The organism is Ignavibacteriota bacterium (assembly GCA_016218045.1).
Taxonomy (GTDB): Bacteria; Bacteroidota; Ignavibacteria; order SZUA-365; family SZUA-365; genus JACRFB01.
Window position 1 is genome coordinate 1 of record JACRFB010000060.1, and the last position, 57,671, is coordinate 57,671.

A 57,671-nucleotide genomic window follows, 5' to 3' on the forward strand; every position below is an offset into this window, starting at 1 on the left:
AAGCGGTATGGAATCGAGAAAGGTCTGCATCGGCGTCTTGCCAAAACAGTACTTTCCTGAGTGCGGCCGAACGGTGTTGTACTCGGTGAGCCAGGCGTCGACATCCTCTTGGATCTCCTCGATACTGCTGTAGATTTTACGTCGTTACCTCTTTACGCCTTCACGCCTTTACCTCTTTACGCCTTCACGCCTTTACCCCTTTACGCCTTCACGCCTTTACCCCTTTACGCCTTCACGCCTTTACCCCTTTACGTCCACCGTCTCCCGTCTTACGCCTCCCGTCTTTCGTTTCCCGTTTACCGCCTCCGCCGCGAGCGATCAAAGCGCAGCCAGCGCAGGCGTACTTTCAAGCGCGTCAGCAATGGCAATGGTCGTATCGATGGCCTGGGCGCGGGGATGATTGTTGCCGAATACGTAGACGTGTTCGGAGTACTGGGCGAGAGCGAGAATGTTGCGTACAATTTCTTCTATCTCCTGTTCTGTGTACGTGTAGTCGTACCGTGTGGTGTTGTCGCCCTCGAACCAGTTGAAGGCGTTGCGGCCGTGCAGCCGGTAGTAGGCGATGCGGCGGGACGGGTAGAGCACATTGCTCGTGAGGCCGGGCAGATGCGGCGCGTCGACCGAACTGAGCGCGATGCGGCGGTGCCGCGCGTATTCGACGGTGCTCTCCGTGTGCCAGCCGGCATGCCGCAGCTCGAACACGATGGGCAGCGCCTCGAAATACTCGCAGAGGGTGTCGAGGTAGACGAAGTTTTCGGGCGTGCAGCGGAAACTGGACGGAAACTGGAACAACACCGCGGCAAGCTGGCCGGTGTCGGAAAAAACCTGCAGCGAATCGGCGAACATGCGCCAGTCCTCGCGGATCGCCCGACGCTCGTGTGTGATGGATTGATGCGCCTTCACGCTGAATCGCGCGTGCGGCGCCTTGTTGCGGATCTGGAACAGCGTGCTCGGACGCGGCATCGAGTAGTACGTGTAGTTCAACTCGATGGCGGGGTAGAACTGCTGATGGAAATCCAGCATCTGCGGACGCTTCGTCCCGAGAGGGTAATAGGGCCCGACCCAGTCGTCGTACGAATATCCGCTTGTGCCGATGAAAATGCCCCTCTTCGCAAGCTTCCACAAACTCCGCGGCGGGCGAAGACGGGTGTCCTGATCTATGAACAGTGATGGCTGATACATGGGAATCGCGTAGTTAGATGTTTGTCTAACTGCAATGTATCAGGCGGATTTGTCTTTGTCAAGTACTTTTTTTGGTAGATGGATGGAGGGTAGATGGGTAGATGGTAGTTGGTAGATGGTAGAGGGGGTGGGGTGTGCTGGGTGCGTGTGAGGAGACAGGAGGAAGGAGGCAGGAGTGGTAGGTGGTAGATAGTAGATGGTAGTTGGTAGATGGTAGAGGGTAGAGGGGTGGGATCTGCTGGGTACGTGTGAGGAGACAGGAGGAAGGAGGCAGGAGTGGTAAGTGGTAGATAGTAGATGGGTAGATGGTAGCTTGGAGAGGCTCGGGCAGCCCCTCTTCTTTTACCTTGCTACCTTGCTGCTTGGCTACGTGGATACGTGTCACGTGGATACGTGGAACGCAGCCGTCACATCTTCAGGCACGCGCCGGTGTGAACGAATCCGCGGCTTCCGCGGATGTGATACCGGTACACGCCCGCGGGGAGATGTCGCAGGTCGATGGGGATGGTGTGGACGCCGGCGCCGAGGGCACGCCCCGCGTCCGAAACAACCACGCGGCCGAGCGCGTCGGTGAGGAAAATGTCGATGGAGGCCGGTTGCCGCAGGGCGACGCGGAAGGTGGCGATACCGCGCGCTGGCTGCGGCCATGGAGCGGAGATGTCGAAGTCACGTCGGAATACGGGAGTTTCGGATGCGGAATTCGGCTGCTCGTAGGGACGCAGGGCGATCTGATCGAACCAGACGCGGCCGGTATGGCGGCGGAACAGGGCGTACAACGACACACGACGTATGGGTTTGGCGGGTCGTATGACTTTTGTCGCGTATTCCCAGTCGTGACTGCCGGGCGAAAACTGCGCGCACTGGCCGTAGAGGGGTGTCCCGTCGGTGTACTGCACGTCCACATACAACGCGTAATCGTTGTCCTTCGCGCCCGAGACGTCCTCGGCTTTGGACCAGCCCGACAACTCGAGATCGGCCGGCACCGCCTGATTCACGTCGATCGAGCAGTACACGCCGCGGGATTCGGTGAGACTGTCGTTGCGGACCGACACGGACCGCCGCCCGGTGCGCGCATGCGCGCCCGTGGTGTCGTACACGAATCCCTTCATATAACTGCGCCAGGCGTCGGGCATGCCGTCGTCGTTGTCGTCGATTTCAAAACTGAAATTGAGCACCAGGTTTGTGGAATCGGCGGTGACAACATTCAGCGGCGCAAGTGCGACGGCGAAAAGTCCCGTGCTCGCGTACGCCGTCACAGGCACATCGGCGCCGTGCGGCGGAGCCCCCATCGGTATCGTGGCCGTGCCCTCGTACCACGAGGGTTCGGGTCCGGCGGGGGAGCCGTCGTTGCGCAACCGCAGTTCGCGCGGACCACCGAGCGCACCGAGTGACGCGGTGACATGCAGGGGCAATCCTGTGCCGCTGCGGAACACGGTCGTCGACGAGTCGCGCGCGAGCACGCGCACGGTCACGGGAGTGCTGCCGTCGGCCGGAACCTGCGGCGGATCGAAGACGATGCTGTCGATGCGCGGCGAGGCGAGTCTGGCCGCGGGATTCGCGAGCAGAATGCATGCGCTTTTTGCGGGAATGGTGTCGCGGGCGGGTCCCGTGCCTAGTACACCTCCCGCCACGGTGGTGCCGGGCGATACCGTCACCATGCGGCGCGAGGAGGCACCGGGGAAAACACCGGACTTTGCCGGATCGGCGTTCACGATGACGGTCGCGTGCTCGAACTCGCGCACAAACAGCGAGGAGGCACCGGCGGATCCCGGACGCTGCAGTTCGTCCACATGCGCGATTGCGCGTGACAGTGGACGTCCGAGCGGGATGTCGAATTCCGGGAAGTGTGAAAACTCCTGATAGTCGGTCGCGTTGGCGTACAGCGACAGCGAATCGGCCACCAGCAGGTAGCTCGCCAACGTGTACAGGCGCGCGGCGGGATCGTCGTGCGGCGCGCCCCCCAGGGCGAGCCAGGTGCGACGGAACTGGTGCTGGCAGCGCAGACCCACGTCGCAGAGTTCCTTCCAGTACGCGCCCGTGACGTATGCCGACCAGTGTGTGTACGCAAATCCCTCCGTCATTCCTCCGTCGGCGTGCAGCAGCAGGCTGTCGCTGCGCGCGGCGTACAGACCATTGAAATACGCGGGCCGCGGCGCCACGGCGGCCTTGATGGAATCGAGAAACGTGTACATGTTCGCGCCCCATGTGGCGTCGTTGTACGCGGCGGGCGGGTAGGCATCGCAGCCCCAACGCTCGACGCGGTACCAGGTGTCGTCCTCGAAGAGTCCGTTGTATCCGTCGCGCGCGAAGCTGCGCTGTATCGATGCAACGGATGCGCGCAGCCAGGTGCTCCGCCCCACATCCATCACAAAGAATCCGTAGTAGTCGTTCATCAGGCGGTTGTTCACGTTGGTGTTGAACGATCCCGCAGCAGGGAAACGTGTGGAGCTTGCCCCGTGATACGCGCGGATCAGGCACTCGTAGCCGCCGAGGTTCCGATCACCTTCGCTCACGGTGAGAACCACCCCGTAGCTTCCCCCGCTGTCGGCCATACGGAATCGTTCGCGTCTCTCGTCGATGGTATTGTCGCGGTTGATGTCGCAGAACAGCAGCACCGAATCGGGCGCGATGTCGCCGATGGCAATGGCCGTCACGGCGATGCGGGCCTCGCGCGGGGCGCCGGATCCGCGCGTGAAATCCACGGCTCCCAGGGCGACAGCCGCCTCGTCGCGGCGCGGACTCCGCACCGCCACGGGCCTGCCGTACGACACGGCGCCGCCGTCCGCCTCCGCATCCACACGCAGCCATGTCGCGGATTTGGGAAGCCGGACGCGCAGCGTCGTACCTTTCACGAGACTGTCGACCAGCGGCCTGAAGGTCCCGAGAGAATCAAGGGAGAAAAGAATCCGATATCCCTGAATAGGAATGGGTCGTCTGTCGCGCACCCACACAATGGATGCCGTGTCGCCGCGGAGGAACAACGCAAGTCCCGCCGGATCGCCGCAGTGCAGGAAGGCGTGTTCGTCGCGCGACACCGAATCGTACTCCGGAAACGAGGCGTGCAGCGCCACCATGTCGCGGTAGAGCAGCACGGGCAGCGCGGGATTCGTCGCATGAAGCAGCGTGATGTCGCTGCGCGATCCCTCGTCGATGAGCACGAATCGTCGCGCGGCAAGCGTGGCGAGAAAGCGGTCGCCTCCGATCGCGCCGTAATTCACCAGGTAGGCCGCGGAACCGCGCGGTGCGTACTCCGCGGGTTGTGCGCCCGCGCGCAGGCAACAGAGGAAGAGAATCGGCAGCACTCTCCGGACGGTCATCGGCGGATCTCGCGACTGTGATGGAGGCAAAATAGGCAGAATGTCCCGAAGCGGGAATACCACACACGAATCCGGCGCGGGCCGTTTCCGATGCAGATATCCGCATCCGCACTACCGCACCGCGGTTGCGGTTGCCTTTCCGTGCAGCACATTCTATATTTCTTCATTCCTCTGACATCGGGGGTTCCCATGATCCTGCGTCTGATCGGTGTTGTTCTGACCGCTCTTACCCTGTGCGCCTGTTCGCAGCCGCCGGGAGAGCCCGCGGCAAAATTCACGTCGTCGCTGAAGAAGTCCGTCGAGGCCCACTCCGACACGCAGACGCTGTTCAGCGTGCTCTGCATCCCGACGCGCCCGATCACCGCCGACATGCGCGGCGAGGCGCTTGTCCACGCCCGCGAGGCCGACGCGCTCGGCGATCATCTTCTCCGCGCGTCGGTGACAGGCGGGCAGCTCCGCGCGCTCGCGGCACTCGACTGGATCGAACGCGTGGATCTCGATCCCGAAAACAAATTCGACCTGCCGCTCCGCACGGCGGTGCAACGGGCGCGGCGCGGTGGCGGACAGGCGCGCCTCGACGTGCTCGGCAAATGCGGCCGCGCGATTTCCCCCGAAATAAAAAAAGGACTGCAGGAGACGGGCGCGCGCATCGGCAGCGTGATCGGAGACATGTTCACGGCCGATGCCGATCTCGCGGCGCTGTACGCGCTTGCCGCGCTCGACGATGTCACCCTGCTGCAGTTGTCGCAGACCCGCGACACGCGTTGACGACTTCCTCAAAAGCAAAACCGGAACTGTCATGAAATATCTGCGTCTTCTCACCCTCGCCCTTCTGTGCCTCTCCTCCACTGCCGCGCAGACCTTCCCCGACGCGTCCTCGCTGCTCAAACCCTCGTTTCCCGCGGTCCCGGGAGCGGCGCAGGTCGTGCACATCGATGCGACCGCGGCCAAACTCGACACGCGCCTTTTACATTTCGGAGTAACGGATGCGGGACTCCGAAAATCCGCGGCACCGCTGCTTTCGTCCGGACTGCTGCCCGTGGAATGGATCGGCGGCAGGATGCTCCTGCCGGTGTTTGTTCTCTGCAACGGCAATCCCGACGAGGCCGCCGCGGCCATACGCGCGGCGGGAGGCGACGCCGGCACGCGGGCGGGCGATGTGCTTCTGGCTCGTGTACCGGCGGACGCACTGCGCGCCGTTGCCTCATCCCGCGCGGTGCGGGCGATCCAGGCATCGTCGTTCCTGAACCCGCTGCTGAACGAGAGCCGTCGCGAGATCCGCGCCGATGCGGTCCATGCGGGGACGAATCTGCCGCAGGCCTACTCGGGACAGGGTGTCGTGGTCGGTGTCGTCGACTCGGGCATCGACTGGGCGCACCCGGATTTTTCGACACGAAACGGATCGCGCATTCAATACTTGTGGGACATGTCGGATTCGGTCAGCACCGTCGCGTCACCTCCCGTGGAATACGGATATGGACGCGAGTACACACGCGCCGCGCTCGAGGCGGGCATCGCGCTTGAACGCGACCTCCCGGATGGTTTTGGACACGGCACACATGTCACGGGCACGGCCGCCGGAAACGGTAACGCCAATGCCGAATACACCGGCATTGCGCCCAAGGCCGATATCATATTCGTCAAAGGATTCAGGAGCGGCCCGGGTTTCAAGGATACCGACGTCATCAACGGCTGCGACTGGATATTCAAACGCGCGGCCGCTCTCGGAATGCCGGCGGTGATCAACCTCAGTCTCGGAGGGCATGCGGGCCCGCACGACGGATCCACATTGTACGAGCGCAGTCTCGACGCGCTGACGGGCCCAGGCCGCATCATTGTTGCGGCTGCGGGAAATGAGGGCGACAGGCGCATGCACGTGCGGTACACGACGGGCGGCAGTGACGACGAGCCGCGTGTCACGTTCTTCCGTGTGCAGCAGGGCGCGCCGCTTGCGGCCATCGACATCTGGTACAGCGGCGGTCCGGTGAATGTGGGCCTCGCGTGGTACGATCCGTATCCCACGCTGCTCGGACATACGGCCGCCGTGCCCGCTGGCGGAGCGATGAATCTGTCGCCCGTGACGATCGGCGGACCCGTCCCCGGCTTCTATTCACTCGCAAATATCGCGTCGGATCCCGTAAACGGACTTGGGCATGCGGAAATTATACTGCTCAACAACACGCAGTCACCCATCATGCTGGAAGACGTCGTGTTTGCCCTGTATACACATGGATCCGGCACTCTCGACGCCTGGTTCGTGCGCGGGGGCGAGTTCGGTCCGACACGCCATGACGACTATCACATCATACCGGGGGATTACCGGTCCAGTGTCGGCACGCCCGGCACCGCGAAGCGTCTGATCACGGTCGGTTCCTACGTTACAAAAAACACCTGGACCGATGTGAACGGCACAACACAGACACAGGACGGCAATCCCACGGTCGGCGACCTTTCCTCATTCAGCAGCAGCGGACCCACCCGCGACGGACGCCTGAAGCCCGAGATCTCCGCGCCCGGCGAGGCGATACTGTCCGCGCTGTCCGCCGACTGCGGCGCACCTGATGCGAGCGTGCTCTTCGGTGGACGTTATCAGAAGATGCAGGGCACGAGCATGGCGTCGCCGCATGTGACGGGTACCGTTGCGTTGATGCTCGAGAAAAATTCCGCACTCGACGTCGACGACGTGCGCAATACCCTCATCACCACCGCGCGCACCGATGCCTTCACCGGCGCCGTGCCCAATGTGCAGTTCGGTCACGGCAAACTCGACGCCTTCGCCGCCGTGCAGCGCACCACGCCGCGAAAGAGCCGCACCGCGCCGCCCGCGTCGTTCTCGGTGACGGTGTATCCGAATCCAACTGCGGGCAACACTGTCCTCTCGTACACGTTGCCTCATGCTGCCGATCTGCGCCTGCGCATCACCGACGCACTCGGCCGCACCGTGGCGCAGCGGGAACTGCTGTCACAGACCGAGGGCACGTATCGGCTTCCGCTCACAATCGACGCCGTGCCCGCGGGTGTCTACTTTTACACCCTGCAGGCGGGCGAGTCCGTGCAGAGCGGCCGGATTGTCCGGACACCGTAATGGTGTGAGAACTGGGACGTTGGGAGTAGGGAGTTGGGAGTACGGGGTAGCTGGGCCGTCGCGGTAGCGAGAGCAACACTTTAATCGCCCATGAGATTGTAGTAGGCGGTTGATCTGCCTCGCGTCTTCCGTCTCCCTACTCCCTACTCCCCCGTCCCCCGTCACCCGTCACCCGTCCCCCGTCACGACTCCCCAGTCACGTCTCCGGGAGGTCGTCGGTCGTTTTCAATTCTCCCCGCCGCGGCGTATTTTTTGATTCTTTCACAGAAAGCAACCCATGTACGAATACGTCGGCGCTATCCATATACATTCCGTGTATTCCGACGGCACGGGACGCATCCCCGATATCGCGCGGGCGGCATCGGAGGTGGGCTTGGATTTTATCATGATGAGCGACCACAACACTCTCAAGGCCAAGAAAGACGGCCTGGAGGGGTGGCGCGACAATGTGATGGTGCTCATTGGCTATGAAATAAACGACCGCCACGATCGGAACCACTATCTGGCCTTCGGGCTCGACAGCACGGTGGGCGTGCGCATCACTGCGCAGGAGTATGTGCGGCGCGTAAAAGAGCGCGGGGGCGTTGGATTTCTGGCGCATCCCGACGAAAAACGCGGCCATATGCCGGAACATCCGCCCTATCCTTGGACGGCGTGGGACAGCGAGGATTTCGACGGCATCGAAATCTGGAATCACATGAGCGAGTGGATGGAAGGGCTGACACCCGACAACAAGCTGCAGCGTTTTCTGCATCCCTTGAAGTCGATCGTCTCGCCCTCGACGGAGACACTCGCGCGCTGGGACGCGCTGAATCGGATCCGGCCTGTAAGCGGCATCGGGGGAGTGGACGCCCATGCGCACAAGGCCGATGTGCTCGGATTCTTCGACGTCGAAGTCTTTCCCTACAAGGTCATGTTCCGCTCCATCCACACACATGTGCTGCTGGACGAGGAACTGCGCCGCAACGACGCCGGTTTTTTCGAGGAAGACAAATGGCGGATCTACGAGGCCCTGCGCGCGGGGCGTTCGTTCATCGCCAATTCGTATCACGCGGATCCGCGCGGTTTCGATTTTCACGCGACGGCGCATCGCAGAAAGGTGTACCCCGGCGCAACCCTGCAGCATAGGCCCGGCGAGAGCATCAAGATCACGGCGCGCGCCTCCGAACGCGCGGAGCTGCGGCTGTACTGCAACGGCACCCTTGTGCACACCGTGAACGGGAAGGAAATGCAGTACCGCGCCGACGTCCCCGGCGCTTACCGGGCCGAGGCCTGGCTCGACGGCAAGGGATGGATCTTTTCCAATCACCTGCGCTGCGGAAACTCCCGCGGCCGCTGCTGACACAAGTCCAACGGCTTATTCCCCACACGCACACAGCACGGACCCCATGAACACAGTGATCCCCGACACCGATCCCGACATAGACAAACCGCGTTCCAATTGCGGCATCGTGGGTGTCTTCGGCGACCCCGACGCGTCGACGCTCGCCTACTACGGCCTGCACGCGCTGCAACACCGCGGACAGGAGGCAAGCGGCATCGTCTCGTGCCTGCGCGACGTCAGCGCGTCGCCCCGCCTGCGCATGCACAAGGGACCCGGCCTCGTCACCGAAGTATTTTCGGACCGCGATGTCCTGAAATCTTTGCTCACGGGCGACATGGCCATCGGGCACAACCGGTATTCGACGACGGGGTCCGACAATCTCGAGAATGTGCAGCCCTTCATGGTGAATTACCGCGACGGGCAGCTCGCGATCGCGCACAACGGCAACTTCACCAACACGCGCGCACTGCGCTCGCGGCTGCAGCGCGAGGGCACCATCTTCCAATCGTCCACCGACACCGAGGTGGTGCTGCACCTGACCGCGCGCAGCGCGGCCTCCACGCCCGAGGACCGGATCATGGACGCGCTCAACACCGTCGAGGGCGCGTATTCGATCGTGATGCTGCATGGCGACACGCTCATCGCCGCGCGTGATCCGCACGGCTTCCGGCCGCTCGCGCTCGGGCGACGCGGCAAGGCGTGGATCGTCGCGTCCGAAACCTGCGCGCTCGACACGATGAAGGCCGAGTACGTGCGCGACGTCGAGCCGGGCGAAGTGCTGTTCTTCGACAGGCGCATGGGCGCGGACGGCGAACCCCTGCGCCGCATGCTCGATCTGCGTCCGGAGAGACACCGCCACTGCATTTTCGAGTTTATCTATTTCTCGCGGCCAGATTCGAACATTTTCGAGGACCGGGTGGACCGCGTGCGGCGCAAGCTCGGCAAAGTGCTTGCCGAGATGAGTCCCGTGGGCGCGGGAGACGACGAACCCGTGGTGATCATGTCGGTGCCCGATTCCAGCAACACCGCGGTGATCGGTTTTGTGCGCAGCAGCCAGAAAGCGGGCATCGACGCGCGCTACGAGATCGGCCTGATCCGGAACCACTACATCGGCCGCACCTTCATCGAGCCGGGGCAGGAGAAGCGCGAGATGAAGGTGCGCATGAAGTTCAACACCGTGCGCGGCGTCATCGAGGGCAAACGTGTGGTGGTGATCGACGACTCGATCGTGCGCGGCACCACGAGCCGTCTGCTCATCAACCTGATCCGCGAGGCGCATCCGAAGGAAATCCATGTGCGCATCAGCTCGCCGATGATCATGAACCCCTGCCCCTACGGGATGGATTTCCCGAGCACCGACCAGCTTCTCGCCGTACAATGCGACGGCGATCTCGAGAAAATCCGGCAGGAAATCGGGGCCGATTCGCTCGCGTATCTCTCGATGGATGCCATGCTCACTGCCGTGAGCCACGAGGGCAAGCGCGGCTACTGTACCGCCTGTTTCAACGGCGACTATCCCATCGCGCCCGAGGCCAATCTCTCGAAGGAGGCGCACGAGTCGTGATGCGCCGATATGCGGCCGTGCTCTGCGGCCTCGGAATGCTCGCCGCACTGCCCCTCGCGGCGCAGGAACGCGTCTCGACGCGCGTCCTTCTCAAGACCGTCGAAACGCGCGCGTATGAGGTTGTCGGCGGCGGACTCGCCCGCGGTTTCGCCTCGCCCGACCTGCGCGCGCTGCTCGCGCAGTATCCCGGCGCGCGGCTCGAGGCCCTGGCGCCTCCCGCGCCCGCGCTGCAGAAGGGGACGCGCGACATCGACCGCATCGCGGTCGCGGTGTTCCTCACCCCCGCCGATGCGCGCGACGCGGCGCGCCGTCTGGCACAGGCGCCGGGCATTGAATACGCTGAAACGGAGCATCTTATCCAGATCGATGCGGCGCCGAACGACAGCGCCTGGTCGTCGCAGTGGGGCACGCAGCGTATACGGACGGAACAGGCCTGGGCGAAGACACGCGGCGCGGGAGTCGTGGTGGGTGTCATCGACACGGGCATCGATCCGACACATCCCGATCTCCGTCCCCGCATGTGGATCAATCAGCGCGAGGACGTCAACGGCTCGGGCCGCTATGAGCCCTGGCCCTCGACGGAAACGCGCGGCGGAATGACGGGCGATTTCGACGGCATTGACAACGACGGGAACGGCGTGGCGGACGATGTGACCGGGTATGATTTCACCGATCAGCAGGGTTTCGGCAACGCGGCGGGCGGCGATTACGGCACGCCCGATCCCGACGTCGAGGACGAGATGGGCCACGGCACCAGCGTTAGCGGCATCATCGCCGCCGAAGCCGGGAACGGCATCGGCATCGCGGGTGTCGCGCCCGAGTCGCGGCTGATGACCCTGCGCGCCTTCGATGCGCGCGGCGTGGGGGCCGAGGGCGACGTCGCCCGCGCGCTGACCTACGCGGTGGACAACGGCGCGTCGGTCGTCAACATGAGTTTCGGCGATGTGCAGTACTCGCTGGTGCTGCGCGACATCGTGCGCTACGCGCACGGACGCGGCGTGGTGCTGGTCGCCTCGGCGGGCAACGCGCAGAGTTCGGCGCTGCACTATCCGAGCGCGTACGGCGAGACCGTCTCGGTCGGCGCCACCGCCTCCAACGACGTGCTCGCCGGATTTTCGAACTACGGATCGACTGTGGATCTCGTGGCGCCGGGGCAGGACATTGTGACCACGGAACGCGGCGGGCGCTACGCGTCCTTCAACGGCACGTCCGCTTCCGCGCCCTTTGTGAGCGGCGTTGCGGCGCTGATACGCGCGCTGCACCCGGCGTTCACACCCGACGATGTGCGCGGCGTGCTTGTCGCATCGGCGCGCGATCTCGGCACACCGGGCTGGGACGAACGTTATGGCGCCGGACTGCTCGACGCCGAACGCGCGACGGGCATGGACAATCCCACCATCGTCCGTCTCACCGAACCGCGCACGGGTTTCGGAACCTCGTCCGATACCATCGTGGTGATCGGCACCGCCGCATCGCCGTACATGACCGGCTACACACTCGAGTACGGCATGGGTGTCAATCCCACACGCTGGACCGCCGTCATACCCGAACGCGCGGGACAGGTGATCGGCGACACACTCGCGCGCTGGGATGTCTCGCGGCTCGCCGACACCACCTACACCCTGCGGCTCTCCACACGCGGCAGCACGTCGGCCACGCTCGAAGATCGCGTCGTCGTGCGCCTCGATAAATCCCCGCCGCTCTTTCTCGGACTCGGCTTTGTGCCTGCGATCGACAACCGGCACGGCGGCGTCGCCGCGGGGTTCATCACCGACGAACCGACGCTCGGCCGCATCTGGTATCGCGAAAAAAACAGCGGCCAGGAGTGGCAGTGGATATCCGCCGAAGGCGGCACAACAAACAATCTGTTTGTCGGGCACACCCACTACGCCTTCCTCGGCGAAAACGTGCTCGCGCCGGGGCGCACTTACGAGTTCTACTTCTCGGCGCGGAACGAGACGGGACTCGAACGCATCGCCCGCGACGGTGTGCGGAATTTCGAGGCAGTGATCGATCCGCCCGTCTCCGGCACCGATCTGCGGACAAAATCCTTCGGATTGCCACCCGGCCGCGTCTGCGCGGAAACCACCGACTTCGATGTCGACGGCAAACCCGAGGCGCTGATCAACGATTATTCGGATAACGGGATCCTGAAAGTCTTCGAATGGAACAACGGATCTTTCAGTCCGCTGCCTTCCGCGTTCGGCAACCGCATTCCTCGCGGGGCGGGTTCGCTGACAGGCGACGGCCGCGTGCATCTGCTCGCATCGTACGTGCGCAGCGGATTCGTGTACGAGGCCGCCGCGGCCGGCACGGTTCCATCGACGCTTGTGTGGGCCGATTCGAGCGGTGCATTCTGGCCCGTGACCATGGCCGACGTCACCGACGACGGCCGCGACGAGGTGATCGCCGTGGTGAACGATTCCACCATCGGCATCTTCTCATTCTCCGCGGCGCATGTGATGACGCGCATCGCCGCGATCACGAATCCCTCCAAACCCGATCCCTACACCCGCCGCAACACGTTCGGAAGCCCTACCGTCGCCATCGGCGATTTTAACGGCAACGGACGCCGCGACATGCTCTTCGGCGACGACGACGGCGACTTCTTCATCGCCGAGCACCGCGGAGGCGGCCAGTACCAGGTCATTTGGATTCTCGAGAGCGATTACATCGACGGCGGCAATTACGTAAGCGCCGGCGATTTCGACGGTGACGGCCACGACGATTTTGCTCTCGGACTGCGCACGTCTTCTGACGACGTCATCCCGTTCTGGTACGCCGGAATATATTCCCTCGACACACAGAACCGTTCTGTGAAGAAGTGGTCGCAGCAGTTCTACGGCATCGAGGAGGCGGGGCAGTACGGCGCATTCACACGCATACAGAACAGCACCGCGGCCGCCAACGTCGATGCCGACGCCGAGAGCGAGCTGTTGCTGACCTTCTTTCCGGAGCTGTATATCGTGGACTACGACCGGGCGTCGCGGCAGTTCCGGACCGCCTACATGCAGCCGCTCGTGAACACCAACGCCGCGGTCTGCGCCGACTTCGACGGCAACGGCGTCGCGGAAATCGGCGTGATGACACGCGACAGCATCACCTTCCTCGAACGCGAACTGCCGTACGCGGGTCCACCGCGTCCGGTATCGCTCGATGTCGAGTACATCTCCGCGACACGCGCACGCATCGGCTGGAGCGTCTCCTCGGCCTCGCCGCGCTATCGTCTGTATAAAAAGACGAACGGATCCGAAATGTCCCCCTTCGGGGAATTCACCTCCGGCCCCGTCAGCGATTTTTCCCTCGAACTCGACAGCGTGTACCAGTACGGGATTTCCGCGGTCGATTCGTCGCGCGTTCCCGTCGAGAGTCCATTGCTGCTCTCACGCGTGCTGCGCCCGCATGAGCAGCCGCGCATGGACTCCGCCACGTACGTGCAGAACGGGCAGGTACGTCTTGCGGTCTCGCAGGACGTCGGTCCCACGATCCCGCCGGTGTCGGCATTCCGGCTGGACGATACGCGCGAGGCCGAGAGTGTGAGTCTGCTCTCGCCGCGGCTCCTGCTCCTCAGTTACGGCGCTGTGCCTGATGGTGACCATGGCCTGCGTGTCAAAGGACTGCGCGACGCCGAGGGTATACCCTTCGACGAGGAAACCTTCGTCACCTTCAGCGTCGCCAACACCACGGCGCCCGCGTGTTACATCGAGAAAGTCGACTTCCTTCCACCCGACGGCTTCGCCGTGTGGTTCAGCGGTCCCGTGGACAGTAGCTCGGCAGTTGACGCCGCGTCGTACAGCATACGGCCCTCGGGCACCGTGCATAGCGCGCGTTTCGACCGCGCCGCGCCCTCGCGCGTGGAACTGCGTGTCACATCCGCGCAGCCCCTCGGTGCGCTCGGCAGGGAGTACCTCCTCAGCGTGCGCGACGTGCGATGCGCTTCGGGTCAGTCGATAACGTCCGGTGCCGGATCCACCTACGCTCTCATCCTGAACCGCGCCACACTCGACGAGATGTTTGTGTATCCGAATCCGCTCAGGCCCGGCGACGCGCAGGAATTCGTCACCTTCGCCAATCTTACGCCGCGCGCGACCATCAGGATTTACACCGTCTCGGGTCACTTCGTGCGCGAGGTGCAGGAGGTGGACGGCAACGGCGGCACCGAATGGGATCTGCGCGACGACACGGGCTCGCGCATGCCCGGCGGAGTGTACGTGTATCACGCGACGGGCTTCGACGCGCGAGGCGTGGAGGTCGGAACAAAAACCGGAAAATTCGTGATAGCCCGATGAGTACAGAACAGAAGCAGCCCGGATCCCGCGACCGCATCTGGACGCTCAGCAACGCGATCAGCGCGGTGCGCCTCGTTCTCGTGGTGCCGCTCTATCTCGTGATGCAGGCGCCCGAGATCGATCGTGTCCTCGTGGCGGTGATACTTCTCGCCGCCTACATTTCCGACCTGTCCGACGGCTTCATCGCGCGGCATTTTCATCAGGAAAGTGACGCCGGATTGATCATCGATCCTTTGGCCGACAAAGTGTTTGTGCTCGGCGCGATGGCGGCGTTCCTCGGCGCGGGCCTGATTCCGCTCTGGTACGTCGTCGTGGTAATTCTCCGCGACGTGTGTATCTTTTTCGCGGGCATCCTGCTGAAGAAAAAAACCGGCGTGCTCGCGCAGAGCAATTACATGGGGAAGGCGGCCGTGCTCTCGATCGCACTCGTCATCCTGCTCTCGCTGTTCCGCGACGATCTCGCGGGCCCGGTGCTCGACGGAGCCGTGTACCTCAGTCTGATTCTCATGGCGGGTTCGCTGTGGTCGTACGGCGCGCGCGCGATCCCGCTTTTACGTTCCCATTCACGATGATTCCGGAGTTCCATGGGTTTTCTTGACGCACTCAAACTCACCCGTCTCAAAGAAGGGCTGATGAAGACGCGCGACGATGTCGTGCGCAAGGTGACGCGCGTGCTGCGCGCAAAACGGAAGATCGACGAAAGCCTGCTCGACGAGATCGAGGAGATCCTCATACTCGGCGACGTGGGCGTGGGCGCGACATCGCGCATCGTCGACAATCTGCGCGACCGCGTGAAGAAGGAGCGGTACGAGGACGCGTCCGAACTGCTCGCGCTTCTGAAAGAGGAAGTGGCCGCGCTGTTCGGTGTCAACGACGTGCGCAGCGACGGTACCTCGATCGAAATCCCGGCCGGTGCGCGGCCCTATGTGATCATGATCGTGGGTGTAAACGGTGTTGGAAAGACAACGACCATCGGCAAACTCGCGCACAATTACCGCTCGTCGGGGAAAAGAGTTGTGATCGGCGCGGCCGACACGTTCCGTGCCGCGGCCAACGAGCAGCTCGAAGTATGGGCAACACGCGCGGGCGTCGATATCATCCAGCAGCAGCACGGCTCCGATCCCGCGGCCGTGGCCTTCGACACGCTGCAAGCCGCGATGGCGCGTGATGCCGACGTGGTGATTATCGACACCGCGGGCCGTCTGCACACCAAGACGAACCTCATGGAGGAACTCAAGAAGATCAAACGCGTGCTCGCCAAACTCATGCCCGAGGCGCCGCACGACGTGCTGCTCGTTCTCGACGCCACAACCGGACAGAACGCGATACAGCAGGCGCAGCAGTTCGCGCAGGCGGTGGATGTGACCGGACTCGTGGTGACCAAACTCGACGGCACCGCGAAAGGCGGCGTTGTGATCGGCGTGAGCGGCGAACTTGCCATCCCCGTCAAATACATCGGCGTGGGTGAGCAGATCGACGACCTGCAGGTGTTCGACCGCGAGAGTTTTGTGGACGCCCTCTTCGAAGGATTCAGCACGGAAACGGAGGCGGAAAACCCGTGACCACAGGCGCCTCGCCCGATCGCATACACCGGCTTCCGCAGCACATCGCGAATCAGATCGCGGCGGGCGAGGTCGTGCAGCGGCCCGAGTCGCTGGTGAAGGAGCTTGTCGAAAACGCGCTCGACGCGGGCGCGACACGCGTCACAGTCGTGATCGCGGGCGCGGGCAAACAGCTTGTGCAGGTGATCGACGACGGCAGGGGCATGAGCGAGGACGATGCGCTGCTCGCCTTCGAACGGCACGCGACGAGCAAAATCTCCTCGGCCGACGATCTCGAGACCATCAGCACGTTCGGTTTCCGCGGCGAGGCGCTGCCCTCCATCGCCTCGGTCGCGAAAGTGGAATTACGCACCCGCCCCGCGGACAGCGACGTGGCCTTCCTCGTGCGCATCGAGGGAGGGACACTCGAGGAGCGCACGCGTGTGCAGGGCGAGCCCGGTACATCGATCGCCGTGAAGAATCTGTTCTTCAACACGCCCGCGCGCCGGCAGTTCCTCAAGGCCGATTCGACGGAATACCGGCACATCGCCGACACCGTGCAGCGCGCCATCATCTCGAATCCCGACGTGCACTTCACGCTCATCAACGACGGCGAACGCGTGTACGACGTGCCTCCCATGGCGCTGCGCGGACGCATCGCGGCCGTGTTCGGCGAGCGTGCCGCGGCCTCGCTGGTGGAGGTCCGCGAGGAGACCGACCTGCTCACCATCACGGGTTTTGTCGGCCGTCCCGATTTCGCACGGAAGACGCGCGGCGAGCAGTTGCTTTTTGTGAACAGCCGGAGCATCGTGAGCCGCCTGCTGAACCACGCGGTGGTGAGCGCGTACGAGCACATGCTGCAGCAGGGCGAGTATCCGATGTACGTGCTGTTCCTCAATCTCAATCCGCGCGAGATCGACGTGAACGTACATCCCTCGAAACTCGAGGTGAAGTTCAGCAATGAACGGCATGTGTATTCGCTGGTGAACGCGGTTGTGCGGCGCTCGCTGTACGGTGCGGATCTGTCGCCCGCGCTGACGTTCCGCGATCCTATACCGGGAGGAGACGAGACCGCCCGCACTCGGCTTGCGGTACCCGGCACGGGTCCTGCCGACGGCGGCGACCGCTTCCGCGGCATCGGGTACGAGCATCCGAGTTACGCCGACCGCTCGTCCGCGGGCGGGCGTATGGATCCGGCCGCCATCGACTCGCTGTTCCAATCCCTCGGCCTGCCCTCGCAGCATCCGAGCGAAACACAGGGCGACGGCGGAGGTCAGGTGATACTTCTCCCCAGTGAAAGGCCCGTGTCCGACACGTCCTTTCTCTGGCAGCTCCACAACAAATACATCTTCACGCCCATTAAAAGCGGGCTGATGATCATCGACCAGCACGTGGCGCACGAGCGCATCCTGTACGAACGCGCGCTTGCCGCGCTGGATCATGCCGCGCCTTTTTCGCAGCAGCTCCTCTTCCCGCATACCTTCCGTGTCGTGCCCGGCGATTATGCGCTGCTGGTCGACATCCTCGCCGAGCTGCGCCGCCTCGGATTTGTCCTGCGTGTCGCGCCGCCCGATTCCGTCACCGTCGAGGCCGTGCCGCAGGATGTGCGCGTGGGCATGGAGGAACGCATCCTCGAGGAGATGATCGAGCAGTACAAGGAATACAGCGGCACGGGCACCACCGACGTGCGGCACAATGTCGCCGCGTCGTACTCGTGCAGAGCCGCGATCAAGACCGGCGAGAAGCTCAGTCCTCCCGAGATGCAGATACTCATCGATCAGCTTTTTGCGACGTCGAATCCCTACGTGTGTCCGCACGGGCGCCCCGTTGTGATTCGCCTGCCGCTCGACGAACTCGATCGCCGTTTCGGACGCACAAGCTGAAGGCGGACGGGATGGGACGAGCGAATACAAAACGGGGAACGGGAAACGTTGAACGGGGAACGCGTGAACGGGGAACGGCGAACGGAGAACACGTGGTAGGGGAAGGGGGAAGGGGGAAGAGGGAAGAAGGCAGTGCCGCGCATGACTGCGACTGCACACGGCTCGCCTCGCATGTACAGGATGCGGGTGATGGGACGGATGCGGATGCCGCAGCGCGAAAAATTCTGATGGCACGTATCGAGGCCGATCCGTTTATGGCGGCGCTCCTCGCTGCCGCGCGGGCGGGCGAGGACTCGTCCGATGATGGGTCTCTCAAGGAGTAGAGAACGGCATGGCGACATCCGGATGCATCCGATACTTGCGATCGCGTGTGTGCATCGGGATATCAATCGATTGCAGCGTTGTGAACTACATTAATTGAATCATTCGGAGGACACATGACATACGAAACGCTCTTGTGTGCGGTAGAAGACGGGGTGATGACGATCACGCTCAACCGTCCGGATGTGTTGAATGCCTTCAACGAACAACTTTCCGCGGATCTGCTCGATGCGTTCCGCGTTGCGGGTGAGGATGCCACCGTGCGTGCCGTGGTGCTGACCGGTACCGGCCGCGCGTTCTGTTCCGGACAGGATCTGAAGGATATTTCCGACGATCCGACGCGCTCGTTGGCCGACAGTCTGCGACGCCGCTACAATCCGTTGATACGCGCCATGCGCGCCCTGCCGAAGCCGATACTTGCGGCGATCAACGGGGCCTGCGCGGGTGCGGGGCTGAGCCTGGCCCTCGCCTGCGATATGCGTTTTGCTTCAGAACGCGCGAAGCTCATCCAGGTGTTCATCCGTATCGGACTTGTGCCCGACTCCGGTTCGTCATGGTTCATGCCGCATCTCGTCGGCTACGCGCGCGCCTTCGAGCTGTGCGCAACCGGCCGCGATGTCACGGCGCAGGAGGCCGCGGAGATCGGTCTCGTGAACAAGGTGATCTCGCCCGAGTTACTCATGGACTACACCATGACCGTCGCGAAACGTCTTGCCACCGCGCCGACACAAGCGATCGGCCAGATCAAGGAGATGCTGAACCGCGCCGTGGCAAGCGACCTCGAAACGGCGTTGCTCTTCGAAGAGGACATGCAGGAGAAGGCCGGCTACAGCCACGACTATCAGGAAGGCAAACGCGCCTTCCTCGAAAAACGTCCGCCGAAATTCGAGGGACGATAAATCTATCCCTCCACGGACGTGCCTCCGGCACGTCCGGGTGCGGGGAGGCGAACGAAATCCACGGACGTGCCTCCGGCACGTCCGGGCGCGAGGCATGGCGCATGGCCCGCATGGCGCATGGCCCGCATGGCGCATGGCCCGCATGGCGCATGGCCCGCGTGGCGCATGGCACATGGCACGCACGGCGCATGGCCCGCATGGCGCATGGCCTGCATGGCGCATGACCCGCATGGCGCATGGCCCGCATGGCGCATGGCCCGCATGGCGCATGGCCCGCAAGGCCCATGGCCAGCATGGCGCATGGCCCGCAAGGCGCATGGCCCGCACGGCGCATGGCCCGCATGGCGCATGGCCCGCATGGCGCATGGCCCGCATGGCGCATGGCCCGCATGGCGCATGGCCCGCATGACGCATGGCACATGGCACGCACGGCGCATGGCACGCATGGCGCATGGCCCGCATGGCGCATCGCGGCGCTGATGGAAACGCCCGGACGCGCCGGAGGCGCGTCCGTGGAGGGGTGCCGCGCCGAGGGGGATGGGACGCGCCGGAGGCGCGTCCGTGGAGGGGCGGATTGCCGCGAGGGATTGGACGCGCCGGAGGCGCGTCCGTGGAGCTTTGCGCGGCCCGCGAGGGAAGCGGGCGGCCGGGACGGCCGCCCGTGGATGCAAAGCGCAGAATTTCGCATATTTGTGATCCACATTTGCGTGTATTATGGAACAGCCCGCCTACTCCCCGGTTCACAAAATCCGCTTCGTCACCGCCGCGTCGCTTTTCGACGGACACGACGTCAGCATCAATATCATGCGCCGCATACTCCAGGCCGGCGGCGCCGAGGTCATTCACCTCGGTCATAATCGCTCCGTGTCCGAAATTGTCGACGCGGCTATCCATGAGGATGCGCAGGGCATCGCCATCTCGTCCTATCAGGGCGGACATATGGAGTACCTGCGCTTCATGAAGGACTTGCTGCGCGAACGCGGCGCGGATCATGTCAAAATCTTCGCCGGCGGCGGCGGTGTGATCGTGCCCGAAGAGATCGCGGAATTACACGCCTATGGCATCGATCGTGTGTTCTCGCCGCAGGACGGACGCGACCTCGGCTTGCAGGGCATGATCAATCTCATGCTCGAGGCCTGCGACTATCCCGCGGGACGCGCGCGCGACATCGCGGTGAAAAACGATACGCTGCTCGTCCATGGCACTCCGGTCGCCGAACTCAACAACGGACTCGCACACGACCGCCTCCTCCTCGCGCAGGCCCTCAGTGTGGTCGAAGAAAATACTTCTGTCAGCATACCCGTTCCGGAAGGACACCGTGTACCCGTCCTCGGAATCACCGGCACGGGCGGCGCGGGCAAGTCGTCGCTCACGGACGAGATCGTCCGCCGCTTCCTGCTCGCGTTTCCCGACATGACCATGGCCGTGCTCTCTGTTGATCCGTCGAAACGCCGCACGGGCGGAGCCCTGCTCGGCGACCGCATCCGCATGAACGCGATCGCCACCAGCGATCCGCAGGGGAGCACGCGCGTCTTCATGCGCTCGTTTGCGACGCGGGCCGCCAACACCGCGACATCCGCCGCGCTGCACCGCTCCATCGACCTGTGCAAGACCGCGGGCTTCGATCTCGTCATCGTCGAAACCGCGGGAATAGGGCAGTCGGATTCGGCCATCGTCGATCTTGTCGATGTGTCGATGTATGTAATGACCCCGGAATACGGGGCGCAGACGCAGCTCGAAAAAATCGACATGCTCGATCTGGCCGATCTGGTCGTGCTGAACAAGTTCGAGAAACGTGGCGCCGAGGACGCGCTCCGCGACGTGCGCAAACAGTACCGCCGCAATCACGGGCTGTGGGACGCGCGCGACGAGGATCTGCCCGTCTATGCCACCATCGCCAGCCAGTTCAACGACCGAGGCACCAACTACCTCTTCGCCTCGCTGCTCCGTCTCATCGACACAAAAACCGGCACCGCGTGGAGCACCGACGTCGCCGTCGACGCGACACTTCCCGACAAGGCCGCCGTGATCCCGCCCGAACGCTCGCGCTACCTGTCGGAAATCGCCGATAGCGTGCGCGACTACAAGACGTGGGCCGCCGAGCAGTGTTCGCACGCGCGCAAGTGGTATCAGCTCGAGGGCGCAGCGCGTGTGCTCGCCGAAGGCGCGTCACGCCGCGAACTGCGCATCTCCGGCGCCGAAGGCACCGTCGAAATAGGCGAAGGCGCGCTGCGCGCGGACCTGCTCGAGGCGCTCGAAGCCCAGATCGGCCACTTCCGCTCGCTGGTTACTCCCGAGAATCGCGACCTGCTCGCGCAGTGGAACGACGCGAAACAGGCCTACCGCCAGGACAAACTTGTCACACGCGTGCGCGACCGCGAAATCGTCACCGACCTGTACACGACCACACTCTCGGGCACACGCGTCCCCAAGGTGGCGCTGCCGCAGTTCGAGGACTGGGGCGACGTGCTGCGATGGATACTGCTTGAAAATGTACCGGGTTCCTTCCCGTACGCCGCGGGTGTGTTTCCCTTCAAGCGCGAGAACGAGGATCCGACACGCATGTTTGCGGGCGAGGGCGCACCCGAGCGCACCAACCGCCGTTTCCACTACGTGTCGCAGGGCATGCCCGCCGCGCGCCTGTCCACGGCTTTCGACTCCGTGACGCTGTACGGCGAGGATCCGCACGAGCGTCCCGACATCTACGGCAAGATCGGCAACTCGGGCGTGTCGATATGCACGCTCGACGATATGAAGAAGCTCTATTGCGGCTTCGATCTCTGCGCGCCGACTACCTCGGTGTCCATGACCATCAACGGTCCGGCGCCCATGATTCTCGCGATGTTCATGAACACGGCCATCGACCAACAGGTCGAGAAATGGCTGGTATTGAACGGCAGGTACACCGAGGCACGCGCGGCCATCGACGGACACTTCGCCGCGCTCGGCATGACACGCCCGGTGTATGCGGGCGTCGACAACTTCACGGAGGTGCTCGACGAACTCGGCGATTCCGCGCACTTCGCGAAGGGCGCGCGTGTGCACCGCTATTTCGGACTCGGCACGCTGGGGGTTCACGGACCCTGGCTCGTGGAGCGCGGACTCGTGCCGGCCGACGTGTACGCGTCCATCGCGGCGGAAACCATGGCCAATGTGCGCGGCACGGTACAGGCCGACATCCTCAAGGAGGATCAGGCCCAGAACACCTGCATCTTCTCGACGGAGTTTGCGCTCAAGATGATGGGTGACATTCAGGATAACTTTGTCCGGAATTCCGTCCGCAACTACTACTCGGTGTCGATATCGGGATATCACATCGCCGAGGCCGGGGCGAATCCGATCACGCAGCTCGCCTTCACGCTCGCCAACGGTTTCACCTACGTCGAGTATTACCTCTCGCGGGGCATGCACATCGACGACTTCGCGCCGAACCTCTCGTTTTTCTTCTCGAACGGCATCGACGCCGAGTACTCGGTGATCGGCCGTGTGGCGCGGCGCATCTGGTCCGTCGCGATGAAGAATCTGTACGGCGCGAACGACCGCTCGCAGAAGCTGAAGTACCACATCCAGACCAGCGGCCGTTCGCTGCACGCGATGGAGATCGACTTCAACGACATCCGCACCACGCTGCAGGCCCTCTACGCGATTTACGACAACTGCAATTCGCTGCACACCAACGCCTACGACGAGGCGATTACCACGCCCACCGAGGAGAGCGTGCGCCGCGCCCTCGCCATACAGCTCATCATCAATCGCGAGCTGGGTCTGGCGAAGAACGAGAATCCCCTGCAGGGCGCCTTTATCATCGAGGAACTCACCGACCTGGTCGAGGAGGCGGTGCTGGCGGAATTCCGTCGCATCTCCGACCGCGGCGGGGTGCTGGGCGCGATGGAGACGATGTACCAGCGCGGCAAAATACAGGAGGAGTCGCTCCTCTATGAACATCTCAAACACAGCGGCGAGCTGCCGATCATCGGCGTCAACACGTTCCTCCGCCCCGAACATCTGGCCTCGCACGAATCACAGCCGACCGAATTGATCCGTTCGACCGAGGACGAGAAGGTCCGGCAGATCGAGAACGTGCGCGCCTTCCAACAACGGAACGCCTCGGCCGCGAATGCCGCGCTCGCCGCCGTGCAACAGGCGGCACAGGAGCACGCGAACGTGTTCGACCGCCTGCTCGAAGCCGTGCGCGTGGCCTCGCTCGGACAGATTTCGGCCGCCCTCTACGCCGTGGGCGGGCAATACCGCAGGAACATGTAAGCGGGTTTTCCCCGCGGTCCGGCACTCGTCGCAGCCTGGCCTAGCAGATGCCGCCGTCGATCGATGCGGCCAGCCGTACGATGTGCAGCGCGCGCTGCAGCGACGGGTGCAGATCCCCCGTCGTGCGGCTTTCGTTCACGAGCGTTGCGATGCGTTGCACATTGAATTGTGCCGGCAGTGCTCCTGAGACAAGCGTCGCAAGGGAGCCGTTGTGTACACACGGCATGGATGGTTTGCGCATCGAGAGGAGGCGATGGAGGCGCGGACTGCGTTCGCGCAGGCCGACGTCCAACGCGCGCTGATACGCGACAGGCAAGCGCTGCAGAAGCTGATTCGAGAAGGGCAGGGTTCGTACGTCGGAATACGAGCGCGCGGCCCGCGTCAACGCCGGGCAGCACAACTCCATGACGCGCCGCTGCGGACCCTGCAACCAGCGTACGCGTGGCGGAATGCGAAGCAACGGCGCCACGTACGTGTGATCGAAATACGGCGACACATAGCGGATGAAGTTATTCTGCAGCAGCGCAAGGTCGGTGCCGTGTTGAGGAAGGACAAGCTCGGCGTAGATTCGATCCGCCCGGTTGCTCGGATTCGAATCTGGGTGCCTTCGCTCGAATTGCTCGGTCGCTATTTCGTGTGCCCGCCGACGGATACTTGTTGCTGCTTCCGGTCCCAGAAGGTCAAGAATGCCTGTCGATTCAAACACGGCGATCGTTCGAGCCCTGAATTTATCGTCGTCGGACAACTGGTGTGCTTCGTTGCGAAGGAACCAGCGTCCTTCAATCGATGTGTGGTTCCCGTCCAATAAAATACTCGCCTGATGCGGCAGACGCCGGTACACGAACGGTGCGTGTGTGTTGAGCACGCCGCATTGGTGATTCGACATGTCGAACAGTGCCTGCGCGTAGCTCACCTCGTCATCAAAAAATTCGTTGTCGAGTTTGATCAGTGTGTGAGGCACCCTGTAGCGAGCGGCAATCGAGCGGGCAATACGCAGATCGTGGCCCTCGGCGATATAATGTGTGACGGACGGCAGTCGATGTCCACAGCGGAGCGTCGCCGCCAAAATGGTTCGACTGTCGAAGCCGCCCGTGAGGCCCGCTATTGCCTCGGGATATTTCCGCAGCAGCCGCGCGTGTGCCGTGATAAAGGCCTCGGCTGTCTCATCCAGCAGTCGCGGGGAGTAGTCCTCCTGTGAAAAATGAATTGACCAATAGCGCCGCTCGACGATATCTGCACCGGAAAATCGGGGGACAATCTCCGTGCCCGCTTTCATTCTGCGAATGCCGCGCACCATGGTCGAGCCGTCGAGTGTCTGGCCGAAACACGCTATCTGCGCGAAGGCATCCTCGTCGAGTGTGCCTCCTCCGGGCAGCAGCGATCTGAGGAACGCGATACTCGTGGATGCGGCAAAAAAGGTTCGTGAAGCGGTGTAGTAGAGCGGGAGTGATCCCCAGCAATCGTTGAGCACACGGATCCGCCCATCGTGATATGCGGCGGCGACAAACATGCCGTTGGCTTGCGGGAAGAGGCCTTCGTGAGGAAGATCGATCAGTGTGTGTGGTGTGTATTCGAGTACGGAATCGGTGAAGAATACTCCGTCGACGATTCCCAGCGCTCCGGTATCGGGATCGGCGGAGAAGCGCGAGAAGTCACTGTTGTCTCGCAATGCGATCGAGGCCATGAGGCAGCACCCGTCGTCTGAATCACGCATGCGCACAGCGTAGTCCGGCATGGCGGTCCTGAAATGCGCCCGCACGCTCTCGATACGAGAGGGTTCACGCGAGTATATCAGACTGATCCCCGATGGATGGTCCATGATCGCAGTCTACTTTTTCCTCCCAAAAAACACAAATCGACGAGACCGAATCATCAGGGAATTGTGCCGTATTCTTTTCGAATGAAAAGTGCTATCATACGTGTTTATGACACAGCCGGAAAGCGGCGCTGCACGGATGAAATTCTCACGGAGAGAGAGATGAATCAACACATGGCAATCGGCATACTCGGCGGTGGCGCGATGGGACGCGGTATCGCCATCGCGGCGCTGCTGGCGGAGAAACGCGTGACGTTGTTCGACGCGTTTATCGAGAGCCGCGACGCGGCGTGGGACGGCATCAGCCGCACGCTTTCGGGTCTCGTGGACAAGGGGAAGATTCCCGCGGAACAGCGCGACAGGGCTCTTTCCGCCCTGCGCATCACGGGCGGCTTCGACGAACTCGTTTCGTCGAGCATTGTCATCGAGGCGGTGCCGGAATCGCTCGAACTCAAGAAGCGGCTCTTTGCCGACCTCTCCGCGCTCTGCGACGAGCGGACCATCTTCGCTTCCAACACGTCTTCTCTTTCCATCACCGTTCTGTCGACGGGTGTGAAGAATCCATCGCGCGTGGCGGGCATGCACTTCTTCAATCCCGCCCATCTGATGAAACTTGTCGAAGTCGTGGCGGGCCGTTTTACATCCGACGACACCATCGACAGCGTAATGCAGCTCGCGCGTGAACTCGGGAAGACGCCCGTCGAAACGCGCGACACCCCCGGCTTCATCGTGAACCGCGTGGCGCGGCCCTTCTACACCGAATCGCTGCGCATCGCCGAGGAGCGTGTGGCCGACATCGACACCATCGACCGCATCGTGCGCGGACACGGATTCCGTATGGGACCCTTCGAGCTGATGGACTTCATCGGCCACGATGTGAATTACGAAGTCACGCGCTCGCTCTACGAGGCATTTAATGGCGAACCGCGGTACCGTCCCTCGTTTCTTCAGAAAGCCCTTGTCGAAGCCGGCCTCTTCGGACGCAAATCGGGCAGGGGATTTTATACATACGACACGGAGCAAGGAACTAGGAAGTAGGAACGAGGAGCTAGGAACTAGGAACTAGGAAGTAGGAAGTAGGAAGTAGGAACGAGGAGCTAGGATCTAGTAACGAGGCTCACATCAAATCAGTTCCCAGTTCCCAGTCCCCAGTTCCCAGTTCCCAGTCCCCAGTTCCCAGTCCCCAGTCCCCAGTTCCCAGTCCCCAGATCCTAGTTCCCAGTCCCCAGTCCCCAGTCCCCAGTCCCCAGTTCCCAGTCCCCAGTTCCCAGTCCCCAGTCCCCAGTTCCCAGTTCCCAGTTCCCACTCCCTACTCCCAACTCCCCAGTCCGAACACCATGAACCTTCTCTTTACCGGCCCCGCGGCAATAATCAACGACTGGATCTCGGTCTGTGAGAGCCACACCTGCCATGTGTACAGCAGGGATGCGAAGAAGACCCTGTCGAAACATGCGCATAAAATCGACGCGCTCGACGACGTGCGTGATCTCGACCTGGTGTTCAATTTTCATGTTGGATCCACACCGAAGAGGCAGGCGCTCATCGACGAGATAGTGACCTACACCGGAGGCAAGGTGCCTGTGCTCTGCAACACTGTAGCGGTCAGTGCCACGGAGGTTGCGACATGGACGCGGAAGCCCGCCTGCATCATTGGCGTGGGCGCACTGCCTGGACTGCTTGCGGGAGAATGTGTCGAGGTGGCCTTCCCGCACGGAAACACACGTGCGCACGAAGCAGTGCTGCGCGGCTTCATCGAAAGTGTGGGCAAGACGATGGAAGTGGTTGCCGACGAGGTGGGTCTCGTGTTTCCACGAGTGCTGTGTTCCATCCTGAACGAGGCGCTGTTTGCGCTGCAGCAGGGTGTGGCCACGGAAGAGGATATCGAGACGTCGATGAAGCTCGCCGTGAATTATCCGCGCGGACCCTTCGAATGGGGGGCGCTCATCGGGTGGCGCAATGTGTACACGATAGTGACAGCGTTGCACACCACGCTCGGCGACGACCGCTACCGCCCAGCGCCGCTGCTGCGCAAACTCGCGCTCTCGGCGGACTGATCAGGGCGCCTCGCGCAGCTCCGTTCCCCGCGCGGGTTTGTCGATCGCCGCGCCCGCGCCCGCAACACGCGCGAACAATAATTGCGCGTGCGGCAGCAGAGCGGGATCCGCGAAGGTCCGCGCGTCGAGGACGACACCGCGCAACCACGGTGCTCCCGCGGCATTACGCGCGCGGTCCAGCGCCCCTGGCGCGGGGGCCGCGAGCATGGACTCACGCGCGCCGGTGAACATCGTAAGCGCGCTGTGCAGCACAAAACGCACAGTGCCCGCAGCAAGGAGGACAGGGCGGTGTGCCGCCAGACTCAAGGCAGCGCATCGCAGGCTGTCGGCCCGGCCGTCCATGTCGGCATCGGGAGCAACCGCGAGGAATTCTATATGGGGCAGGTCCGCGGTGCGCGCCGCGTCGGCCGTGTCGGAAATATTCAGACCGAGTGGTCCGGAATAAATACGGTGCATGGATGCCACGCGTGAAGCGCTGATTGCGGGATCGTCCCCGGCCCCGGACGCGAGCACGTCCCGCGGAAGGATCATCGCCGATGCGCCTCCGTCACGCGCGGCGCGCGCGAGCGCGGCAAGCCATTCGTCGGTCGGTGCAACAGGCGCCGGAGCGCCGGCATCGCCGCGCGCGCGCGAAATTCCCGCCCATACCACCGGCTCCATGCCGTTTTCGCGCAGCAACAGCAGGGCTTCGCGCAGTTCGGCCGTCTCTCGCTCGAACCACTCGATACGCGGCGCGGCCGGACTCGTCCGCCACGCGCAGACGGTGAGAGCAACGCCCTGCGCGCCCGCCTTGCGCCATGAAGCGATCAGCGATGCCGCCTCGCCGGCGTCCCGCGGGAACTCAGCGAGCGGCAGCACGAGCAGCAGCGCGGGGCGCGCGAGCGGACGCGGTGGCAGCTCGCCTTCGGGCCGGTCTCCGTCGCCGGGCAGCAGGACCGCACGGTAGTTCCAGGCAAGGGCCAGGAACAGCAGCGCGAGTATCGCGTAGGCGGCACGTTTCGATGTGCGCGGGGATAAACTGTCGGTCATGCGACTCCTTCGGTCCCGTTCTTCGCATCCGCCGCGGCCGCGCGGATTTTTTCCGCCGCCGCGAGGCACAGGTCAAGCATCTCGGCCAGCAGCGCCGCCACATCGGCGCGTGTCTCCACGCCCGAAATCACGAGGCGCAGTTCGCGCGCGTCCTGCTCGAGCTTCATGCGATGTTTGTGTGCCATGATCCAATCCACCAGCGCCTGGAAATGTTTCTCGTAGAACACCGTGTCGTCTTCCGGCGGGAAGGCCAGCACAAGGCGCGTGGCCTGGTAGGTGACGCGCGCCAGGCGGATGCGCGCGGCCACGAGACGCTGCCGCACGACGGAGAGCAGGTTGATCGTCTCCTCGGGCGGACGGCCGAACCGGTCCGCGATTTCGTCGGCAATCGTGTCGATGGCCTCGTCGCTGTCGCTGTTGTAGAGCCGCTTGTACAGGTCGAAACGTTCGGTGGAATTTCCGACGTAGGTCTGAGGCAGATACGCGTCGAGCCCCAGTTCCATCGTCACGTCGTCGCGCGGCCGTTCGGGTTCCTCGGGCCTGTCCGCGAACACCTCGGTGAATTCCTCCTGCTTCAGTTCCGACACGGCTTCCTCGATCGTGCGCAGATACAGCTCGAAGCCGATGTCGGCGATGAAGCCGCTCTGCTCGGCGCCGAGCAGATTGCCCGCGCCGCGTATCTCGAGGTCGCGCATCGCGAGGTGGAAACCCGAACCCAGATCCGAAAACTCCTCGAGCGCCTGCAGGCGTTTGACGGCGTCGCGTGTCATGCGCGCCTCGGGCGGCACAAGGAAATACGCGTAGGCCTGGATGTTCGAGCGGCCGACGCGCCCGCGCAACTGGTACAGTTCGGCCAGGCCGAAGCGCTCGGCGCGGTGCACAAAAATCGTGTTCGCATTCGGGATATCCAGACCCGATTCGATGATTTTTGTGGTGACAAGCACGTCCACACGTTTTTCGAGGAAGCGGGTCATGACCCGTTCGAGTTCCGCGCCCGTCATCTGTCCGTGTGCGATGGCGATGCGCACGCCGGGCACGATCGCGCGGATTTTTCCGGCCAGCGTCTCGAGGTCGCCGATGCGGTCGTTGACAAAATACACCTGGCCGCCGCGCTTCATCTCGCGCGTGATGCCCTCCAGCACGGTGTCCTTCTCGAAAGGCAGGATGCTCGTGAGCACGGGGAGGCGGTTTTTCGGGGGTGTCTCGATGATCGAGAGGTCGCGCGCGCCGAGCAGCGAGAAGTTGAGCGTGCGCGGAATCGGCGTGGCGGTGAGCGCCAGCGTGTCGACGTGCTCGCGCAAACGGCGCAGTTTTTCCTTCGCGGCCACGCCGAAACGATGCTCCTCGTCGATGATCAGCAGGCCGAGATCCTTGAAGGCGACGTCGGCGCTGAGCATGCGGTGCGTCCCGATCACGATGTCGACGCCGCCGCGCTTGAGACGGTCGATCACCGCGGCCTGCTCGGCCTTGGTCTTGAAACGCGACAGCGATTCGACCACCACGGAGTAGCGGTGCAGGCGGTCGTGAAAGGTGTTGAAGTGCTGCTGTGCAAGGATGGTGGTGGGCACGAGCACGGCCGTCTGTTTGCCGTCGAGCGCGGCCTTGAACGCCGCGCGGATCGCCACCTCGGTTTTACCGTATCCGACGTCGCCGCACACGAGCCGGTCCATCGGCACGGCCGATTCCATGTCGCGCTTCACGTCGATGGTGGCGCGCTCCTGGTCGGGCGTGTCCTCGTAAATAAAGGATGCCTCCATCTCTTTCTGCCAGCCGCCGTCGGGCGAGAAGGCGTGGCCGCGCACGGCCTTGCGTTTTGCGTACAGCGCGATAAGGTCGCGCGCGATGTCCTTGAGCCGCTTCCGCGTGCGCTCCTTGAGGCGGTCCCACTCGCCGGAACCCAGCTTCGAGAGGGCGGGTGTCGCGCCCTCCTCCGACGAGTAGCGCTGCAGCCGCGCGATGTACGCGAGGTTCACATACAGCACGTCGTCGCCCGCGTACAGCACCTTCGCGGTTTCCTGCACGCCGCCGTTCACCGTGATGGTCTGCAGACCGACAAATTTGCCGATGCCCTTGTCCACGTGCACCACGTAGTCGCCCGGCTTCAATTGCCGCAGCTCGCGCAGCGAGAGGCCGCGCGCGCCTTTTTTGGCGGACTTCTGTATGCGCTGCCGGTTGAAGACCTGGTGTTCGGTGAGCACCACGAAACCCGCGGCGGGCAGGACAAAGCCGCGGCTGACGGGACAGAACAGCGCGGTGCGCGGGGCAGCGGGAGGCGGCTCGTCGTCGTCGTCGCCGTAGGCGCCTGGTCCGCGCAGCGGCGCGTGGAGCAGGTCGTCGAGCCGCAGGGCCTGCTGCTCGGAATCGGCCACGAGGTACACGTCGCGCGGCAGCAGGGCGCATTCGTCGAGGTACTCGCGCAGCAGCGTGATCGAGCCGTTGAAGGCGGGCTGCGTCTCCGCGCCGATGTCGAGCGCCTCGGCGCTGCCCGCAAGCGCGGGGATCTCGAAGGCCGCGAACAGCGCGAGCGCCATGCGCAGATCCTCGCCGCGGCCGCGCGTCTCAGCTTCGCGCGCGAGCAGGTCGGGATTGTCGATGAAAAACACGGCGTCGTTGGCCGCGTGGTCGAACAACGTCGCGGGACGGTCGGCCGCCTCGTCGGCGAGAAACAGCGACGTCACAAAACCCACGGTCTCGAGCGACCGGATCGAGCGCTGGTTCAGCGGATCGAATTCGCGGATCGACTCGACCATGTCGCCGAGAAATTCGATGCGCAGCGGATTGTCGAATCCGACCGGAAACACGTCGACGATGCCGCCGCGCACGGCATAATCGCCCGTCGCACCCACAAAGTCGTTCCGCTCGAAACCGCCGAAGGCGAGACGGCGGGTCAGTTCCTCCTGGCGCAGCGACGCGTACATCTCGACGGTCAGCGAATGCTCGTTGAGCGCGCGGGCCGAGGGCGCCTCGCTCAAAGCGCTCTCGGCATCGGTCACGATGAGGCGCACCGGATTTTCGCGCACGGCGCGCAACACGTCGGCCTGCTCGGCCATGTGGTCGTCGAAGCTCGCGACCTGCCGGTTTGTCGCGGCGGAACGTGGCGCAAGAAACAGGAGTTCCTTGTCCGATAATACCAGCCCCGCGTCGTTCCATGCGTCGCGGGCCGAGGCGCCGTCGGCGCAGACCAGCACGACCTGCGTGGCATGCTCGCGGAAGTAGAGGGCGGCAAGAAGCCCGGGCAGGGAACCGGCGAGTCCGCGCAACCGCTGCGGCGCGCCCGGGGAGGGACGCGCGGCGAGCAGGCGCACGACGGGCTCGGCCCGGCGCAGGCGCTCGAGGAACGGGGGAGGGGGGATGGTGGTGCTCACGGTGCGGGGATCATCGCCGCGGCTGCCGCCCTCAGGGCGCCGGCGCGATCTCCTTCAGGTAGTCGTAGGTGTAAATGCCCGTGCCGTGCCCGTCCTTCCACGAGAACTGTATCGCGTAGGTGCCGACGGGGGTCACTGATGCGAGTGTCAGCGCGTCGCGCGTGAAAAGAGGAATGAAGGACGGTCCGCGATCGCGCGCATCGGCGCCGCACTGCGCGCAGGGGCAGCGCTTGCGCAGCAGCGAGAGAGGGTAGACGTCGGTCGATCCGTCGTCCCAGGCGACGGAAAGCGCTCCCTCGGCTGTCATGGATATTTTGCTCGGTCGCATTGCGGATTGCCTTTCAGTGGGGTCTCGTCTAACTTGCATGGAATTGTTCGTTTTCGAACCACCTCCGAACATCCCGCCATGCACTTCCTGGAAAAATTAGACGGCATCACGTCGAAAAACAAAAGTCTCGTCTGCGTGGGCCTCGATACCGACCCCGCGAAGATACCCGCGCAGCTCGGGGCGGACCCCGACGGCGTCATCGCCTTCAACCGCGCCATCATCGAGGCGACCGCCGACGTCGCCCAGTCCTACAAGCTCAATCTCGCCTTTTACGAGGCCCTCGGCGCGCGCGCGCACGAAGTGCTGCGGCGCACCCTCGACGCGATTCCGCCGGGTCTTGTGACCATAGGCGATGGCAAGCGCGGCGATATCGGCAACACCTCCGCCATGTACGCCTCGGCCCTCTTCGACGATCTGGGTTTCGATGCCGTCACCGTTGCGCCGTACATGGGGCGCGACTCGGTGCAGCCCTTCCTCGCGCACGCCGACAAGGGCGTGTTTATCCTCGCGCTCACGTCGAACGCGGGCTCGAAGGACTTCCAATACCTGCAGGTCGACGGAGCGCCGCTGTACCGCCGCGTCATCGACACGATCCTGACATGGAACGAACACGGCAACTGCGGACTCGTCGTCGGCGCGACACATCCCTCCGAACTGGCCGACATCCGCGCTCACGTGGGCGAACTGCCCATCCTCGTGCCCGGACTCGGCGCGCAGGGCGGTGATGTGGAACTGTCGGTGAAGGCCGGTGTCACGCCCGCGGGCCTGCGCGCCGTCTTCAACTCCAGCCGTGGCATCCTCTACGCGAGCAAGGGCGACGATTTCGCCGCGCGCGCGCGCGAGGCCGCCATCGCGATGCGCGACGAAATCAACGGGCATCTGCCCGCCGCGTCCCGGTAAAGGCCGCATGCGCGTCGCCTACTTCGACATCTTCGCGGGCATCAGCGGCGACATGACCGTCGGCGCCTTCCTCGGCGCGGGTGTCACACTCGAAGCGCTCCGCGCCGAGCTGGCCAAACTGCCCCTCACGGGCTACCGGCTCTCGGAAAGACGGATATTCCGGAGCATGATATCCGCAACAAAATTCGACGTGATCCTCGGTGCCGAGGACGATGCTTCCGGCGCCGGCAAACACGCGCATCCGGACGATCACGCGCATCCGGACGATCATGCCCATCAACACGATCACGCGCATGCACACGATCACGCGCATGCACACGACCATGGGCATACACACGGAGGGGCGCGGGAAAAGGACCGCTCATATGTCGAGATCATACGCATGATCGACGACAGCGCGCTGAACGATCGCGTGAAGGAGAAGGCAAAGGCGATGTTCCTCGCGATCGGCAAGGCCGAGGCGAAAATTCACGACACGACAATCGACAAAGTGCACTTCCACGAGGTGGGCGCGGTCGATTCGATCGTCGACATCGTGGGCATTGCGATTTGCATGGATATACTCGGCATCGATCGTGTATATTCGTCCCCTGTCCGCACCGGATCGGGCGGCTTCATCGAAACGCGGCACGGCACTATGCCGATCCCCGCGCCTGCGACACTCGAGATCCTGCGTGGCTATCCGATCGAGCTGACGGCGGTGCCGTACGAAATGACCACTCCCACGGGAGCCGCGGTGGTGGCTGCGCTGTCGAGCGGCGTGCTGCAGGGCACGCAGCACATGCGTGTCGAAGCGGTCGGATACGGCGCCGGCGGCCGCGACATTCCCGGCATGCCCAATCTGCTGCGTCTCATCGTCGGAACGCTTCCCGACAATTGGTTGGAAGAACACCTGCTCGTGGTGGAAACAAACATCGACGACATGAATCCGGAAATCTATCCCTATGTGATCGAGCGTCTGCTCGAATCGGGCGCGCACGACGCGTACATCGTGCCCGTGGTCATGAAGAAGGGCAGGCCGGGACACCTCCTGAACGTCACCTGCTCGTCGGCCTCGCTCGACAGTGTGGTGCGTGTGCTCTACGCCGAGACCACCACCTCGGGCGTGCGCGTACGCGAGGTGTTGCGCATGAAGCTGCCGCGCGACGTGCGTATCGTTCAGACGCGCTACGGCAGCGTCACCGCGAAGGAAATACACCGGAGCGGACGCGCGGTTCTCGTTCCCGAATTCGAGGAGTGCCGCCGCATCGCGCGCGAGCACGGCATCCCGCTTCTCGACGTCTACAAACACATGGAGCACGACCTTGGCTCGATCGCGTAACATTCCCGCGGCCCGCCTCGCACTCGCGGTCTTCCTCGTGCTCGCTCCCGCGCTGCTCGCGCAGGACGACACACAGACACTCACCACGCCCGAGGTGCCCGAACCCATCCGCAAGGAAATCCTCGAGCAGTACTTCGACCAGTTCTCCTTTCTTTCGATACTCTGGGAGCGGTACCGCACGGAAACCGCCATCGTGGGCAGTCTGCTGCTGCTGTCGCTTGTCGGCATGCGCAATTACGCGAAGAATCTCGCGAAGCAGGAACAGCGCATCTACGACTGCATGCAGTCCAACGCCCTGATGATCTTCGACCGCTCGGGCCAGCTCCGGACCATGAACCGCGCGGCCAAACAACTGCTGGGCTTCGACGACTTCGTGTCGATGGACGAGGAGGCCTCTTTCTATCTGCGGAACGCTCCCACGTCCGAAATCCCCGACATCTTCGCCGAAGTGCGCCGCACCAATCATGCGATCGAGCGCGAGATCATCTTCAACGCGGCCAAGATGATGAAGACCATCGTGGTGAAGGCCTATCCCGTGTTCAGCGAGAGCCGCCGACTCGACGGATACATTCTCATGATCGCCGACATCACCGAGGCGATCGAGAAGGACCGCCGCGTCAACTGGTCGGGCGTCGCGCAGCACGTGGCCCACAAGGCAAAGACGCCGCTCTCGACCATCACACTCACCGCGCAGCACCTCGAGATGCTGCTCAACGAGCAGGCCGTCAAGCCCGCTCCCGAGGTCACCCGCTTCCTCGACCGCATCGTGAGCGAGTCGCGCAAGCTGAATGAGATTGTGCACAATCTCACGCGTCTCGCGAACAAGGAACAGCTCAACCTGCTCCCCAACGACGTCAACGTCATCCTGCAGAATCTCGCGGACGAATACCGCGCAAAGGCGAGCAGCAACATCGAGATCCGCACCTCGCTGAACCGCATGTTGCCGCGCGTGGGTATCGACATCGCGCATTTCCCCGAGGCCATCGGAAACCTGCTCGACAACGCCATGCGCGCCATCGGGCCGCGCGAGGGACGTGTCATCATCGCCACCGCGATGGGGCAGTGGATCGACCGACCCGGCGAGTATGTCGAGATCACGATACAGGACACCGGCATGGGCATGGACGACGACGTGAAGAAGAGCATATTCCGGCCCTTCTCGACGCACAGCCAGGGAGGGACCGGCCTCGGACTCGTCATCGTGCAGAAAATCGTGCAGGAACATCACGGGGAAATTCTTTTCAACAGCACACCGGGCATCGGCACGACCTTCCAGATCCGCCTGCCCGCCATCATGTAAGACGATGAACAGCGAAAAACACACCATCCTGATCGTCGACGACGAAGAGGCCTTCTGCCAGACCGTCGCCGAGATCCTCCAGCACATGGGGCACAAGACCATCATCCGCACCAATCCGGTCGAAGCCCTGCAACTCCTGCATGTGCAGAGCGTGGACCTCATCCTGCTCGACATCATCATGGACGAGATGAACGGGCTCGAGGTGCTGACGCAGATCGTGCAGAACTGGCCCGAGATTCCCGTGATCATGATCACCGGCCAATCCTACTCCGTACCTGTGGCCCTCGAAGCCGCAAAGAAGGGGTCGTACAATTTCCTGCCCAAACCGATCGACCTCGCCATGCTGAAGGAAAGCGTGCGCCAGGTGCTCGAATCGCGCGAACCCGCCGTGAGCGCCGATCTGGTGGACAGAATCCGCACGCTCGGATTTGTGTCGCAGAGTCCCGTCATTCACAAACTCTTCGCCATGGCCGAGAAGGTGGCCGCTACCAACGTGCCCGTGCTGATAACGGGCGAGAGCGGCGTGGGCAAGGAATTGCTCGCGCGGGCGATTCATCTCATGAGTCCGCGGCGCGACAAGGAATTTGTGAAAGTGGACTGCGGCACGCTCACCGAGACCCTGCTCGAATCCGAACTTTTCGGATACGTAAAGGGGGCCTTCACCGGCGCCTCGGGCGACAAGAAGGGATTGTTCGAAGTGGCCGACGGCAGCACCATCTTTCTCGACGAAATCACGAACACGACCGTCACGTTTCAGCAGAAACTTCTCTCGGTGTTGAACAGCGGCCGCGTGCGGCGCGTCGGCGATACGCGCGAGCGCGATGTAGACGTGCGTGTGATCAGTGCGACGAACCGGAGTCTGCCCTCCCTTATCGCGTCGAACGAATTCCGCGACGACCTCTACTACCGGCTCAACAAGTACGACATCCACGTGCCTCCTCTGCGCGAGCGTCGCGAGGACATTCCCGTCATCGCCCGGCACCTGCTCTCGAAGGCCTGTGCCGAGCATAAGCTCATGAAGCACTACTTCACGCCCGCCGCCCTGGAATTGTTGCAGAAGAACGAATGGCGCGGCAACGTGCGCGAGCTCGACAGCGTGGTCACAAAACTCGCCATCTTCGCCGAGGCCGAGGAGATCGACATCGCGACGGTGGGTCATGCCCTCAAGGCCGAAGGGCAGGGGAGCGCGACGTTCAAGGTGGATCTGCGTCCGCTCATGGACCAGGTAGAGGAGTTCGAAAAGCAACTCATCATGGAATCGCTGCGTGCCAACGGCGGCAATCAGACGCGCGCCGCGGAACAGCTCGGTGTCGAGCGCACGAACTTCGTCAAAAAGATGCGGAAACACGGGCTGCAGAAGGATGACTTTGCGTAATCAAACACATGGGAACCAGGAACTGGGTGGATGCGATGTTTCCGCAACAGGCTGATGGCTTGAATTTCAGAATCCAGAATCCAGAATTCAGAATCCAGAACATTTCCTAGTTCCTAGTTCCCAGTTCCTAGTTCCCAGTTCCTAGTTCCCAGTTCCTAGTTCCTAGTTCCTAGTTCCTAGTTCCCAGTTCCCAGTTCCCAGTTCCTAGTTCCTAGTTCCTAGTTCCCAGTTCCCAGTTCCCAGTTCCCAGTTCCCAGTTCCCAGTTCCCAGTTCCCAGTTCCCAGTTCCCAGTTCCCAGTCCAGATCACTTGCATTCGTCCAACGAGGATTTTATATTTGTAAACCCTCTGCGGGAGTAGCTCAGTTGGTAGAGCGCAACCTTGCCAAGGTTGATGTCGCGGGTTCAAGTCCCGTCTCCCGCTCCACAGACCCTCCAAACCGGAGGGTTTTTCTTTTTTATTGCCAATTCGTTGCAGCACAGCCTGGTTCCTGTAGCAAGGTAGCAAGGTAGCAAGGTAGCAATGTGGCAACTCCCAACTCCCCCGTCCCTCGTCCCCTCTCCTAGATCCAAGTTCCTAGATCCAAGTTCCTAGTTCCAAGTTCCTAGTTCCTAGTTCCTAGTTCCTAGTTCCTTGATCCTAGATCCTAGAAGCTCCTTCCTTCTCGAAGTCGCGCCAGCCACGCGCCCAGCCAGAGAGTGAGAAAGACAAACACCGCGCCGGCCAGCAGATCCACAACATAGTGGTAGCGCAGATACACCGTGGCGAAGATCAGGAGCGATCCTGTCACTGCGAGCGGCCAGCGCGATCGCGCGCGCGTGCGGAAGGCGAGGATGATGACGAGCAGTGTCATCTGCGTATGCCCGCTCGGGAAACAGTCGCGTTGCACCACCTTTTCGGGATCAGGTGTGCCGGGTGGAATCGATTCGCCTGTGTTCGTCATCTCGCGTAGATACGAAGTGACAAACAGGCCGGGCAGTTCTGCCTCCGTTCTTTCAAAATCGTGCAGGGTGAAACGCGGGCCTATGGCAGGCAGGCCCACGTATCCAAAATAGGAGAGGAAAAATCCAAGAATGGTGATGAAGATCACGTTGCGCGAAGCGTCGAAGCGTCCCGAGCGGTGCAGGTCTGCCGCAAGCACGACGGGCAGGAAGTAGAAAGTGCCGTAGGCGATCTGCAGGATTTCCGTCAGCAGTGGATGTGCAAGTGCGGCGAGCACGTGTGTCGGATCAGTGCCAAAAAGCCAGCGGTCGGCGGCGATGAGCAGGTAATCGTAGTCGTGCGGATGCAGGGCGGGGCCGATGAAATACACTTCCTTGAACGCCAGAGGTATCAGCAGCATACGCGCGTACCCGTGCGCGAGCTTCCAGCCCGCGTGGCGTTTTTCCACGAGGCGTGCTGCGGCGAAAACGGCGATGATCACGGCAATGTTGACGGCCGTGTACAGGCCCCACAGCGGGATCGATGCCGCGCCTGCAATCAGACCCGCGGTGAGGATCAGGAAAAAGACAACGATGACGGAGTCGAGTATGTCGAGACGGGCGAGATGGGCTTTCATGGGGAGGACGGGAAGGATGCGGACTCCGCCGTTCACAGGCGCAGTCCCGCGTCGTGAAGCGCGTTTGTCACTATGATGAAGTCGTCAAGGGCGAGCTGTTCGGCGCGCGCCTGCAGATACGGGATGACGGCCTTAGGCGCGGTGGCCGCCTCGAGACCGATATCCTTCAATGCGTTCGACAGGATTTTCCGGCGCTTCCCGAAGGCGGCCCGCACGACGCGACGCAGCAGCTCGGGATCGTGCACACGCGCGAGCTGTGTTTCGTGAAAGGTGAAATGCATCACGGCCGACCAGACCGCGGGCCGCGGTCGGAAAACATTGGGCGAGACGGGCATGGCGATGCGCGCGTCGGCGTGCAGCCGCGTCATGACGCTGAGTATCCCGTATTCCTTGCTGTTCGGATTTGCCGCGATGCGCTGCGCCACCTCGCGCTGCATCATGAAGACGCAGTCGCGCACCGACGCGTGCGAGGCGAACATGTGAAACAGGATCTGGCTCGTGATGTTGTAGGGCAGATTGCCGAGTACGCGCAAGGGCGCGCCGGCGGATGCCGCCAGCGGCGCAATATCGGTCTCGAGCACGTCGGCATGTATCACCTCGATGCGCGGCTCGCCCGCGTATCGTGCTCGCAGTTCCTCGACCGCGCGCCCGTCAATTTCGAGCGCAAGAATGCGGTGCGCAGGTGTGGCGAGCAGCAGATCCGTCAGTGCGCCCGGACCGGGCCCGATCTCGAGCACCGTGTCGGACTCACACACGTCGAGCAGCGCGACAATGTTGCGCGCGATGTTGGCATCGCGCAGGAAATGCTGTCCCAGCGACTTTTTCGGCGTGAACATGGGGCAAGATACGCAAGTGCGCCGAATTGCCCGCGCCTTTGCTCGTCGCCCGATTCCGCGTAACTTGCGGAGACTGTACACTTCTCCATAATCCCGGACCCGGCGCGATAATGACTGAGCTGAACGACACCCCCTTCCGCTGCGGCTATGCGGCCATCATCGGCGAACCGAACGCGGGCAAGTCCACGTTCATCAACGCCGTGCTCGGCACGCGCCTCTCGATCGTGACGTCGAAGCCGCAGACGACGCGCCGCCGCATCCTCGGTTTTCACAACGGCGACAATCATCAGGTGCTGTTTGTGGATACACCAGGCCTGGTGAATCCCGCGTACGCGCTGCAGCGTTCGATGCTCGAATCGGCCAAACGCGCGATGGAGGAGGCCGACGTGCTTCTCGTCATCATCGACGCGCCGCGCGCGATAGAACGCAACGAGGTTCTGCCCGAAATGCTGGCGCCACTGCTCGCCGCTTCGACTCTCCCCGCGGTGGCGGCCATCAACAAAGTGGACCGCATCACCGACAAGATGGAACTGCTCCCCCTGATGGAGAAACTGCTCGCGGCGCATCCCTTCAAGGCGGTCGTGCCCATATCCGCGCTCGAGAACGACGGCGTCGACGCAGTGATCGCCGAACTGGTGCCGCTGCTGCCCGCGCATCCGGCCCTGTATCCCGACGATGTGCTCAGCGACCAGCCCGAACGCTTTTTTGTCAGCGAAATAATCCGCGAAAAAATCTTCGAGACCTTCCGTCAGGAGGTGCCGTACGCAACCGAGGTCTTCATCGCGGAATACACGGAAAAGAACGGCGTGGACGTGATCGCCGCCGACATACTTGTCGAGCGTGAGAGCCAGAAACGCATACTCATCGGCAAGGGCGGATCGGCGATCAAGGACATCGGCACGCGCGCGCGCGTCGACATCGAACAGTTTCTCGACCGCAAGGTGTACCTCGAACTGCACGTGAAGGTGCGCGAGGGCTGGCGCAACAACAGCGAGTGGGTGCGGCGTCTGGGCTACGACCTATAAACGGATACACGGATCCGAAATTACGTACTGGAGGAAGTCATGAAGGGGTCGGATCGGCGTCACTTTCTTGTTTCACTCGCCGCACTCGGCGCGGGTGCGGCACTGCGGCCGCGCGATGCAGCCGCGGCGTTGAATCGCGCGGCAGGTGGCGCGTCGATGATCGCGGTGGCGAGCGGCAACGGCCTTGGCGCCACGGCGAAAGCGATGGAACTGCTGCGCGGAGGAGCCGACGCTCTCGACGCCGTCATCGCGGGAGTGAATCTTGTGGAGGACGATCCCAAGGACGAGACGGTCGGACTCGGCGGTCTGCCGAACGAGGATGGCATTGTGGAACTCGATGCCTGCGTCATGCACGGTCCGACGGGCCGCGGTGCGGGTGTGGCCGCACTCCGCAACATCCGCAATCCCTCCAAGGTCGCGCGCCTTGTCATGGAGCGCACCGACCACGTCCTGATCGTCGGAGAGGGCGCGCTGCGATTTGCCCGTGCGCACGGCTTCGCCGAGGAGAATCTGCTCACCGACTCCTCCCGCCGCAAGTGGCTCGCATGGAAGGAGCAGCTCAATCGCGAGGACGACTGGCTGCCTCCGCACGACGTCGATACGCAGGACATCGGCGGCGTGATGAAACGCATCGACCGACCGACCGGAACCATCAACTGCCTCGCGCTCGACGCGAAGGGGAACATCTCCGGGTGTACCACGACGAGCGGCCTGGCATTCAAGATCCCGGGACGTGTGGGCGACAGTCCCATACTCGGCGCGGGCCTCTATGTCGACAATCAGGTGGGGGCCGCGGGATCAACGGGCCGCGGCGAGGCGAATCTGCTTGCCTGCTCGAGTGTGATCATCGTGGAGCACATGCGGCTCGGTGCCACGCCCGAGGAGGCCTGCCTGCGCGCATGCACACGTATTGCCGATATGACACGTATGCGGCGGCTCAAGGATGCGTCGGGACGGCCGTCATTTAACGTGCGTTTCTACGCGATTGACATTCGCGGCCGCAGCGGCTCGGCCAGCATCTGGGGTCCGGGCCAATACGCCGTCAACACGGGCGAGGCGGTGTCGCGCCACGCCGAGTCGGCCTACCTCTACAAACGACCCGCGAAATAAACGGATACTCAATGCCGAAATCCAGACATACCGACCTCTCCGCACCGGATCCGAACATCGAAGATCGCGAACTCGACCGCGCGTTGCGGCCCGCGCGTTTCGGTGACTTCGAAGGCCAGCGCAAAATCGTCGACAACCTGCGCGTCTTTATTCAGGCGGCGCGACAGCGCGGTGAAGCCCTCGATCACGTGCTCCTGACAGGTCCGCCGGGACTCGGCAAAACAACACTCGCGCACATCATCGCGAATGAAATGGGATCAACGTTGAAAATGACATCCGGACCCGTCCTCGAAAAACCCGGCGATCTGGCAGGGTTGTTGACCGGACTCGAGGCGGGCGACGCGTTGTTCATCGACGAGATACACCGCCTTTCACCTGTTGTCGAGGAGTACCTGTACTCGGCGATGGAGGACTACATGCTCGACATCATGATCGAGAGTGGTCCGAGTGCGCGCAGTGTGCGCCTCGAGCTCCGGCCTTTCACACTCATCGGCGCGACGACACGCGCTGGTCTGCTCACCTCGCCATTACGCGCGCGTTTCGGCATCACGAATCGTCTTGACTATTACAACGCCGACCAACTGCGGCACATCGTCGTGCGTTCGGCGCGCATCCTGGGCATCGGCATCGACGAGGCGGCGGGCGCGGGCGAGATTGCGCGGCGTTCACGCGGCACGCCGCGTATCGCGAACCGACTGCTCAAACGGGCGCGTGATTTTGCGCAGGTACAAGGCGACGGCGTGATCACGCGCGAGATCGCCGACATCGCGTTGAACGCGCTCGAAGTGGATGAGAAAGGACTCGACGACATGGACAAGCGCATCCTCGCCTGCATCCTTGAAAAGTATCATGGCGGACCCGTTGGCCTCAACACGCTCGCCATCGCGGTCGGCGAAGAACCCGGCACCATCGAGGAAGTCTACGAACCCTATCTCATTCAGGAAGGATATCTGCAGCGCACCCCACGCGGCCGCGAATTGACCGGCCTCGGGTATGCTCTCTTTGGCAAGAAGCGCCGCAGAACCGGGCAGGAGGAACTTCCGCTTGAGGAGACGGAGTGACGTGAAACGAGAGACGAAAGTGCGCATCATCAGTTTCGTATTCATTGTATTGACTCTGGCCGGCTGCGGCGAGAAGAACAAGCCGGCCGTCACGGCCATCCGGGAAGCAGGCGCAATACCGGATCAGGAGAGCTGGAAATCGCGTATCGTGTTTTCCGATTCCGGTATGACCCGCGCGATTGTCAACGCCGAACACATCCGCATGTTTGAAGCGCGACGTGAGACGCTGCTCGATTCCGGTCTCGTGGTACATTTCTATTCGATGAGCGGGGTGCATACATCGAAACTCACCGCCCTTCGCGGACGTGTCGACGATGCCACGAAGGACCTCGAGGCCTTCGGGAATGTCGTCTTCTCGTCCGACAGCGGCACCGTTGTGCGTACGGAATATCTGTTCTGGGATCACGACACGCGCCGTGTTCGCAGCGACCGCTTTGTCACGGTCACCTCACCGAAGGAACGCCTGCAGGGATACGGCTTCGAGGCGGATCAGGGACTCAAGAACTACGTGATCTATCGTGTCAGTCTCGAGGCGGAAGTGGACAAGTAGATCGGAGTAGGGAGTGGGGAGTGAGGAGTAGGGAGCTAGGAATAAGGAGTAGGGAGTAGGGAGTCGGGGCGGTGGAGTGGTGAGTCGGGGCACGTCTCTGACAGTTGTTTGGGAATAAGGCCGATTCCTTCTTGCGCAGTTGATAAATGGGGCTGCACGGTTATCGGGTGAACTGCGCAGTTACGCAATCGAGGGTGCGGCCGTGTCGATGACGGGATATGTTGTCGTCATGGAGACTCGTGAGAAGGCAGACAGACCATTGGCAGCAGTGATAGTGGACGACGACATCCTCTCCTGCGCCGCGTTGGCGCGGCTGCTGACGGCGTATTGCAGCGATGTCCGGTATGTGGCGTCATTCACTGATGCAAGCCGTGCGGTGGATTTCGCCGCCTCGGGGGAGGCGGATGTTTTTTTTGTGTCCTTGGAACTGCCGGATAACGGTGCCTTGTATTTGGCGGAGAGTTTGCGCGAATCCACAATGACGATGGTGTTCATATCGACATCAGGTGGAATGTCGCCGACGCTGCAACACATGGGACGTACACTGCATCTCTCAAAACCTGTCGATATTGAGCAACTGCGCAGTGCAATCGTCGATGTTGTCAAACTGCTGCGCAATCATGCTGAAGGGAACACACACTCGGAGGCACCATGAGCAACCGGAACCGATACTGGCAACGGGCAGCCGAACGCACTTACCTGAAGACAGGATGTCGCCGGAAGGCACAAATAGGTCCCTGCATCTGCCTGGCGATCTTCTTGCTGTCGGTGAAAGAGGGCGCCGCACAGTCGGAGCCAGAGAGTCCTCTGTTTCGCTTTAGCGGCAACCTGACGATCACCGGGGATGTGTACACTTTCTCCACGTCACCTGATGGATCGGAATCCCCTCGAAGGCCCGCAAATCTCTGGCGCTTGATATTTTCTCCTGTCATTTCCATAGGCGACGTGGTCACATTGCCATTTTCCATCATGGTGAATTCTAGGGAGACAAACACCGTCACGGGCTCCGTGGCCACGCCCACTTTTATTCAGTTCCTGCAGAATCCGGCGAACAACCTTGGCATGCTCAGTTTTACGCCGCGTGTCGGGTGGGCGCAGGCGGCGCTCGGCAGCCACGTGCCCGCGTATTCGGAACTCTCGACCGGGGACGAACAAATCTTCGGGCTTGGTCTCGACCTTACACCGGGATCGTTCCGTTTCGCGGTGAATGGGGGAACCGCGCAGCGCGCCATCGAACCGGATTCCGTCAGGGGAGTGCGGGGTGCATATGCACGTCGGCTCTACGCCGCGAAGATCGCCTATGGCGAGGACGACGAGACACACGTCGATCTCAATGTTGTGCGGGCAAAAGACGAAATCGGTTCCGTGAAAAGGAGGCCGGATGGCATAACGCCGCAGGAGGGACTGGTCTTGAGCACAAATTTTCGGATCATCTTGTCCGATGTCTCAAGCCTTTCCGGAGAGATCGGCGGTTCCGCCCACACGCGTGACATGGACGCCGACCGTGCAAATGTCGACAGCCCCGTGCCCGAGGGCGTGTTCAAGCACCGCATCTCCACAGGAACGGATATGGCGGGGACGCTTGCGTACGATTATCGAGAGAAGGTCTGGGGAGTCAAGATCGCGTCGAAGTACATAGGGGCGGGATACTTCTCGCTTGCATTTCCTTTCATGCAGCCCGACCGGCTCGATGTGCTTCTCGCCCCGTACCTCAAGCTTTTTGAAAATCGTCTGAATATGAACGGCTCTGTCGGATACCGCCGGAACAATCTCTCCGACACCAAGGCGAGCACGTCGCAGCAGCTCATCGGTTCCTTTAATGCCTTCGCAATGGTGAGCAGCAATGTGTCGGTCAACGCGCGGTACGCGAATTACGGTATCCGGAACCGCATGCAGGTCGACACGCTGAAGATCGACATGGTGACGAATTCGTTCAGCATCTCCCCGACCGTCACCATCCCGACGGACGTGATGATGCATACCGTCACACTCAGCTTGTCGCTCGACGCCTTCAACGAAGTCAACACGCTGACACGACGGGAGGCCACGAACAACACGCGGAGCATCATGGGCATGTACATGGCAGCTCTCACGCGCATTCCGCTCTCTGGCACACTGACGGTGACATCGATGACCAACGATGTTCCGCAGGCGGAGTTGAAGCTGCTGAGCGTGTCTGCAGCAGCGAGTTACCGTCTTTTCGAGGATGCAGTGCGTCCATCGCTGACATGCACCTGGTCCCGCAATTCGATGGCTGCGTTCACTCCGGACGAGCAGCTCCTCGTCCGTCTCGGCGCGGAATGGAGCATCATGCCGTCGGTGACGCTGACACTCGCGGCGACATCGAACAGTTACCGCTATGGATCGTCCCGCCCGAGCGTCTCTTTCCGTGAGACCTTTTTCGAAACAACGCTTGGCACCACATTCTAACAGAGCCGGTTTGCAGGAGTGATACACACCATGACACGAACCAGACTGTACATCTTCCTCCTTTGCGCATTTCTGTGCACGGCTCTTGCTCCCTCGCAGGAGCTTGCCATCACCATCACCGTATCGCCACGTCCCGATCCCGCTTTGAGCACTTGGAAAACGAGGCAGGAGACAGTGATCATGACGGTGACGAATAAAGGAAGTGCATCCGTCTCGGCTCGAATCCGCTGCGCCGTTCTGAAGGACGGCGATCGTGTCGCACAGACAAATGATGCACGAATGCCGGTCATGAGCTTCCCTGCCGGTGTATCCATGTATCATGCGGACAAGGTTATCCCATTCGATGCAGTGGACTTCTACGGATCCGCGAAGAATACCGCCGTGCGAACAGGAATGTTGCCGGAGGGAGCGTACGAGTTATGCGCCGTACTCATCGATGCGAAGGCCAACTGGATCGGCACTGAAGTTTGCACGGGATTCATGCTCACGGACTATCAACCCCCGGTGCTCCTTACACCGCCGGATGCGTCGGTGTTGCGACCGGACGAGCGGCCGGTATTCCGTTGGACCCCGGTCGCGCCGCAGCCGGCGTACATCGTCCGATATCAGGTGCTCGTGTTCGAAGTGCTGCAGGGGCAGCGCCCCACACAGGCACTGCGTGTGAATAGACCCATCCTCGACAAGACATTGCAAGGCGCAACCGAACTCGTCTGGCCGCCGGAATATCAACTCCCGGGGCGTGTGGAAAAGTATGTGTGGACCGTTCGTGCGTTGGACGACAGGAATCAACCCGTCGGTATGGACAGGGGATACACAGCGGGATACGCGGAGCCGTTTGGATTTTCCGTTACACCTTCTACTGCCGTTACCGCCACCTGGCCCAGCATGAATGTTTACGGGGTCAACGATGACGGGATAAAACGGAAAAACCAAGAAGCGATCTTGAGCAATTCCACCACTGATGTTACAGCAGCGCTCACGAATCTTCGGTGGCTGGAGGAGCAGGAGAAAAGGACCTACGATGCCACTGTACTCTCCTCCCCCCCTCACGATACGGTGCCCTCGGGAGAATGGCAACACGTCTCATCAATGAATGTGTATGGAGTCAATGACGACGGCATCAAACGTCAGACGGAAGGGAAAAAGGACCTTCTGCTCATCGATGCAACCGCTGACGGGACAATGCAGGGTGGCGAACTGAAAAAGAAGCCAAAACCTGACGGAGGACCGAAATCGGAGGAGTTTGTTGTCATCACGGGTACAGCGGTTGCATGCACCAGCGGCGACGGAGTCACTTTGCACGCGACTTCAACTCCAGCGCACCCCGCGAACTGCACCGAGAGTCCAACGTGGTATGGCGCCGGGACGATGCTGCCCGTGCTTACCAACTCGTGGGATCTGGCGTTTTCTCCTACAACAGCGGGATCGTACAGTTTCACCGTCCAATGTCCCGCGCATCCGTCGATGTCGCAGGTTTTCACTGTGACAGTGACTCAGGGTCAGATCGCTCCGTATGTCACATGGTGGGGGCCAGAGATAATGAACCCTCCGTTTCAAGGCGATACGTACCTCATTCCCTGTGGTCAAGCCATCAAAGTGCTGATGTTTTATCCCGGGGTGACAGGGCATCCACTCACGCATACCTGGAGCATCCTGAGTGGTGCGGAGTGCATGACCGACGTGCTGGTGCACAACAACATGTTGAAGGCGAAATGCACAACAGGAGCGGGCTGTGGTTGTGCAATAGAGCTGTTATATACAGTGCGCGATGTCAACGGGTGTATCGGAAAAAAGACCTTGAAACTTACATGCAAACCCTAGTTCGTGATACCCAAGATCTGACTGAGGAAGTGTGATGAACATACCATTCGTTTCACTGTGCGCGCTTCTTGTTGCGGTTGTCATCCCGTCCGGTCTCGGCGTACAGGCCCAAGGCCGCATCAGTATGACGTTGAACGTCGCCGCAAGGCCCAGCCCGTACGTGTCGGACTGGTCCTCTCGCAGGGAGTATGCCTCCATCAGCGTGATCACAGGACCCGGTACTCGCGCTCAACAGGCGCGATTTAAAGGCGAGCTGTACGCTGACGACAAATTGCTTGCGCGCACGAAGCAGAACGAGATGCCTGTCATAACACTGCCTTCCGGACCCGGCTCGCAGGTGTACTTCGCCGAGAGCATGTTCCCTCACCGTGCGATCGAGTTCATAGGTGGAATCGACGCAAACGTGGTGAAGACCGGCATGCTGCCCGCGGGTACCTACCGTTTATGCCTTGAACTGGTGAGTGTGGACGGGCGCACGCAGCTTGCGGAAAACGCGCCGGTTTGTGCGCAGTTCGTACTCACGGATTACGAGTCGCCAATTCTGCTCATTCCTGAGAACAACGCGCAGGTGAATCCCGCGGAACGGCCCACGTTTCGATGGACCCCTGTGACGCCGCAACCACCCGGGGTGGTGCGGTACACAGTGTCTTTCTTCGAACGAATCGAAGGACAGTCGCTCTCGCAAGTCCTGAAGCAGAAGCCGCTCTATGAGAAGGACGTGGTAGGTATGACACAACTTCCATGGCCGCCTGAATTCACGCTGCCGGCGCGTGTGAAACAGGTCGTGTGGACGGTCCGCGGTTTCGACGACAAACGCGCGCCGCTAGGCGCGCGGCAGGGGTATGCGGAGCCGTTCGCTTTCATGTGGAGTGAGACACAAGGTACTGCGACAACTCGGATCGCCGGTAACTGCGGATCGGGCGCGTACGTGTTGGCCACGCCCGCGGACAATACACCGAAACTGACGAACGGTACGGCGACGCCAGCCGCGGAATTCGTCGGGCAGAAATTGACCATTGGTGATTTCTCCATGTTCGTCAAGACAGATGCTACCGGTGCATCCAACGGCTTATCCGGATCTGGTATTATCGTTGTCCCGTGGCTGAAGGCACCCTTTGCAATGAAATTCAGCGGGATAAAAATCAACACACTGAACCAGGTTTACGAAGGCAGTGTGAAGGCCGAGATGTATGGGCTGGCCGTACTCCCTCCGTTGGTGACAACGATGTTCGGGATAACAGAGTCGAATACCGTCCCGACGCCTCCACAATCGCAGCAATGGCAGGTCGGTATGTTGCGCGATATGCATGATTGGTTGAAAGAACCAACAGGCGGAGTCGGAGATCAATTGGCGCTGCTCATGACAACCTTCGACGCGGAAGATCTCGAGAGCTGCAATACACATGTTCGGCATCTCCCGTTCGGTTTGGATACGGAAGCTGGCTGCACCATCGCTATATGCGCTCTCGAGTTCACGCCAACCGGAGCCACCGCGGCGGCAGCCATCTACTTCCCGCTGGCGGATTTCACCGATCAAGGACTTGGATGTCGCGCCACGAATATTCCCATAGATCGCAACGGACCGTCAACAGCATCCGGGACGCTCGGTCTCATCGGGGACATCGAATTCTCGAAAGGAATTTCCAACGCACTTTCAGATGATCCGAACGAGAACACTTTCACCTTTGCCTTCAAGGGAGCGGGAACTTCAATCAGTTGGGATTGCATGGGTTTTGCGAATCTGCATGTCGAAATGGACATCCTGTTCCCACGCGCGTGGCTGATTCCGATCGATCAGACCCAGACGCGTGCACGCATGACTGCGAGCTTCGATGTGGAGGATTGGGATAACTGGATGGTCGACGGACTCTCTCTCTCCCGCGCGGCCATTGTGAACAGCGGAGGGCTCGAACTGGAGATTCAGAACGCGACGATTGACCACTCGACGACGGCGAATACAACAGTATTTGACTGGTCACAGTTTGTCCCTGGAAGCGTCCCTATCACGCCACAGTTCACAGGCTTCACTCTTGCTGAAGCGAGGCTTTACCTGCCGGATGCATTGCGAAAATACGACGCACCGGAGGAGGAACTCTCAATAAATGTGTCGAATGTCGTGATCTCCGAGACGCTCGGATTCACGGGGGAAATTGTGATCGGAAATATTCTTCCTCTCGACAAGGGGCATGTCGGGGGCTTCGCAGGCAGCATCGATGAAGGCGTCGTACAGTTCCTGAATGGGAGTCTGAGCAGCGCCGCGATCAGTGGCAAGATCGTTCTTCCTGTGTCCGACGTGCCATCGTCAAGCGATGATCCGACGGGAATAGCCTACCTAGCCACCTGGGATTCGCAGACAGGAAATGCGACCGCCGTCCTGACACCATCGGGACAGATATCTGCACGCTTGTTCCACGGTGCAACGATGGCGCTTGACGAAACCAGTAATCTCGCGTTCAGTCTTTCCATGCCGGTAGCCCTGTCTATGAACATTGACGCGACAGTCGGGTACGGCTTCAGCATTGGATCCCAGAACAGGTGCCAGCTTGATATGTCTGCCCAGGTGCAGTCGATGCAATTGGTCGTAACTCCTGATGGTTCCGTGACGTTCAATCCGGGCGTCTGGACAGCCGTCGCAGGAGGACTCGATTGGTTCCCGTTTTCTCATGCTGAAGATCCGATATCCTATTCACCACCCGAGTCACAAGCGCCAACTCCTGGAGCTCTCGCTGAGGGCGACATTCTCATTCCCATGAAGCTGGCGCTCGACGCGTTATCTATCACTGCGGATCTTACATTGAAACTTGGGCTGCTTTTGAATCAGGAATCGTTTGGTCCGCTCCGTCGAATGGTCCCCGGATTTCGTGATATCACTATCCCGCAGATTGAAATATCACTCAATACGGCTGCAGTGTCTGCGCAGTTGACATTATCGCATTTTGAGGGCGAAGGAATGTGGGGCAGGGGATTCTCCGCTTTCGCGGGAGTGACCTTCCGTCCGCTCGACAATCTGCAGCTCGAAGCTACAGTGATGTTCGGAACTACATCCCATGCTCTATCCGGTGGTGAGTCCAACGCGTTGCCATATCGCTACTGGTATGTCGCGGCCTCTGCGGTGCACCCACCCGGTTATCCCTTTATGTCGGGTCTTGGTATATATGGCGTGGGCGCCGGTGCGTGGCGTCATCTGAAAATGCAGGCGTGCCCCGAACCTGCCTATCCAACTCCGTTTCCGCCACCTGACATCGGCGTTCAGGATCCCATTACCCTTGGGGCGGTCCCGGATCCAAACACGGATTTTGGATTCTTCGCAAAGGCCACAATCGGGACGTGGACAGGAATCAGCAGTTCAGAATCACCGCAGGATCGTCCGTTCAACGCTGATGTGTGCATCGAGGGGCATTTTAATGATGGTTCGCTGAGTTATCTCAGTTTGGACGGCCAGTTCTGGGCAGGCCTCGAGATTGCCAGGAGGGTAACACAGCCGGATGATGCGCCTGTGCGGGGATTTGTTGATGCAGATGCGGAGTTTGCGGGTGGGCAATTGAAGAAATTGACTATGGACGTCAGCCTTGCTGTGAACATCGCCGCAGCATCTGGCACTCTATCCTTGCACACCGGTGTTCCTCCGGCACAGCTCTCTTTTGAGATCAATCGCTACAATAATCCCGCAACCTGGTTCTTCAAGTTGGGAAGACCTCAGAACCCGAACACGTTGTATCTTGGGTCAGGGACCGCTGCAAGCATCTGGCAGTACCTCGAATTCGGCAACGCTATCGATGTAGTGGATGCGTTCCAGCCACACACTGTCACGGGACTCATTATGGCTCAACGAGATCCGCAGACGATGATCATGAACATGCCGACACCGTTGCCATCCGTCTCAACTGGGCAGGGAATGCTGCTTGGAGTGGGCCTCTCGTTCAACTGCATTTCGGAGGCGAAACAGATAGTAGGCAATACCTACGTTCAAGGGATTTTATCAGGAGGATTCGAAGCAAATGCCTCCATGCTGAAGTATGCGGCGAATCCCTGCGGTACAGGACCTTTCGGCTGGCACGACTGGTACTGCCGAGCACGCTTTGCTGTCTGGCTCAATGCGACCATAGGTACGCTCGATGGAGCTGACGATAATACCATCGATCCTGATTTCATGATCGCTTGCGCTGCATGGGCAAAGGGGGGATTCCCAAATCCATCTTGGGTGAAGGGAAAGCTCCTCGGGAAGATTAAGATTGGGCCGATCGAATACAGCTTCGAGCTGCCGTGGAAATGGGGGCATCCGTGTGAACCGCCCGGTCCGCCGGGAAGCGGCGGCACTGGATCGCTTGATGACGAAGCATTCGAAGGTCCGCAATCTACTCTCGGTCAGGTGGGAGAACTCATCGGTGGCAGCTCCCCCGCGAATAACATGCAGAATGTGAGCACGAATTGCGGCATCGCTGTGGAATTTCCCTGGCAACTCGGCGAACCTTTCACGATCACGGGGCTGAACCCACGAACAATGTCAGAAAACATTACAATGCGTTATCGCTGTGTACTCCAATCTGCGACACTTGAAAGATATACAGGTAATCAAATGCCCGGTTGTATGTCGATCCAGCCCGGCAATCCACCGACGTACACAGTGACACACGGTGCGGTGGATCAGTATGGTATGACGAGTTTTCTGTACACACCTGCTCCGCTCGCACAGGGAACATGTTACATGTTTACAGTAACGGTTGCATTGCAACAGGAAGTACCATTCGGGTCAGAACATTGGGCGCAGGTGAATCTCCCTGACGGAACACCTTGGCGGGAGATTAGAACGATACGGTTCAAGACGTCGGGACCTCGAGGAAGGGAATTAGACCTCAACCCTGTTCGTGACCTGCAACTCACACCGAGGCAGCCATGACACAGTTTAAAATGCCCACGGGCATGTGTGTTGTCTCATCGCATATGAGCGGTACGTTACGCACAGTGACCAGCATTTGTATCGTGACATTATTCGCCATCTGCAGCTCAACACACGGAATTCACGGCCAACGGCGTGTGTCCCGCCCTGCTTCCGATACGACGTCCGGCATTGTGGTCGTCGCACGTGCATCAACAACACAGATATTTTTACGCTGGATGCCCTCCGGCGTGGAAACATTTCGATTGGGCGCCGCGCAGGGGTACATCGTGGAACGCGCAGAAGTCGTCCGGGGCAAGCCCGAGCCGTTTGTCATATTGACTGGTACACCCATCATGCCATGGAATGAGGCGGTGTGGGAGCGTGAACTAGATGCTGGAAGGCGCGACACGGCGAATTATTCCTACGCGAAACTCGCACACTCGTTGCTCGCAACTGAACGCAAGGGTGCTCCACCGCAGCTTGACATCGCCGGAGTGGAAAAGGATGTGCGCACAATTGCAGAGTTGCGCAAGCAGATGAACAACCGTCTCGTATTTCTGCTAATGGCTGCGGACCTGCGTCGCGAAGCGGCTTTTGGGGCGGGACTTGCCCATATCGATACAACTGTCAAGGAAGGAAGGGAGTACGTATACCGTGTCTCGATAAGCAAGCTCGCTTCCGCGTACCCCATGAAGGCGGGAACCGTTCGTGCTTCAGCCCGCCGCTTCTATCCCGCAATTAACACACGCACCATCACAGCACAAGAGAATGATGGCAGCATTCTTCTTGAGTGGCCGAAAGATACCGACCACAGCAGCTACCTGATCGAACGTGCGCGCGAGGGCATGCAAGATTTTAAACGGTTAACCTCTCTGCCATACCTCACTATGCGGAACGATGCTGGTCCTCTTGACGGGAATGGGTATCTCGATTCCTCCATTACGAATAATGTGAAGTACCGATACCGTATATTCGGCAACACGCATTTCGCCGATCACGTATTGTTGGGCGAGGTGGTTGCGATGGGCCGGGATCGCACACCACCTCATCCGCCACGCATGGTGAAGGCCCGGACTTTTGGGACAAACCGAATTCGCGTGTCATGGGAGCACGAACAGTCGCAGCATCCAGATTTCGCCGGTTATGTCATCGGACGCGATACGGCGGTGAGAGGGAACTTCACCGCGGTACACGCCGGCATTCTTCCGCCATCAACAACTTCGTTCATCGATTCCACGTTCCGTAAAGCGAGGAAGCTCTATTACATGGTGAGACCTGTCGATACAGCGGGCAATCTCGGAACTTGCATGCCCGTGTCCGCGCTAATCATCGACACCATCGCGCCGGCAATCCCTGTCCCAATCAGCGCCAACATGGCCAAGGATGGGGTCGTCACCATTACCATTCGGCGCAACACCGAAGAGGACCTTCTTGGGTATCGTCTATTTATAGCGAGCGATCCCGCGCGTGAATTTGCGATAGTTAAGGAGACGTTCCGCGACAGCGCCGGACGCGTTCGCAGGGATACTGTGTTCATCGACAGCGTCACTCTTCGATCGCTGTCTCCGTTCGTATATTATCGGATATCGGCACTTGACGTGAATTTCAATCAGTCCCCGCTATCCGCAGCCGTCGCCGTTCGCCGGCACGACATAATCGCCCCCGTGGCGCCGGTCGTGAAGTCCTTCCGTGTTACAGAACGAAGCATCGTAGTGACCTATGTGCCGAGTTCGAGTGTCGACACACGTAGACACAATGTGCTCCGCAGGCAGGGTAGGGACACAACGTGGAGGTGTATCGCTGCTCTCTCAGCTCGCGACAGCACCTTCATGGACACCACGGTGCAGCGAGGCGTTATGTACCAATATGCTTTAACCGCATCCGACAGCGCAGGCAACGTCTCACTTCGCTCAAACAGCATCTCCGGTCGCCTGTTCGATGCAGGAGTGAGGCCGGCTGTCACACATGTCACAGCACGATTCGACTCCACGACACGGCGGGTGACGCTTGGTTGGGTTCGTCCGACTGAAGTCGATATGCATGAGCTGCTTATCTACAGATCAATCAATGGATCACTGCCGAGAGTTTACGCGGTACTTACGGATATGAAGAAGGATGCGTATATCGACACTCGCGTCAGCTTCGCGAGAGCAGCAACATACCGGATTATTCTTCGCACAAAGGACGGCGGCACCTCGCCCTTTTCCGATTCGGTATCGGTACTCATTCGCTGACCGCTGTCAGTTCCGCGCCTGGTGATCATTGGCCCGGCGTATGGCATTTGCCTGCTGTGTGCACGATTCAGTGTTCTACCTCCCCGGCTTCTCCATCCGCAGCACCCACGCGTTCTCACACGGCGGCTTCGACCGTAGCGCCTCGGGTATGTACACCTTCATTCCCGGGCCATCGGCTTCCCAGCGCAGCGGAGCCGTGTGACCAAGTAAATACACGGCGCTTCCCGGTGCGGGCTGGAATGCGCGGATGGTGATGGTGGCGGGAAGTGTGTGCTCGTTCTGTTCCGTCAGATATATGGCGTGAATGGTCCCATCCTTCGCGCGCGTGAAACAGATGTTGGATTCCTTGTACGGCGCGACAGGGCGTGTGCCATATATCGCCTCGCCGTTGATGCGCAGCCAGGCCCCGATATCGCGCATGCGGGCGTAGGCGTCCGGCGCCAGTTCGCCTTCGGGACTGGGCCCGATGTTGAGCAGGAAATTGCCGCCCTTTGCCACGATGTCAACCAGCAGATGGATGAGTTTACCCGCGGGCTTGTAGGTGTCGGTCGCGACATACGACCACGATGTTGCCATGGTCATGCAGGTCTCCCAGAGGTAGGGAAGGGGCTTCTCCGGCACTTCCTGCTCCGGGGTGCGGTAATTCTCGTAGCGGCCGGGAACGGCCCTGTCTACCACTATCAGACCGGGCTGATGTGATCGTGCCATCGCGGCGATGCGCGGTATCCCCACGTCCTGGTCGCGATTTTTCGGATCCACCCAGCCGCCGTCGAGCCAGAGGATGTCGATCGGGCCGTAGCCCGTCATCAATTCCTCTATCTGCTTGTAGGTGAAATCGCAGAAACGTTTCCACTTCTCCGGGTACTTTTTGATGTTGTAGTTCACGTTCCTGTCCGCATGCTGCCAGTACGGATCCCAGTAATACGGGATATTCCAGTCTGGTTTGGAGAAATATGTGCCGGTCGCGATGCCTTCCGCGCGGAACGCGTCGAAAAGGGACTTCGTGATGTCCGCCCGGGGAGATGTGTGGAACGGGCAGCGTGTCGAGGTGATCTTGTAGTCGGTCTGCTTCGTGTCGAACATGCAGAAGCCGTCGTGGTGTTTGGTGGTGAAAACGAGATAGCGGAAACCCGCATCCTTCGCGGCCGCTGCCCAACGCGCCGGATCGAAGCGCGTGGGATTGAAGGTGGTGATCAGATTTTCGTACGCCTTTTTGTACTCGTTATAGTCCCCCGCATACGGACCCTTCCGCTCGCACCAGCCCTCATCCTCGTTGCACAGACTCCACGATTCCACGATGCCCCACTGCGAGTATGTCCCCCAGTGCATCAGCAGGCCGAACTTCTGATCCTGGAACCATTCCAGCTTTTTAAGGACACGTGGATCCGATTCCTTCTCCTCCGTGCCCTGCGCATGGAGAAAACACACGATGAGGGGTAGGGCAAGGAACGGACGCAGCAGAGCGTGATAGGGCATGGCGGTGTGTGTATACGTGTGTGAAGAGAGGGGGCTGTGGAGGATGGTATAGAACGCCGACGTTCGGTACGAAACCTACCGACGAATACCCGATTCTGCAATGGCCGTGATGCGGTCGGCTGATCCGCCGGGAAATCGTGCCGTGTCCAACACCGGGGCGTGCAGGGTGGCCCGTCTGCCCCCACCCTGAATCGATGTGTATTTGACCTATCGTTTTGTGTGCCGTACACTTGTATCGGACCAACCACACACCCACGAAATCCGGCATCGAGATGAGAGCACATGTTTCCAGTCCGCGAACCGCGGCCATCATGGTTGTTTGCGCCGTGTTCGGCACGCTGTGCCACTCACCCGCTGTTCGAGCGCAGACCAGCCCCTTCGACACGTTTTTTGGGGAGTTCAACGGCGTGGCGATCTGGACCTCGCTGGGCATGAGCGTCCCGCACATCAGCACGCGCCGCATCGACCTCCCGTATCTCGAGTCGTCGCCCGTCCGCTACGGTTTCGAACTGCTGCTGGGTCCGTATCCGTCCGCGCCCGACACGCCGGAGCTGGACAAAGCCGAACGTGTTGCCGACAGTCTGCGCGCGCGCATCGAGTACCTGCGGTACGAGGCCGAACAGGGCGCTGATACGGCAATGGTGAACGTTGCGGCGTCCGCTGCGCGAAAGGCTCTAGAGGGAGCCGAGCGCCGCGTCGAGATTCTTCAGAAAATTGCGGACGAGAACCTTCCGACGCTGCAAGTGGACCTCGGCGTGGGATTTGAATACACCGATTCATTCCGGCCGTTTTCTCCGGACTACTCCATCAAGATGCCCGTGACGGGTTTGTACGTTTCGGCATACGTCAGCACCGATTTTGCAAGCTGGGATGACGGGAGCGCCGGCATCTACATCGGGGGCAATGTCGGGCGCTTCGAGCTGAACGAAGCCGCGGCCTATGCCGCGAGCGGCGGCGCGGAATACGAAGTCTCGGCCTCGACCTACGCCTTCGAACCCATTCTCGGCTGTTACCTCTATTACGCGAGCGGCCGCGTCTCGCCCTTTCTCGAGTTGTCGTACAAATACCTCGCGTTTGATGCCGTGCACTACCGCGACATCGCGGGCGGCGGACCGGCCCTCGGCGCACCTCGCCGCCTCGATTTGAGCGGCGTGTATCTGACGCTGGGCCTTCAGATGGCAAAGAAATAGTCCCGGCCATGGGGATGTAAATGAAACAGCGAAGGTGTGCGGCATGGCTGAAGTGATTCAGCAAGTAGGGGACGACCTCCTGCGGCCATTGCCGCGCGAGGAGGTTGTCAAGGCGGTAGAGCGACGAAGCCCGGCCCGTATCCCGCTTGTGCAAGCCAAATGGTGGGGTGAGGGTTTTGTGGACGTGCATGGAGATGCACTCCGACGTTTCGAATCGTATCCCGATGACGCGGCGTTTCTGTGGGTTCAGCCTGTGGACGTCGCGCGAATGCATCTGTCGTGGGAACCGGACACAGGCGGACCGCTGGACGCGCGCCGCGTGATCGACGACTGGTCGCGCCTCGA

37 protein-coding genes, 1 tRNA gene and 1 pseudogene (1 of these 39 running past the window's edge) are annotated in these 57,671 nt (G+C 61.4%); 29 read left to right on the plus strand and 10 right to left on the minus strand.

The annotated features are described in order from the left end of the window. The 3 genes and pseudogenes from HY962_15840 to HY962_15850 all read right to left on the minus strand — a co-directional run bounded on the left by HY962_15840 (nt 1) and on the right by HY962_15850 (nt 4,499). Nucleotides 1–144: pseudogene (locus tag HY962_15840) on the minus strand (transposase). Nucleotides 145–318: 174 nt separating this feature from the next. Beyond that, complete coding sequence (locus HY962_15845; protein MBI5648403.1) at nt 319–1,182, minus strand: DUF72 domain-containing protein; 864 nt, start codon at nt 1,180–1,182, stop codon at nt 319–321. A 407-nt stretch (nt 1,183–1,589) separates the two neighbouring features. Continuing rightward, the gene (locus tag HY962_15850; protein ID MBI5648404.1) at nt 1,590–4,499 is read right to left on the minus strand and encodes a hypothetical protein; all 2,910 of its coding nucleotides are present in this window, start codon (nt 4,497–4,499) and stop codon (nt 1,590–1,592) included. A 189-nt stretch (nt 4,500–4,688) separates the two neighbouring features. On the opposite strand from HY962_15850, the gene HY962_15855 reads away from it, so the two are divergent. The 11 genes from HY962_15855 to HY962_15905 all read left to right on the plus strand — a co-directional run bounded on the left by HY962_15855 (nt 4,689) and on the right by HY962_15905 (nt 23,668). After that, entirely contained in the window at nt 4,689–5,267 is a 579-nt protein-coding gene (locus tag HY962_15855; GenBank protein MBI5648405.1) for a hypothetical protein, read from the plus strand. A 31-nt stretch (nt 5,268–5,298) separates the two neighbouring features. After that, on the plus strand, nt 5,299–7,584 hold the full coding sequence (locus HY962_15860; GenBank protein ID MBI5648406.1) for a S8 family peptidase: 2,286 nt from the start codon (nt 5,299–5,301) through the stop codon (nt 7,582–7,584). A gap of 277 nt (nt 7,585–7,861) precedes the next feature. Next, nucleotides 7,862–8,926: a PHP domain-containing protein gene (locus HY962_15865; protein MBI5648407.1), complete on the plus strand. Its 1,065-nt coding sequence runs from the start codon at nt 7,862–7,864 to the stop codon at nt 8,924–8,926. A gap of 46 nt (nt 8,927–8,972) precedes the next feature. After that, the gene (locus HY962_15870; protein MBI5648408.1) at nt 8,973–10,472 is read left to right on the plus strand and encodes an amidophosphoribosyltransferase; all 1,500 of its coding nucleotides are present in this window, start codon (nt 8,973–8,975) and stop codon (nt 10,470–10,472) included. Further along, nucleotides 10,472–14,761 (plus strand): S8 family serine peptidase, encoded by a 4,290-nt coding sequence (locus tag HY962_15875; GenBank protein ID MBI5648409.1) that lies wholly within the window; start codon nt 10,472–10,474, stop codon nt 14,759–14,761. Before HY962_15870 ends, HY962_15875 begins: the two co-directional genes overlap by 1 nt. Further along, the gene (locus HY962_15880) at nt 14,758–15,333 is read left to right on the plus strand and encodes a CDP-alcohol phosphatidyltransferase family protein (GenBank protein ID MBI5648410.1); all 576 of its coding nucleotides are present in this window, start codon (nt 14,758–14,760) and stop codon (nt 15,331–15,333) included. Before HY962_15875 ends, HY962_15880 begins: the two co-directional genes overlap by 4 nt. 12 nt (nt 15,334–15,345) lie before the next feature. After that, a complete protein-coding gene (gene ftsY / locus HY962_15885; protein MBI5648411.1) occupies nt 15,346–16,323 on the plus strand; it encodes a signal recognition particle-docking protein FtsY in 978 nt (325 codons plus the stop codon). A gap of 23 nt (nt 16,324–16,346) precedes the next feature. Beyond that, complete coding sequence (gene mutL, locus HY962_15890) at nt 16,347–18,185, plus strand: DNA mismatch repair endonuclease MutL (protein ID MBI5648412.1); 1,839 nt, start codon at nt 16,347–16,349, stop codon at nt 18,183–18,185. A gap of 92 nt (nt 18,186–18,277) precedes the next feature. Continuing rightward, on the plus strand, nt 18,278–18,508 hold the full coding sequence (locus HY962_15895; GenBank protein ID MBI5648413.1) for a hypothetical protein: 231 nt from the start codon (nt 18,278–18,280) through the stop codon (nt 18,506–18,508). A 114-nt stretch (nt 18,509–18,622) separates the two neighbouring features. Then, nucleotides 18,623–19,405, plus strand: a complete 783-nt coding sequence (locus HY962_15900; protein MBI5648414.1) for an enoyl-CoA hydratase/isomerase family protein — start codon at nt 18,623–18,625, stop codon at nt 19,403–19,405. A 714-nt stretch (nt 19,406–20,119) separates the two neighbouring features. Further along, nucleotides 20,120–23,668 carry a methylmalonyl-CoA mutase family protein gene (locus HY962_15905; GenBank protein ID MBI5648415.1) on the plus strand — a complete coding sequence of 1,183 codons (3,549 nt, stop codon included), beginning with the start codon at nt 20,120–20,122 and terminating at the stop codon, nt 23,666–23,668. Between the two features lie 40 nt (nt 23,669–23,708). On the opposite strand, the gene HY962_15910 is transcribed toward HY962_15905, so the two are convergent. Beyond that, nucleotides 23,709–25,403, minus strand: coding sequence for a hypothetical protein (locus HY962_15910; GenBank protein MBI5648416.1), 1,695 nt, complete (start codon nt 25,401–25,403; stop codon nt 23,709–23,711). A 243-nt stretch (nt 25,404–25,646) separates the two neighbouring features. Between HY962_15910 and HY962_15915 the strand changes: the two genes are divergently transcribed. Beyond that, the gene (locus HY962_15915; GenBank protein MBI5648417.1) at nt 25,647–26,522 is read left to right on the plus strand and encodes a 3-hydroxybutyryl-CoA dehydrogenase; all 876 of its coding nucleotides are present in this window, start codon (nt 25,647–25,649) and stop codon (nt 26,520–26,522) included. A 299-nt stretch (nt 26,523–26,821) separates the two neighbouring features. Next, on the plus strand, nt 26,822–27,538 hold the full coding sequence (locus HY962_15920; protein ID MBI5648418.1) for a 3-hydroxybutyryl-CoA dehydrogenase: 717 nt from the start codon (nt 26,822–26,824) through the stop codon (nt 27,536–27,538). Here HY962_15920 and HY962_15925 read toward each other — a convergent pair whose 3' ends face one another. The 3 genes from HY962_15925 to HY962_15935 are packed head-to-tail and all read right to left on the minus strand — an operon-like array spanning nt 27,539 to nt 32,239. Further along, complete coding sequence (locus HY962_15925; protein ID MBI5648419.1) at nt 27,539–28,567, minus strand: hypothetical protein; 1,029 nt, start codon at nt 28,565–28,567, stop codon at nt 27,539–27,541. It lies immediately after the preceding gene. After that, a complete protein-coding gene (mfd, locus tag HY962_15930) occupies nt 28,564–31,932 on the minus strand; it encodes a transcription-repair coupling factor (GenBank protein ID MBI5648420.1) in 3,369 nt (1,122 codons plus the stop codon). Before mfd ends, HY962_15925 begins: the two co-directional genes overlap by 4 nt. Nucleotides 31,933–31,963: 31 nt before the next feature. Beyond that, nucleotides 31,964–32,239 carry a DUF971 domain-containing protein gene (locus HY962_15935; protein ID MBI5648421.1) on the minus strand — a complete coding sequence of 92 codons (276 nt, stop codon included), beginning with the start codon at nt 32,237–32,239 and terminating at the stop codon, nt 31,964–31,966. Nucleotides 32,240–32,338: 99 nt separating this feature from the next. Between HY962_15935 and pyrF the strand changes: the two genes are divergently transcribed. From pyrF to HY962_15960, 5 genes are all read left to right on the plus strand, one after another. After that, nucleotides 32,339–33,160: an orotidine-5'-phosphate decarboxylase gene (gene pyrF / locus HY962_15940; protein MBI5648422.1), complete on the plus strand. Its 822-nt coding sequence runs from the start codon at nt 32,339–32,341 to the stop codon at nt 33,158–33,160. Between the two features lie 7 nt (nt 33,161–33,167). Continuing rightward, nucleotides 33,168–34,481, plus strand: coding sequence for a nickel pincer cofactor biosynthesis protein LarC (gene larC / locus HY962_15945; GenBank protein MBI5648423.1), 1,314 nt, complete (start codon nt 33,168–33,170; stop codon nt 34,479–34,481). After that, the gene (locus tag HY962_15950; protein MBI5648424.1) at nt 34,465–35,781 is read left to right on the plus strand and encodes a PAS domain-containing protein; all 1,317 of its coding nucleotides are present in this window, start codon (nt 34,465–34,467) and stop codon (nt 35,779–35,781) included. The genes larC and HY962_15950 overlap by 17 nt, the downstream gene beginning before the upstream one ends. A 4-nt stretch (nt 35,782–35,785) precedes the next feature. Beyond that, nucleotides 35,786–37,156, plus strand: coding sequence for a sigma-54-dependent Fis family transcriptional regulator (locus HY962_15955; GenBank protein MBI5648425.1), 1,371 nt, complete (start codon nt 35,786–35,788; stop codon nt 37,154–37,156). Nucleotides 37,157–37,506: 350 nt separating this feature from the next. Next, nucleotides 37,507–37,582, plus strand: a tRNA-Gly gene (locus tag HY962_15960). 220 nt (nt 37,583–37,802) lie between these two features. Here HY962_15960 and HY962_15965 read toward each other — a convergent pair. Further along, nucleotides 37,803–38,714 (minus strand): phosphatase PAP2 family protein, encoded by a 912-nt coding sequence (locus HY962_15965; GenBank protein MBI5648426.1) that lies wholly within the window; start codon nt 38,712–38,714, stop codon nt 37,803–37,805. 32 nt (nt 38,715–38,746) lie between these two features. Next, nucleotides 38,747–39,550: a ribosomal RNA small subunit methyltransferase A gene (gene rsmA / locus HY962_15970; protein MBI5648427.1), complete on the minus strand. Its 804-nt coding sequence runs from the start codon at nt 39,548–39,550 to the stop codon at nt 38,747–38,749. Between the two features lie 110 nt (nt 39,551–39,660). Between rsmA and era the strand changes: the two genes are divergently transcribed. The 9 genes from era (at nt 39,661) to HY962_16015 (ending at nt 54,660) form a co-directional block, all read left to right on the plus strand. Then, nucleotides 39,661–40,575 (plus strand): GTPase Era, encoded by a 915-nt coding sequence (era, locus tag HY962_15975; GenBank protein ID MBI5648428.1) that lies wholly within the window; start codon nt 39,661–39,663, stop codon nt 40,573–40,575. Between the two features lie 39 nt (nt 40,576–40,614). Continuing rightward, entirely contained in the window at nt 40,615–41,685 is a 1,071-nt protein-coding gene (locus tag HY962_15980) for a N(4)-(beta-N-acetylglucosaminyl)-L-asparaginase (protein MBI5648429.1), read from the plus strand. A gap of 11 nt (nt 41,686–41,696) precedes the next feature. Next, nucleotides 41,697–42,746 (plus strand): Holliday junction branch migration DNA helicase RuvB, encoded by a 1,050-nt coding sequence (gene ruvB / locus HY962_15985; protein MBI5648430.1) that lies wholly within the window; start codon nt 41,697–41,699, stop codon nt 42,744–42,746. A 1-nt stretch (nt 42,747) separates the two neighbouring features. Then, on the plus strand, nt 42,748–43,296 hold the full coding sequence (gene lptC / locus HY962_15990; protein ID MBI5648431.1) for an LPS export ABC transporter periplasmic protein LptC: 549 nt from the start codon (nt 42,748–42,750) through the stop codon (nt 43,294–43,296). Between the two features lie 274 nt (nt 43,297–43,570). After that, nucleotides 43,571–43,951 (plus strand): response regulator, encoded by a 381-nt coding sequence (locus HY962_15995; GenBank protein ID MBI5648432.1) that lies wholly within the window; start codon nt 43,571–43,573, stop codon nt 43,949–43,951. A gap of 314 nt (nt 43,952–44,265) precedes the next feature. Beyond that, nucleotides 44,266–45,726, plus strand: a complete 1,461-nt coding sequence (locus HY962_16000) for a hypothetical protein (GenBank protein ID MBI5648433.1) — start codon at nt 44,266–44,268, stop codon at nt 45,724–45,726. A gap of 30 nt (nt 45,727–45,756) precedes the next feature. Beyond that, complete coding sequence (locus HY962_16005; GenBank protein MBI5648434.1) at nt 45,757–47,547, plus strand: hypothetical protein; 1,791 nt, start codon at nt 45,757–45,759, stop codon at nt 47,545–47,547. A gap of 34 nt (nt 47,548–47,581) precedes the next feature. Beyond that, nucleotides 47,582–52,444 (plus strand): hypothetical protein, encoded by a 4,863-nt coding sequence (locus HY962_16010; GenBank protein MBI5648435.1) that lies wholly within the window; start codon nt 47,582–47,584, stop codon nt 52,442–52,444. Further along, entirely contained in the window at nt 52,441–54,660 is a 2,220-nt protein-coding gene (locus tag HY962_16015) for a hypothetical protein (GenBank protein ID MBI5648436.1), read from the plus strand. Before HY962_16010 ends, HY962_16015 begins: the two co-directional genes overlap by 4 nt. A 75-nt stretch (nt 54,661–54,735) precedes the next feature. Here HY962_16015 and HY962_16020 read toward each other — a convergent pair whose 3' ends face one another. Beyond that, nucleotides 54,736–56,136 carry an alpha-L-fucosidase gene (locus HY962_16020; GenBank protein ID MBI5648437.1) on the minus strand — a complete coding sequence of 467 codons (1,401 nt, stop codon included), beginning with the start codon at nt 56,134–56,136 and terminating at the stop codon, nt 54,736–54,738. Between the two features lie 272 nt (nt 56,137–56,408). Here HY962_16020 and HY962_16025 point away from each other — a divergent pair, with 272 nt between their 5' ends. Both HY962_16025 and HY962_16030 read left to right on the plus strand, forming a co-directional pair. Next, a complete protein-coding gene (locus HY962_16025; protein ID MBI5648438.1) occupies nt 56,409–57,326 on the plus strand; it encodes a hypothetical protein in 918 nt (305 codons plus the stop codon). A gap of 43 nt (nt 57,327–57,369) precedes the next feature. Next, nucleotides 57,370–57,671 carry the start of a hypothetical protein gene (locus tag HY962_16030; protein ID MBI5648439.1) on the plus strand. The gene runs 757 nt beyond the window's last position, so only the first 302 of its 1,059 coding nucleotides appear in the window; the start codon lies at nt 57,370–57,372; the stop codon falls past the right edge of the window.

What these genes read in the sequence shown, in the direction of transcription:
- era (MBI5648428.1), top strand. Translation starts at nt 39,661, where the DNA reads ATGACTGAGCTGAACGACACCCCCTTCCGCTGCGGCTATGCGGCCATC.
- HY962_15875 (MBI5648409.1), top strand. Translation starts at nt 10,472, where the DNA reads ATGCGCCGATATGCGGCCGTGCTCTGCGGCCTCGGAATGCTCGCCGCA.
- HY962_16020 (MBI5648437.1), bottom strand. Translation starts at nt 56,136, where the DNA reads ATGCCCTATCACGCTCTGCTGCGTCCGTTCCTTGCCCTACCCCTCATC.
- HY962_16005 (MBI5648434.1), top strand. Translation starts at nt 45,757, where the DNA reads ATGACACGAACCAGACTGTACATCTTCCTCCTTTGCGCATTTCTGTGC.
- HY962_15855 (MBI5648405.1), top strand. Translation starts at nt 4,689, where the DNA reads ATGATCCTGCGTCTGATCGGTGTTGTTCTGACCGCTCTTACCCTGTGC.
- HY962_15845 (MBI5648403.1), bottom strand. Translation starts at nt 1,182, where the DNA reads ATGTATCAGCCATCACTGTTCATAGATCAGGACACCCGTCTTCGCCCG.
- HY962_16015 (MBI5648436.1), top strand. Translation starts at nt 52,441, where the DNA reads ATGACACAGTTTAAAATGCCCACGGGCATGTGTGTTGTCTCATCGCAT.
- HY962_15910 (MBI5648416.1), bottom strand. Translation starts at nt 25,403, where the DNA reads ATGCCGGACTACGCTGTGCGCATGCGTGATTCAGACGACGGGTGCTGC.
- HY962_16010 (MBI5648435.1), top strand. Translation starts at nt 47,582, where the DNA reads ATGAACATACCATTCGTTTCACTGTGCGCGCTTCTTGTTGCGGTTGTC.
- HY962_15955 (MBI5648425.1), top strand. Translation starts at nt 35,786, where the DNA reads ATGAACAGCGAAAAACACACCATCCTGATCGTCGACGACGAAGAGGCC.
- ruvB (MBI5648430.1), top strand. Translation starts at nt 41,697, where the DNA reads ATGCCGAAATCCAGACATACCGACCTCTCCGCACCGGATCCGAACATC.
- HY962_15920 (MBI5648418.1), top strand. Translation starts at nt 26,822, where the DNA reads ATGAACCTTCTCTTTACCGGCCCCGCGGCAATAATCAACGACTGGATC.
- ftsY (MBI5648411.1), top strand. Translation starts at nt 15,346, where the DNA reads ATGGGTTTTCTTGACGCACTCAAACTCACCCGTCTCAAAGAAGGGCTG.
- HY962_15870 (MBI5648408.1), top strand. Translation starts at nt 8,973, where the DNA reads ATGAACACAGTGATCCCCGACACCGATCCCGACATAGACAAACCGCGT.
- HY962_16025 (MBI5648438.1), top strand. Translation starts at nt 56,409, where the DNA reads ATGAGAGCACATGTTTCCAGTCCGCGAACCGCGGCCATCATGGTTGTT.
- HY962_15980 (MBI5648429.1), top strand. Translation starts at nt 40,615, where the DNA reads ATGAAGGGGTCGGATCGGCGTCACTTTCTTGTTTCACTCGCCGCACTC.
- HY962_15865 (MBI5648407.1), top strand. Translation starts at nt 7,862, where the DNA reads ATGTACGAATACGTCGGCGCTATCCATATACATTCCGTGTATTCCGAC.
- HY962_15900 (MBI5648414.1), top strand. Translation starts at nt 18,623, where the DNA reads ATGACATACGAAACGCTCTTGTGTGCGGTAGAAGACGGGGTGATGACG.
- HY962_15965 (MBI5648426.1), bottom strand. Translation starts at nt 38,714, where the DNA reads ATGAAAGCCCATCTCGCCCGTCTCGACATACTCGACTCCGTCATCGTT.
- larC (MBI5648423.1), top strand. Translation starts at nt 33,168, where the DNA reads ATGCGCGTCGCCTACTTCGACATCTTCGCGGGCATCAGCGGCGACATG.
- HY962_15925 (MBI5648419.1), bottom strand. Translation starts at nt 28,567, where the DNA reads ATGACCGACAGTTTATCCCCGCGCACATCGAAACGTGCCGCCTACGCG.
- HY962_16000 (MBI5648433.1), top strand. Translation starts at nt 44,266, where the DNA reads ATGGTGAATTCTAGGGAGACAAACACCGTCACGGGCTCCGTGGCCACG.
- HY962_15905 (MBI5648415.1), top strand. Translation starts at nt 20,120, where the DNA reads ATGGAACAGCCCGCCTACTCCCCGGTTCACAAAATCCGCTTCGTCACC.
- rsmA (MBI5648427.1), bottom strand. Translation starts at nt 39,550, where the DNA reads ATGTTCACGCCGAAAAAGTCGCTGGGACAGCATTTCCTGCGCGATGCC.
- HY962_15880 (MBI5648410.1), top strand. Translation starts at nt 14,758, where the DNA reads ATGAGTACAGAACAGAAGCAGCCCGGATCCCGCGACCGCATCTGGACG.
- HY962_15860 (MBI5648406.1), top strand. Translation starts at nt 5,299, where the DNA reads ATGAAATATCTGCGTCTTCTCACCCTCGCCCTTCTGTGCCTCTCCTCC.
- HY962_15915 (MBI5648417.1), top strand. Translation starts at nt 25,647, where the DNA reads ATGAATCAACACATGGCAATCGGCATACTCGGCGGTGGCGCGATGGGA.
- HY962_15935 (MBI5648421.1), bottom strand. Translation starts at nt 32,239, where the DNA reads ATGACAGCCGAGGGAGCGCTTTCCGTCGCCTGGGACGACGGATCGACC.
- pyrF (MBI5648422.1), top strand. Translation starts at nt 32,339, where the DNA reads ATGCACTTCCTGGAAAAATTAGACGGCATCACGTCGAAAAACAAAAGT.
- HY962_15850 (MBI5648404.1), bottom strand. Translation starts at nt 4,499, where the DNA reads ATGACCGTCCGGAGAGTGCTGCCGATTCTCTTCCTCTGTTGCCTGCGC.